Source organism: Streptomyces sp. NPDC001904 (assembly GCF_040297005.1).
Lineage (GTDB): Bacteria > Actinomycetota > Actinomycetes > Streptomycetales > Streptomycetaceae > Streptomyces.
This window is the reverse complement of the sequence record NZ_JBEOYI010000017.1, coordinates 115344-170670: the sequence shown is the minus strand read 5'-3', so window position 1 is coordinate 170670 and position 55327 is coordinate 115344. Positions and strand designations below refer to the sequence as shown.

53 protein-coding genes are annotated in these 55327 nt (G+C 71.7%); 27 read left to right on the top strand and 26 right to left on the bottom strand.

The annotated features are described in order from the left end of the window. Positions 1-5: 5 nt before the first annotated feature. The gene (locus tag ABT127_RS25415) at positions 6-1160 is read right to left on the bottom strand and encodes a lipid-transfer protein (protein WP_351454286.1); all 1155 of its coding nucleotides are present in this window, start codon (positions 1158-1160) and stop codon (positions 6-8) included. A 110-nt stretch (positions 1161-1270) separates the two neighbouring features. On the opposite strand from ABT127_RS25415, the gene ABT127_RS25410 reads away from it, so the two are divergent. Then, positions 1271-2836 carry a FadD3 family acyl-CoA ligase gene (locus ABT127_RS25410; protein WP_351454284.1) on the top strand — a complete coding sequence of 522 codons (1566 nt, stop codon included), beginning with the start codon at positions 1271-1273 and terminating at the stop codon, positions 2834-2836. Here ABT127_RS25410 and ABT127_RS25405 read toward each other — a convergent pair. Together ABT127_RS25405 and ABT127_RS25400 are read right to left on the bottom strand one after the other, a co-directional pair. After that, on the bottom strand, positions 2811-3467 hold the full coding sequence (locus ABT127_RS25405; protein ID WP_351454282.1) for a nucleoside/nucleotide kinase family protein: 657 nt from the start codon (positions 3465-3467) through the stop codon (positions 2811-2813). The genes ABT127_RS25410 and ABT127_RS25405 overlap by 26 nt on opposite strands. A 21-nt stretch (positions 3468-3488) precedes the next feature. Beyond that, positions 3489-4217, bottom strand: coding sequence for a DUF4232 domain-containing protein (locus tag ABT127_RS25400; RefSeq protein ID WP_351454279.1), 729 nt, complete (start codon positions 4215-4217; stop codon positions 3489-3491). 175 nt (positions 4218-4392) lie between these two features. Between ABT127_RS25400 and ABT127_RS25395 the strand changes: the two genes are divergently transcribed. Further along, the gene (locus ABT127_RS25395) at positions 4393-5631 is read left to right on the top strand and encodes a helix-turn-helix domain-containing protein (protein ID WP_351454277.1); all 1239 of its coding nucleotides are present in this window, start codon (positions 4393-4395) and stop codon (positions 5629-5631) included. Between the two features lie 25 nt (positions 5632-5656). Here ABT127_RS25395 and argS read toward each other — a convergent pair whose 3' ends face one another. Both argS and ABT127_RS25385 read right to left on the bottom strand, forming a co-directional pair. Then, positions 5657-7420, bottom strand: a complete 1764-nt coding sequence (gene argS, locus ABT127_RS25390; protein ID WP_351454274.1) for an arginine--tRNA ligase — start codon at positions 7418-7420, stop codon at positions 5657-5659. A gap of 138 nt (positions 7421-7558) precedes the next feature. Next, positions 7559-9553 carry a PA14 domain-containing protein gene (locus tag ABT127_RS25385; RefSeq protein WP_351454271.1) on the bottom strand — a complete coding sequence of 665 codons (1995 nt, stop codon included), beginning with the start codon at positions 9551-9553 and terminating at the stop codon, positions 7559-7561. 135 nt (positions 9554-9688) lie between these two features. Here ABT127_RS25385 and lysS point away from each other — a divergent pair, with 135 nt between their 5' ends. Then, on the top strand, positions 9689-11452 hold the full coding sequence (gene lysS / locus ABT127_RS25380; protein ID WP_351454268.1) for a lysine--tRNA ligase: 1764 nt from the start codon (positions 9689-9691) through the stop codon (positions 11450-11452). A 143-nt stretch (positions 11453-11595) separates the two neighbouring features. Here the strand turns inward: lysS and ABT127_RS25375 are convergent, their stop codons facing one another. The 4 genes from ABT127_RS25375 to ABT127_RS25360 all read right to left on the bottom strand — a co-directional run bounded on the left by ABT127_RS25375 (position 11596) and on the right by ABT127_RS25360 (position 16610). Then, positions 11596-13047, bottom strand: coding sequence for an FG-GAP and VCBS repeat-containing protein (locus ABT127_RS25375; protein WP_351454265.1), 1452 nt, complete (start codon positions 13045-13047; stop codon positions 11596-11598). Positions 13048-13155: 108 nt separating this feature from the next. Further along, positions 13156-14514: a DUF2637 domain-containing protein gene (locus ABT127_RS25370; RefSeq protein WP_351454262.1), complete on the bottom strand. Its 1359-nt coding sequence runs from the start codon at positions 14512-14514 to the stop codon at positions 13156-13158. Positions 14515-14655: 141 nt separating this feature from the next. Further along, positions 14656-15561 (bottom strand): DUF3558 family protein, encoded by a 906-nt coding sequence (locus ABT127_RS25365; RefSeq protein ID WP_351454259.1) that lies wholly within the window; start codon positions 15559-15561, stop codon positions 14656-14658. A gap of 161 nt (positions 15562-15722) precedes the next feature. Next, entirely contained in the window at positions 15723-16610 is an 888-nt protein-coding gene (locus tag ABT127_RS25360; protein WP_351454256.1) for a DUF3558 domain-containing protein, read from the bottom strand. A 191-nt stretch (positions 16611-16801) separates the two neighbouring features. On the opposite strand from ABT127_RS25360, the gene ABT127_RS25355 reads away from it, so the two are divergent. Then, a complete protein-coding gene (locus ABT127_RS25355) occupies positions 16802-17995 on the top strand; it encodes an RtcB family protein (RefSeq protein ID WP_351454253.1) in 1194 nt (397 codons plus the stop codon). A 66-nt stretch (positions 17996-18061) separates the two neighbouring features. On the opposite strand, the gene ABT127_RS25350 is transcribed toward ABT127_RS25355, so the two are convergent. Continuing rightward, on the bottom strand, positions 18062-18952 hold the full coding sequence (locus ABT127_RS25350; RefSeq protein WP_351454250.1) for an NADP-dependent oxidoreductase: 891 nt from the start codon (positions 18950-18952) through the stop codon (positions 18062-18064). Between the two features lie 149 nt (positions 18953-19101). Here ABT127_RS25350 and ABT127_RS25345 point away from each other — a divergent pair, with 149 nt between their 5' ends. After that, positions 19102-19527 carry a winged helix-turn-helix transcriptional regulator gene (locus tag ABT127_RS25345; protein WP_351454247.1) on the top strand — a complete coding sequence of 142 codons (426 nt, stop codon included), beginning with the start codon at positions 19102-19104 and terminating at the stop codon, positions 19525-19527. Here ABT127_RS25345 and ABT127_RS25340 read toward each other — a convergent pair. Continuing rightward, positions 19518-19970: a hypothetical protein gene (locus tag ABT127_RS25340; RefSeq protein WP_351454244.1), complete on the bottom strand. Its 453-nt coding sequence runs from the start codon at positions 19968-19970 to the stop codon at positions 19518-19520. The two genes, ABT127_RS25345 and ABT127_RS25340, sit on opposite strands and share 10 nt — an antisense overlap. A gap of 85 nt (positions 19971-20055) precedes the next feature. On the opposite strand from ABT127_RS25340, the gene ABT127_RS25335 reads away from it, so the two are divergent. The 3 genes from ABT127_RS25335 to ABT127_RS25325 are packed head-to-tail and all read left to right on the top strand — an operon-like array spanning position 20056 to position 21373. After that, positions 20056-20391 carry a YnfA family protein gene (locus ABT127_RS25335; protein WP_351454242.1) on the top strand — a complete coding sequence of 112 codons (336 nt, stop codon included), beginning with the start codon at positions 20056-20058 and terminating at the stop codon, positions 20389-20391. A gap of 51 nt (positions 20392-20442) precedes the next feature. After that, positions 20443-21210 (top strand): SDR family NAD(P)-dependent oxidoreductase, encoded by a 768-nt coding sequence (locus ABT127_RS25330; RefSeq protein ID WP_351454239.1) that lies wholly within the window; start codon positions 20443-20445, stop codon positions 21208-21210. Continuing rightward, positions 21200-21373 carry a hypothetical protein gene (locus tag ABT127_RS25325; protein WP_351454236.1) on the top strand — a complete coding sequence of 58 codons (174 nt, stop codon included), beginning with the start codon at positions 21200-21202 and terminating at the stop codon, positions 21371-21373. The genes ABT127_RS25330 and ABT127_RS25325 overlap by 11 nt, the downstream gene beginning before the upstream one ends. Before the next feature lie 48 nt (positions 21374-21421). Here the strand turns inward: ABT127_RS25325 and ABT127_RS25320 are convergent, their stop codons facing one another. After that, on the bottom strand, positions 21422-22219 hold the full coding sequence (locus ABT127_RS25320; protein WP_351454234.1) for a DUF6597 domain-containing transcriptional factor: 798 nt from the start codon (positions 22217-22219) through the stop codon (positions 21422-21424). Between the two features lie 86 nt (positions 22220-22305). Between ABT127_RS25320 and ABT127_RS25315 the strand changes: the two genes are divergently transcribed. The 3 genes from ABT127_RS25315 to ABT127_RS25305 all read left to right on the top strand — a co-directional run bounded on the left by ABT127_RS25315 (position 22306) and on the right by ABT127_RS25305 (position 24751). Then, a complete protein-coding gene (locus ABT127_RS25315) occupies positions 22306-22902 on the top strand; it encodes a TIGR03086 family metal-binding protein (RefSeq protein WP_351454233.1) in 597 nt (198 codons plus the stop codon). Positions 22903-22976: 74 nt separating this feature from the next. Beyond that, positions 22977-24098 (top strand): LLM class flavin-dependent oxidoreductase, encoded by a 1122-nt coding sequence (locus tag ABT127_RS25310; protein ID WP_351454232.1) that lies wholly within the window; start codon positions 22977-22979, stop codon positions 24096-24098. Further along, positions 24095-24751: a CE1759 family FMN reductase gene (locus tag ABT127_RS25305; RefSeq protein WP_351454229.1), complete on the top strand. Its 657-nt coding sequence runs from the start codon at positions 24095-24097 to the stop codon at positions 24749-24751. Before ABT127_RS25310 ends, ABT127_RS25305 begins: the two co-directional genes overlap by 4 nt. Here ABT127_RS25305 and ABT127_RS25300 read toward each other — a convergent pair. Further along, positions 24734-26065 carry a hypothetical protein gene (locus ABT127_RS25300; RefSeq protein WP_351454226.1) on the bottom strand — a complete coding sequence of 444 codons (1332 nt, stop codon included), beginning with the start codon at positions 26063-26065 and terminating at the stop codon, positions 24734-24736. The genes ABT127_RS25305 and ABT127_RS25300 overlap by 18 nt on opposite strands. Before the next feature lie 361 nt (positions 26066-26426). Further along, positions 26427-27746 carry a glycosyltransferase family 4 protein gene (locus tag ABT127_RS25295; protein WP_351454223.1) on the bottom strand — a complete coding sequence of 440 codons (1320 nt, stop codon included), beginning with the start codon at positions 27744-27746 and terminating at the stop codon, positions 26427-26429. Positions 27747-27944: 198 nt separating this feature from the next. Between ABT127_RS25295 and ABT127_RS25290 the strand changes: the two genes are divergently transcribed. Genes ABT127_RS25290 through ABT127_RS25280 form a run of 3 tightly spaced genes read left to right on the top strand, consistent with a single transcriptional unit; the run spans position 27945 to position 30993 of the window. Further along, positions 27945-28628, top strand: coding sequence for a response regulator transcription factor (locus ABT127_RS25290; RefSeq protein ID WP_351454362.1), 684 nt, complete (start codon positions 27945-27947; stop codon positions 28626-28628). Positions 28629-28630: 2 nt separating this feature from the next. Beyond that, positions 28631-30082, top strand: a complete 1452-nt coding sequence (locus ABT127_RS25285) for a sensor histidine kinase (protein WP_351454220.1) — start codon at positions 28631-28633, stop codon at positions 30080-30082. A gap of 44 nt (positions 30083-30126) precedes the next feature. Then, positions 30127-30993, top strand: coding sequence for an LLM class flavin-dependent oxidoreductase (locus ABT127_RS25280; protein ID WP_351454217.1), 867 nt, complete (start codon positions 30127-30129; stop codon positions 30991-30993). Positions 30994-30996: 3 nt separating this feature from the next. Here the strand turns inward: ABT127_RS25280 and ABT127_RS25275 are convergent, their stop codons facing one another. Together ABT127_RS25275 and ABT127_RS25270 are read right to left on the bottom strand one after the other, a co-directional pair. Further along, entirely contained in the window at positions 30997-31500 is a 504-nt protein-coding gene (locus ABT127_RS25275) for a DinB family protein (RefSeq protein ID WP_351454215.1), read from the bottom strand. Continuing rightward, positions 31497-31934 carry a hypothetical protein gene (locus ABT127_RS25270; protein WP_111665256.1) on the bottom strand — a complete coding sequence of 146 codons (438 nt, stop codon included), beginning with the start codon at positions 31932-31934 and terminating at the stop codon, positions 31497-31499. Before ABT127_RS25270 ends, ABT127_RS25275 begins: the two co-directional genes overlap by 4 nt. Before the next feature lie 382 nt (positions 31935-32316). On the opposite strand from ABT127_RS25270, the gene hemL reads away from it, so the two are divergent. From hemL to ccsB, 7 genes are all read left to right on the top strand, one after another. Then, positions 32317-33642, top strand: a complete 1326-nt coding sequence (hemL, locus tag ABT127_RS25265) for a glutamate-1-semialdehyde 2,1-aminomutase (RefSeq protein ID WP_351454212.1) — start codon at positions 32317-32319, stop codon at positions 33640-33642. Then, positions 33639-34331 carry a histidine phosphatase family protein gene (locus ABT127_RS25260; RefSeq protein ID WP_351454210.1) on the top strand — a complete coding sequence of 231 codons (693 nt, stop codon included), beginning with the start codon at positions 33639-33641 and terminating at the stop codon, positions 34329-34331. Before hemL ends, ABT127_RS25260 begins: the two co-directional genes overlap by 4 nt. A 184-nt stretch (positions 34332-34515) precedes the next feature. Further along, positions 34516-35820, top strand: a complete 1305-nt coding sequence (locus tag ABT127_RS25255; protein WP_351454207.1) for a polysaccharide deacetylase family protein — start codon at positions 34516-34518, stop codon at positions 35818-35820. Positions 35821-35886: 66 nt separating this feature from the next. Then, the gene (locus ABT127_RS25250) at positions 35887-36507 is read left to right on the top strand and encodes a TlpA family protein disulfide reductase (RefSeq protein ID WP_351454205.1); all 621 of its coding nucleotides are present in this window, start codon (positions 35887-35889) and stop codon (positions 36505-36507) included. A 6-nt stretch (positions 36508-36513) separates the two neighbouring features. Beyond that, positions 36514-37287 (top strand): cytochrome c biogenesis CcdA family protein, encoded by a 774-nt coding sequence (locus tag ABT127_RS25245; RefSeq protein ID WP_351454202.1) that lies wholly within the window; start codon positions 36514-36516, stop codon positions 37285-37287. A gap of 3 nt (positions 37288-37290) precedes the next feature. Beyond that, positions 37291-39003, top strand: coding sequence for a cytochrome c biogenesis protein ResB (gene resB, locus ABT127_RS25240; protein ID WP_351454199.1), 1713 nt, complete (start codon positions 37291-37293; stop codon positions 39001-39003). Then, the gene (ccsB, locus tag ABT127_RS25235) at positions 39000-40091 is read left to right on the top strand and encodes a c-type cytochrome biogenesis protein CcsB (protein ID WP_351454196.1); all 1092 of its coding nucleotides are present in this window, start codon (positions 39000-39002) and stop codon (positions 40089-40091) included. The genes resB and ccsB overlap by 4 nt, the downstream gene beginning before the upstream one ends. 51 nt (positions 40092-40142) lie before the next feature. Here ccsB and ABT127_RS25230 read toward each other — a convergent pair whose 3' ends face one another. Beyond that, the gene (locus ABT127_RS25230) at positions 40143-41132 is read right to left on the bottom strand and encodes an isopenicillin N synthase family dioxygenase (protein WP_351454194.1); all 990 of its coding nucleotides are present in this window, start codon (positions 41130-41132) and stop codon (positions 40143-40145) included. A gap of 99 nt (positions 41133-41231) precedes the next feature. On the opposite strand from ABT127_RS25230, the gene ABT127_RS25225 reads away from it, so the two are divergent. Continuing rightward, the gene (locus tag ABT127_RS25225) at positions 41232-42497 is read left to right on the top strand and encodes a PucR family transcriptional regulator (RefSeq protein WP_351454191.1); all 1266 of its coding nucleotides are present in this window, start codon (positions 41232-41234) and stop codon (positions 42495-42497) included. On the opposite strand, the gene ABT127_RS25220 is transcribed toward ABT127_RS25225, so the two are convergent. The 6 genes from ABT127_RS25220 to ABT127_RS25195 form a co-directional block, all read right to left on the bottom strand. Beyond that, positions 42446-43036, bottom strand: a complete 591-nt coding sequence (locus tag ABT127_RS25220; RefSeq protein ID WP_351454188.1) for a TetR/AcrR family transcriptional regulator — start codon at positions 43034-43036, stop codon at positions 42446-42448. The genes ABT127_RS25225 and ABT127_RS25220 overlap by 52 nt on opposite strands. Positions 43037-43231: 195 nt before the next feature. Beyond that, on the bottom strand, positions 43232-44200 hold the full coding sequence (locus ABT127_RS25215) for a quinone oxidoreductase family protein (protein WP_351454185.1): 969 nt from the start codon (positions 44198-44200) through the stop codon (positions 43232-43234). A 59-nt stretch (positions 44201-44259) separates the two neighbouring features. Beyond that, a complete protein-coding gene (locus tag ABT127_RS25210) occupies positions 44260-45666 on the bottom strand; it encodes a purine-cytosine permease family protein (RefSeq protein WP_351454182.1) in 1407 nt (468 codons plus the stop codon). 104 nt (positions 45667-45770) lie between these two features. Next, positions 45771-46220, bottom strand: a complete 450-nt coding sequence (locus tag ABT127_RS25205) for a nucleoside deaminase (protein WP_351454180.1) — start codon at positions 46218-46220, stop codon at positions 45771-45773. Between the two features lie 14 nt (positions 46221-46234). Next, positions 46235-47632 carry a purine-cytosine permease family protein gene (locus ABT127_RS25200; protein WP_351454177.1) on the bottom strand — a complete coding sequence of 466 codons (1398 nt, stop codon included), beginning with the start codon at positions 47630-47632 and terminating at the stop codon, positions 46235-46237. 89 nt (positions 47633-47721) lie between these two features. After that, positions 47722-48114: a PLD nuclease N-terminal domain-containing protein gene (locus ABT127_RS25195; protein ID WP_351454359.1), complete on the bottom strand. Its 393-nt coding sequence runs from the start codon at positions 48112-48114 to the stop codon at positions 47722-47724. An 88-nt stretch (positions 48115-48202) separates the two neighbouring features. On the opposite strand from ABT127_RS25195, the gene ABT127_RS25190 reads away from it, so the two are divergent. Both ABT127_RS25190 and mqnP read left to right on the top strand, forming a co-directional pair. Then, the gene (locus ABT127_RS25190) at positions 48203-49663 is read left to right on the top strand and encodes a menaquinone biosynthesis decarboxylase (protein WP_351454175.1); all 1461 of its coding nucleotides are present in this window, start codon (positions 48203-48205) and stop codon (positions 49661-49663) included. Further along, positions 49660-50565 (top strand): menaquinone biosynthesis prenyltransferase MqnP, encoded by a 906-nt coding sequence (mqnP, locus tag ABT127_RS25185; RefSeq protein WP_351454172.1) that lies wholly within the window; start codon positions 49660-49662, stop codon positions 50563-50565. The genes ABT127_RS25190 and mqnP overlap by 4 nt, the downstream gene beginning before the upstream one ends. A gap of 44 nt (positions 50566-50609) precedes the next feature. Here the strand turns inward: mqnP and ABT127_RS25180 are convergent, their stop codons facing one another. Beyond that, entirely contained in the window at positions 50610-51365 is a 756-nt protein-coding gene (locus tag ABT127_RS25180; protein ID WP_351454169.1) for a hypothetical protein, read from the bottom strand. Between the two features lie 60 nt (positions 51366-51425). Then, positions 51426-52046 carry a rhomboid family intramembrane serine protease gene (locus ABT127_RS25175; RefSeq protein ID WP_351454166.1) on the bottom strand — a complete coding sequence of 207 codons (621 nt, stop codon included), beginning with the start codon at positions 52044-52046 and terminating at the stop codon, positions 51426-51428. Positions 52047-52143: 97 nt separating this feature from the next. On the opposite strand from ABT127_RS25175, the gene ABT127_RS25170 reads away from it, so the two are divergent. The 3 genes from ABT127_RS25170 to mqnE all read left to right on the top strand — a co-directional run bounded on the left by ABT127_RS25170 (position 52144) and on the right by mqnE (position 54622). Continuing rightward, the gene (locus ABT127_RS25170) at positions 52144-52824 is read left to right on the top strand and encodes a UbiX family flavin prenyltransferase (protein WP_351454163.1); all 681 of its coding nucleotides are present in this window, start codon (positions 52144-52146) and stop codon (positions 52822-52824) included. A gap of 115 nt (positions 52825-52939) precedes the next feature. After that, entirely contained in the window at positions 52940-53395 is a 456-nt protein-coding gene (locus ABT127_RS25165; protein ID WP_255975098.1) for an Lrp/AsnC family transcriptional regulator, read from the top strand. A gap of 63 nt (positions 53396-53458) precedes the next feature. Further along, positions 53459-54622, top strand: coding sequence for an aminofutalosine synthase MqnE (gene mqnE, locus ABT127_RS25160; protein WP_351454160.1), 1164 nt, complete (start codon positions 53459-53461; stop codon positions 54620-54622). A gap of 130 nt (positions 54623-54752) precedes the next feature. On the opposite strand, the gene ABT127_RS25155 is transcribed toward mqnE, so the two are convergent. Beyond that, positions 54753-55274: a GNAT family N-acetyltransferase gene (locus tag ABT127_RS25155; RefSeq protein WP_351454157.1), complete on the bottom strand. Its 522-nt coding sequence runs from the start codon at positions 55272-55274 to the stop codon at positions 54753-54755. Positions 55275-55327 lie beyond the last annotated feature (53 nt).

Below are 55327 nucleotides of genomic sequence, written 5' to 3'. Positions count from 1 at the left end.
GCCCCCTACGGGGCGCGGAGCAGTACCGCCGATGTGGGGACGCCCTCGCCCGCCGTCACCAGGCACGTGCGTGCGTCCGGTACTTGGGCCGTGCTGACGCCCCGGAGTTGCTTCACGCCCTCGTTGATCAGGTTGAAGCCGTGGACGTAGGCCTCCGAGAGGCCGCCGCCGCCCGTGTTGATGGGAAGGCGGCCGCCGATCTCCAGGGCGCCGCCCTCGGTGAAGGCGCCGCCCTCGCCGCGGCCGCAGAAGCCGTAGCCCTCCAGGGAGAGCGGGATGAGCGGGGTGAACGCGTCGTAGATCTGGGCGACGTCCACGTCGTGCGGGGTGAGGTCGGAGTTCTTCCACAGGTGGCGGGCCGCGGTCCAGGCGGGGCCGGTGAGCGGGTCGTCGTTCCAGTAGTTGACCATGCCGTGGTGCTGGGCGGGCAGGCCCTGCGCCGCCGCGTGGATGTAGACGGGCTTGTGGCGCAGGTCGCGGGCGCGCTCGGCGGAGACGATGACGCAGGCCAGCGCGCCGTCGGTCTCCAGGCAGTTGTCGAAGAGGCAGAGCGGCTCGCTGATCCAGCGGGCGTTCATGTACATGTCCCGGGTCAGCGGGCGCTCGTACATCATGGCGGCCGGGTTCTGGTTGGCGCGGTTGCGGCAGGCGAGGGCGACGTTGAAGAGGTGGTCGCGGGTGGCGCCGTACTCGTGCATGTAGCGGCGGGCCAGCATGCCGATCTCGTCGGCGGGGCGGAGCAGTCCGAAGGGCCTCGTCCACTGGGCGGGCGTGGGGAGCTGGACGGTGGTGTTCTTCCAGGGGCGCGGGCCGCTGCCGCGTTTGCGCGAGCGCCAGGCGACGCCCACGCTCGCCTGTCCGGTGGCGACCGCGGCGGCGAGGTGGGCGATCGTCGCGCACGAACCGCCGCCGCCGTAACCGACCTTGGAGAAGAAGGTGACATCGCCCGCGCCGACGGCCTTGGCCACCTCGACCTCGTCGGTCTCCTCCATCGTGTACGAGGCGAAGCCGTCCACCTCGGACGCGGCGAGGCCCGCGTCGTCCAGGGCGGCCAGGATCGCGCGGCACGCCAACGTCTTCTCGGATTCGGGGAGTTGTCTGGCGAAGGCCGTCTGGCCTATGCCGACGATGGCTGTCGCGTCCTTGATGCTGCTCACCATGGCACTCCCACCTGTGCACCTGGATCTCTGGGCTGACAGCGCGTCAGGCTACAGCTAATCTGACGGATAGTCAGCTACGGGTCGGGTACGGCGTTGTGGGAGGTCGGTCGATGAACGCGCAGACGTGGGGCACCATCCCGGGACTGATCAGGGACACCGTCGCCCGCCACTCAGCACGCGAGGCCGTGGTCGACGGGCGCACCCGGATCACCTACGCCGAGCTGGGCGAGCGCGTCGAACGGGCCGCCGCGGCCTGCCTGGCCTCCGGCGTCGCCCCCGGCGACCGGGTCGCGCTCTGGGCCCCCAACACCCTGGACTGGATCGTCTCCGCGCTCGGCGCGGTCAGCGCGGGCGCCGTCCTCGTCCCCCTCAACACCCGCTTCAAGGGCGCCGAGGCCGCCGACGTCCTGGCCCGCTCCCGGGCCAGGCTGCTCTTCGTCACCGGCACCTTCCTCGGCACCTCCTACGTCGCCTCGCTGCGCCGCGCCCAGGAGGCGGGCGCCGAACTCCCGCACCTGGACGAGGTGGTGGTGCTCGCCGACACCGCGCCCGACGCGCCCGGCTACCGCACCTGGAAGGAGTTCCTCGCGGGAGGCGAGAAGGTCACCGCCGCGGAGGTGCGGAAGCGGGCGGACACCGTCGCGGCCGCCGACGCCTCCGACATCATCTTCACCTCCGGCACCACCGGCCGCCCCAAGGGCGCCGTCATCACCCACGAACAGACCCTGCGTGGCTACGAGATCTGGGCGGACCTCGCCGGCCTGCGCGAGGGCGACCGCTATCTGATCGTGAACCCGTTCTTCCACACCTTCGGCTACAAGGCGGGCGTCATCGCCTGCCTGATGCGCGGGGCCACGATGATCCCGCAGCCCGTCTTCAACGTGGACACCGTCCTCGCCAACATCGCCGCCGAGCGCATCTCTGTCCTCCCCGGACCGCCCACCCTGCACCAGTCGCTGCTCGACCACCCGGCGCGCGACGCCCACGACCTGTCGGCGCTGCGCGTGGTGGTGACCGGCGCGGCCGTGGTGCCGCTGCGACTCGTCGAGCGGCTGCGCGGCGAACTGCACGTGGCGACCGTCCTGACCGCCTACGGCCTCACCGAGGCCAGCGGCATCGTCACCATGTGCCGCCGCGGCGACGCCCCCGAGACGATCGCGTCGACCTCGGGCCGGGCGATCCCCGGCACCGAACTGAAGGTGGCGGCGGAGCCCGGCGAACCCGGCGAGGTCCTGGTCCGCGGCTTCAACGTCATGCGGGAGTACTTCGAGGACGCCGCCGCCACCCGCGAGGTCATCACCGAGGACGGCTGGCTGCACACCGGCGACGTCGGCGTCCTCGACGACGGCGGCAACCTGCGGATCACCGACCGCATCAAGGACATGTTCATCGTCGGCGGCTTCAACGCCTACCCCGCCGAGATAGAGCAACTGCTCGGCATCCACCCCGACGTGGCCGACGTGGCCGTGGTCGGCGTCCCCGACGGACGGCTCGGCGAGGTCGGCAAGGCGTACGTCGTGCGGCGGCCCGGCTCCGTGCTCACCGGCGACGACCTCATCGCGTGGGCGCGCCGCGAGATGGCCAACTACAAGGTGCCCAGGGCGGTCCAGTTCGTCACGGACCTGCCGCGCAACGCCTCCGGCAAGGTGCTCAAGCAGGAGCTGCGGGCGGGCTGAGCCGCCCGGTGTCCAGGTCCACGACGAGGTCCGCCCGCGCACGGCCCGGCGCCACCCGCCGGGCGTTCGCCTCGTCCGAGCGCTCCACCCACGCGCGGGCCTCGGCCGGGTTCTTGCCGAACTCCACGTGCCGCGCGACCAGCCGCTCCACCCGCACCGTGTCGTCGACGGCCACCCACCACACCTCGTCGAGGTGCGGGCGGACCGCCGTCGACCACGGCTCCTCGTCGAGCAGGAGGTAGTTCCCCTCGGTCACGACCAGCGGGGTCTTCGGCGCCACCGGAAGCGCGCCCGCCAGCGGCTGCTCGAGGTCCCGCTCGAAGGACGGCGCGTAGACCGTCTCGCCGTGGCCCGGCGCCCGCAGCCGGGCGAGGAGGGCGCCGTACCCGTACGCGTCGAACGTGTCCGGGGCGCCCTTGCGGTCCGCGCGGCCCAGCCGGCGCAGTTCCGTGTCGGCGAGGTGGAAGCCGTCCATGGGGACCAGCGCGGCCTGGGCGCCGAGCGCGCGGACCACGGCCTCGGCGAGGGTGGACTTCCCGGCGCCCGGCGGGCCCGCGATGCCGAGCACGCGGCGCGAACCCCGGGAGGCCAGGGCTCGGGCGCGGTCGGCGAGTTCATCGACGTACGGCATGGGGCGAGCCTTTCACGGGCGTCACCACTGGACGGCGTTGTCCAGGTCCTGCTGCCAGTACGTGACCTTCAGCGAGTCGTCGATGAACGCGCCGTCGGCGGGCAGCGCCGGGTGGGCGGTGGCGGGCAGCGAACCGCTGAGGGAGCGGGGCTGGAACATGACCTCCAGGCTCTTCGCGGTGTAGCCGTGCGCGCCGCTGCCGTCGGCGGCGGACAGCAGCACCGCCGCGTAGCCGGACTCGCCGGGCGCGAGCGTGACCACGGCCTGCGGCTTGGAGTCCTCGACGACCGGCGGCACCGACTGGGCCTCGCTGAAGCGGACGACCGGGTAGCCGTACAGATAGCAGGGCTTGCCGCCGGTGTTGGTGACCGTGAGCAGCATGTGGTTGATGGGCCGGGTCAGCGGGGCCGCGACCGTCCTGGTGTCGGCACCGGAGCAGGTGACCGGCTTCGCGGCGGACGCCGAGTCCGCCGGGGCCTTCGTCGCGGTGCCGCCCGAGGCGTTCGTGGCCGTACCCGTACCGGTGCCCTGCGAGCCGGAGCCCGAGCCGGTCTTCGCGTCGTCGCCCGCCGGGGCCTTCGACGCACCCTTCGACGCGGCCGGGGAGGACGCGGCGGGGGAGGAGACGGCCGACGCGCCCTCGTCCTTGACGCCCGATCCGTCGTCGCAGGCGGTGAGCGAGAGCGCGGCGATCGCGACGGACGCGGCGGCGGTCAGCAGGCGGGTGCGGGAGGTGCGGATGCTGGACATTGCGTGAGCCCCTTGGGAGTTCGGTCCGGTGTGGTGCTTGGATGACCCAGAGCCTGCGGGGAGATCCGTCCCAGGTGCCACAACCGACGGGTAGTTCGGCACGCTGGAACGGTGAAACAGGCTCTGACCTGGGGGAACGAGGGTCCCCTGGAACGCCGGAACGGGACGCGGGGGCATGGAGGAACGAGTGTCTGGAGACGGGTTCGCGCAGCTGCTGCGGGAGTTGAAGGACCGTTCGGGACTGAGCTACGGCACGCTGGCGAAGCGGCTGCACATGAGCACGTCGACCCTGCACCGCTACTGCAACGGCACCGCGGTGCCGACCGAGTACGCGCCCGTGGAACGGCTCGCCCGGCTCTGCAAGGCCACTCCCGAGGAGCTGGTGGAGCTGCACCGGCGGTGGATCCTGGCGGACGCGGCCCGCGGCCGAAAAGGGGACCCCGGACCCGCACCCGTACCGGATCCGAAGCCCGAGCCCGAGCCCGAGTCCCGCAACGATGAGGGTGCCGTCGTGCGCCCCGCCGTCTCCCGCAGGCGCACCGCCGTCATCGCGGGCATCGCGGTCGCCGCCGTCACCGGGGCCGTCGTGCTCGCCGTGAACCTCGGGGGCGGCGGGGGCGGCAAGGACGCGGACCGGCAGCAGGCGGCCGGGGCCACGGCCGCCGGGCGGACCGGCGCGGAGCGGAGCCCGTCGGGGTCCGCCGAGTCACCCTCCCCTAGCCCCTCCCGGAAGACGAAGCCGTCGGCGTCGGCGGGCACGTCCGCCCCGCCCTCCGCCGGGTCCGGCGGCGCCGAGGCCCCGGACAGCGGCGGCGCCGCCCCGCTGAGCGTCAACACCCGCCCCTACGTCTACGACAGCCCGTGCAGCCAGCACTTCCTCGTCGACAGCGAACCGGCCCAGGTCGGACCGCCCGCCGGGGAACAGGACGCGACCCGCTGGGCCGCCGCCTACGGCGCCGTCTCCTCGGGCGAGCAGGAGGTCGCGCTCACCGTCCAGGGCAGCGGCGCGCAGACCGTCGTCCTTGAGGCGCTGCGCGTCCGCGTCGTCTCCAAGGGGGCGCCGCTCGCCTGGAACGACTACTCGATGGGCGTCGGCTGCGGCGGCGGCGTCGACACCAAGTCCTTCGACGTCGACCTCGACAACGGCAGCCCCGCCGTCACCGTCAAGGGCGGCCAGCGCGACTTCCCCTACAAGGTGAGCGAGTCCGACCCGGAGGTCTTCTACGTCGTCGCCCACACCAAGGCCCACGACGTGCGCTGGGAACTCACCCTCGAATACTCCAGCGGGGGCCGCCACGGCACCGTACGCGTCGACAGCGGCGGCACCCCGTTCCGCACCAGCGCGGACGTCGGACGCCCCGGCTTCGACTATCCCCTCGGCGGCGGCGAATGGATCGCGCGCGAGGAACAGTAGACGGAAGAGCCGGGGCGGCCGGCCGTCAGAGCTTCTCGGGGGTGCGGATGCCGAGGAGCGCCATGCCCTGGTGCAGGGTGCGGGCCGTGAGGTCGCACAGGAACAGCCGGTTCTCGACCTGCTCCGGCGTCTCGGCCTTGAGGACCGGGCACTGGTCGTAGAACGTCGTGTAGAGCGACGCCAGCTGGAACAGGTATGCGGCCAGCTTGTGCGGCGCGTACTCGGCCGACGCCTCGAAGACCGTGTCGCCGAACGCGTCGAGGTGCAGGCCGAGCGCCCGCTCCGCCGGGGCCAACGCGATCTCCGGGTGCGCGGCCGGACGCGCGGAGTCGGCCTTCCGCAGGATCGACTTGATCCGCGCGTACGCGTACTGGAGGTACACGCTGGTGTCGCCGTTCAGCGACACCATCTGGTCCAGGTCGAACTTGTAGTCCCGGTTCGCCGACGTCGACAGGTCCGCGTACTTCACGGCGCCGATGCCGACGTACCGGCCGTTCTCGACGATCTCCTCCTCGGTCAGGCCCACCTTCTCGGCCTTCTCCCGGACGACGGCGGTGGCCCGCTCGGCGGCCTCGTCGAGCAGGTCCTCCAGGCGCACGGTCTCGCCCGCACGCGTCTTGAACGGCTTGCCGTCCGCGCCGAGCACCGTGCCGTAGCCCATGTTGTGCGCGGTGACCTCGTCGCTGAGCCAGCCCATCCGGCGGGCCGCCTCGAAGACCATCTTGAAGTGCAGCGACTGCCGTACGTCCACGACGTAGATCAGCGACGTGGCGTGCAGGTCGGTGACCCGGTTCCGGATCGCGGACAGGTCGGAGGCCGCGTAGCCGAAGCCGCCGTCCTTCTTCTGGACGATCAGCGGCACCGGCTCGCCGTCCTTGCCGCGGATCTCGTCGAAGAACACGACGAGGGCGCCGTCCGAACGCACCGCGACACCCGACTCCTCCAGGAGCCGCGCCGTCTCCGGCATCAGGTCGTTGTACGCCGACTCACCGACGATCTCGTCGTCCCGGATCTCCATGTCGAGCTTCTCGAAGACCGAGTAGAAGTAGATCTTCGACTCGTCCACGAACCGCTGCCACAGGTCGAGCGTCTCCTTGTCGCCGGACTGCAGGGCGACGACCCGCTTGCGGGCCCGCTCCTTGAACTCCTCGTCGGAGTCGAAGACGGCACGCGACGCCTTGTAGATCCGGTTCAGGTTCGACATGGCCTGCTCGCCGTCGGCCTCGTCGGCCGGGGCCAGCTCCGCCGGGTTCTCGATCAGGTACTGGATGAGCATGCCGAACTGGGTGCCCCAGTCGCCGATGTGGTGCCGGCCGATCGTCTTCTCACCGGTGAAGTCGAGCATGGCGCGCAGGGCGTCGCCGATCACCGCGGAGCGCAGGTGGCCCACGTGCATTTCCTTGGCCACGTTCGGCTGCGCGTAGTCGATGACCGTGATGCCCGGTGCGTCCTTCGCGGGCACGCCGAGCCGGTCGCCGTCGGCGGCGCGGGCCGCGAGGGTCTCGGTGATCGCCTTGTCGGTGACCGTCACGTTCAGGAAGCCGGGGCCGGAGACCTCGACGTCGGCGAGCAGCTCGCCGTTCTCGATCTCCGCGACGACCTGGGCGGCCAGCTCCCGCGGGTTCGCCTTGGCCTTCTTGGCGAGCGCCAGGATCCCGTTGGCCTGGTAGTCGGCCCTCTCGCTACGTCGCAGCAGCGGGTCCGCGCCGCTCGCCTCCGGCAGAGCCGAGGTGAGGGCGGCGGTGAGGCGCTGGTTGACGCTGGCGGTGATGGACGTGACCGGGGCCATGGGTATGGGCTGCCGTTCTGGTCGGGGCTGTTTGATGGTCCCGCCAGTATCCCACGGGGCCGCAAACGGGTTTCCCGGTCTCGTAGCCGACCACCGGCCGGCGGCGCGAGAAGCCGCCGCCGGGCCGTAGGGCGCCCCCTAGCCGGACACCCCGGTCGCGTACACGGTGACGGCCTCCGAGTAGTTGTTGGCGCCGTCCACCGCGCGCAGCTCCCAGCAGCGCTCCTCGCCGTCCGGCAGGACCTCCGTGTCCCGGAAGGACGTGACGTCGCCGTCCAGAACCTCCGAGAGCAGCCCGCTGCCGCAGGAGCGCACTCCGTCGACCGTCTCCACGCGGCCCGACCGGAGCCAGTAGGAGTGCAGATCGGCCACCGGGGAGGCGTTCCACGACAGCGCGGTGCCCTCGGCACCGGGCGTGGCCGTGAAGCCGGTCGGCACCGGGGGCGCGACCTTGTCCTCGTAGCGCACCGGGGTCGCGGCGGTCGACACGACCCCGTTCGCGGCCTTCACGAACAGGGTGACGTAGCGGTCCGTCGAGGAGCCGAGGCCGTCGAGGACGCAGCCGTACTCGACGAACGCGTCGGTGCTCAGCAGCTCCTTCGCCGCGCAGTCGCGCGGGTTGGTGCGGGCCGTGGACACGCTCGACCCCGAGTACACCGTGAAGCCGCCGCCGTGGTCGTTGTCCGCGGGCACCCGGAAGCGCAGCTCGACGCGGCCGTCCGCGTCGGGCCGCAGGTACACGATCGTCGCGGGGGCCACCGGGCGCCGCGAGGTCACGGACGCCGGCTTCGACCGGTGCCCGGCCGCGTCGAGCGCGTACACGGTGTAGGTGCGGATCACTCCCGGCTTCGCCGAGGTGTCGCGGTACGCGGCCTCCTTTGCCGTGCCGAGCAGGGCCGGCGCGGCACCGCCGTCCGAGCCGTACACCTGCCAGCTCACGGCGTCGTCGGACGGCGCGGTCCACGACAGCGCGACCCCGCCCGCGTCCGCCTTCGCCGCGAGACCCGTCACCGCGCCCGGCGCCCTCGTGTCCGGCGTGGTCACCGCGACGGGCGCGGTGCGCGCGGAGGTGTTGCCCGCCGCGTCCGTCGCGCTCACCGTGTAGTGGTACGTCGTCTTCTGGGCGGGCGTCTCGTCGTACAGGTACTGCTCGCCCGGCGACTGCCGCAGGTCCATCGTGGCGACCTTGGTGTACGGGCCCGCCGCGGCGGTGGCCCGCCACAGAGTGAAGACCGGTCCCTCGGCCTCCCGGACCTGGCCCAGCCAGACGTTGACGCGCGGCTCGCCCTGCACCGTGGACACCGAGACGTCCGACGCGGGCACGTACGGCACCGGCGGGGCGGTCTTGTCGGGCGGCGTCACGTACGGGCCGCAGCCCCACGCCCCGTAGTTGGTCCATTTGTCCACGGCCGCGATGCAGAACCGGTACTTCTCGCCGTCCTTCGGCAGCGTGTACGACGCCGTGGTGCCGGTGGTCGTCCAGTCCGTGACGCCGGTCCCCTCCGTCTCGACCAGGACGCGGTAGTGCTTGATGTCCAGCTCGCGGTTCTTGGTCCAGCTCGCGTTCGCCTTGCCGGTCGCCGCGTCGTACGTGGTCTTGACACCGGTCGGCGCGAGCGGCTTCTTGCTGTCGGACGAGGCGGGCCAGGTGAACTTCACCCGGGAAAGGCCGGTCCAGTTCGCGTGGTCGACCCGGACGGTGTGGCTGCCCGAGCCGATGCAGAACGTGCCCGGCACGCTGTTGCCCGCGTCCCCGGTGTTCTTCCACTTGTCGACCTTGCGCACCCCGTCCACGTACAGCCGCAGCCCGTCCGTGCCCGACAGGCGGTACGTGAAGCAGCCGCCCGAGCCGAAGTCGCGGGTCAGCGACCAGCGCACGGAGAAGTTGTTCGTGGCCATCCCGGAGAGCGGCGCGCCGGTCCACGTCTGGTCGACGGTGGTGTCGCAGTCGGTCTTCTTCGGGGTGCCCGAGAAGCTGGTGTTCGAGTAGAACGTCCGCTTGAACGTGGTGTCGCCGCAGGTCACGGCGGCATGAGCGGCGGGTGCCGCGAGCAGTGCGCCACCCAGTGGAAGGGCGAGCGCCAGACCGGCCGCCGCGGTACGGCGCCCGGTCACGAATCTGTCAGTGATCACGCTGACAGGACCACTGTGGAGGCCCCGGGGTTGTACCGCCGGGCAATCCGTTTTCCGTCGCCCCGCGGTTGCTGGGACAATGGGTCGACGCGGGGAGCACCGCGTACCCCGAAACCAGAGAAGGACCGACTGACCGTGGCCCAGAGCACGAGCACGGACACCCAGGCGAACGCCGACTGGGTGTCCCGTTACGCGGACGATGTCATCGCCGAGTCCGAGCGTCGTGCCCCGGGCAAACCGGTCGTCGTCGCCTCCGGCCTCTCCCCGTCCGGCCCGATCCACCTGGGCAACCTGCGCGAGGTCATGACCCCGCACCTGGTCGCCGACGAGATCCGCCGCCGCGGCCACAGCGTGCGCCACCTGATCTCGTGGGACGACTACGACCGCTACCGCAAGGTTCCGAACGGCGTGCCCGGCACGGACGCGTCCTGGTCCGAGCACATCGGCAAGCCGCTGACCTCGGTCCCGGCCCCGGCCGGCTCGGCGTACCCGAACTGGGCGGAGCACTTCAAGGCCGCCATGATCGAGGCCCTCGCGGACCTCGGCGTCGAGTTCGACGGCATCAGCCAGACCGCGCAGTACACGTCGGGGACGTACCGCGAGCAGATCCTGCACGCCATGAAGCACCGCGGCGACATCGACGCGATCCTCGACCAGTACCGCACGAAGAAGGATCCCGGCAAGAAGCCGCAGCAGCAGAAGAACCAGAAGCCGGTCGACGAGGCCGAGCTGGAGGCCGCCGAGGGCTCCGGCGCCGCGGCCGAGGACGACGGCAGCGGCGGCGCCGGCGGGTACTACCCGTACAAGCCGTTCTGCGGCGAGTGCGGCAAGGACCTGACCACCGTCACGTCGTACGACGACGAGACGACGGAGCTGTCCTACACCTGCACCCTCGACGGCTTCACCGAGACCGTCCTGCTGTCGGAGTTCAACCGCGGCAAGCTGGTCTGGAAGGTCGACTGGCCGATGCGCTGGGCGTACGAGGGCGTCATCTTCGAGCCGTCCGGCGTCGACCACTCGTCGCCGGGTTCGTCGTTCCAGGTCGGCGGCCAGATCGTCGACCGGGTCTTCGGCGGCAAGCAGCCGATCGGCCCGATGTACGCCTTCGTCGGCATCTCCGGCATGGCGAAGATGTCGTCGAGCAAGGGCGGGGTCCCGACCCCGGGTGACGCGCTCCAGATCATGGAGCCGCAGATCCTGCGCTGGCTCTACGCCCGGCGCCGTCCGAACCAGTCGTTCAAGATCGCCTTCGACCAGGAGATCCAGCGGCTCTACGACGAGTGGGACAAGCTCAGTGCCAAGGTGGCGGACGGCTCCGTGCTGCCCGCCGACGCCGCCGCGTACAGCCGGGCCGTCGGTGTCGCCGGGCGTGAACTGCCGCGTACCCCGCGGCCGTTGCCGTACCGGACGCTGGCCTCCGTCGCCGACGTCACGGCCGGGGACGCGGAGCAGACCCTGCGCATCCTCTCCGAGCTGGACCCGGAGAACCCGGTCACCGACCTGGTGACGGTGCGGCCGCGGCTCGACAAGGCCGAGGCCTGGATCACCAAGTACGTGCCCGCCGAGTCCCGCACCATCGTGCGCACGGAGCCGGACACGGCGGCGCTGGCCGCGCTCGACGAGGCGTCCCGCGCCTCGATCCGGCTGCTGCTCGACGGGCTCGACTCGCACTGGTCGCTCGACGGGCTCACCCACCTCGTCTACGGCGTTCCGAAGGTGCAGGCCGGCTTCCCCGCCGACGCCACCGCCAAGGAGCTCCCCGCCGAGATCAAGGGGGCCCAGCGCACCTTCTTCGCGCTCCTGTACGACCTCCTGGTCGGCCGGGACACCGGGCCGCGACTGCCCACGCTGCTGCTGGCGGTGGGGGCGGAGCGGGTCCGCAAGCTCCTGAGCGCATAGCGCCTCCGGCGGCACCGGGATCTTCTTCCGGTGCCGCCGTTCTCTTTGGGGCGCGTGGTCGGGTGCGGGGCGCGTCGTGGCTGGTCGCGCAGTTCCCCGCGCCCCTGAGGCGTGCGCTGCGCGCAGCCTCGGGGGCGTTCCGGTCAGGAACCCGAGAACGTGTCGCCGAACATCGGGTCCTGGCCCGAGGCGGCGATGCCCGCCGTGGGGCCGGTGAAGCTCACGGCGCCTGAGGTGGTGATGGCCTGGGTGGCCGAGCCGCGCAGCACGGTCACGGCACCGTCGTCGCTGTTCTCGCCGCCGGCGCCGACGGTCAGATCCGCACGGTCGTCGCCGTTGTGATCGGCGACATGGACTGCGGCGCCGAACAGGTCGGCCCCCTCACTGGCACCCGGGACGCCCGCGGTGCCCTGGTTGAGGGACAGGGCGCCGGTCCCGGTCAGGCCGGAAGCGCCACCGCGCAGAACCCAGACGTTGCCGACGTCGTCGGCGGAGCCGATGTCCTCTCCGCCCGCGCCGACGGCGAGGTCCGGGAAGTCGTCGCCGTCGATGTCGCCCGCCGCGACCGCCATGCCGAACCAGTCGTGGTACTCGTCCGTCCCCGGCACCCCCGCCGTGGACTGGCTGAGCACGGTGCTGTCGGCCGGGTCGACACCCGCGTCGCCGCCGGGGAACACGGCGACGTAGCCGCCGACCGCCGGGCCGCCGATGGACGGTGAGTCGATGCCGACGGCCAGATCGTCGTGGCCGTCCAGGTCGAAGTCGGCCACGGCGAGCGAGGACGCGTTCTCGTCGGTGGCCCGGGCCTGAAGGACCGGCCCCGAAGCGGCGCCCCGGTACACGAACGTACCGACGTAGGAGCTCACCGCCACATCGTCCGTACCGTCGCCGTCGAAGTCCCCGGCGGCCAGCTGCAGGACGCCGTCCGGGTACGCGCCCGCCTCGACGTCCGTGTCCAGCCGCAGCTTCCCGGCCGCGCCGCCGGACTTGGTGAAGCCGCCCTTGAAGATCCACACGTCCTTGCCGGTGGAGCCGACCGCCAGGTCCGCCTTCCCGTCGCCGGTGAAGTCGCCGACCGCGAGGGACTGGCCGAACCGGTCGTGGCCCGACGGGTTCGGGTCGCTGATCGTCGTACCGCCGGACAGGCCGGACGCGCTGCCCCACAGGATCGTGACCGAGCCGCCGTCCTGGTCGCTGCCGACGTCCTCCAGGGGCGTGCCGACGACGAGATCGCCGTAGCCGTCGCGGTTGAGGTCCCCGTGGGCCAGCTCGGTGCCGAACCGGTCGTTCGCCTCCGACGCCCCCGGCACCCCGGACGAACTCTGCGACGTGATCTTGTGGCGCGCGGCGCTGATCCCGCTCGACGCGCCGTAGTTGACGACGACGGCCCCCGCCTTCGCCTTGCCGTTCGCGACCGCGCCCGGGGCGCTCGTCGCGAGATCGTGGTACCCGTCGCCGTTGAAGTCGTCGGCGAAACCGGACGGGGCGGCGCTCGCGGCGCCGGGCAGAGCAACGAGAAGACCACCGGCCAGGGCCGTCACGGCGGCGGTGGCGCCGAGGACGAGGCTGCGTCTGGGGCGCTTGGGGCGGGACATGGGTTCCTTTCGTCAAGCACGACTGTGACCGGTGGGGCGGTCGGGCCGTAGCTCAAGACACCGGTGCCGCCGAAACGGTTGCAGGACCCATGTATGTACGACGAAGGGTTACGCGATGTGGTCGTCCACGAACTCCGCGTTCAGGCGCTTGCTGAACATCTCGTGGTAGCGGGCCAGATCGCGCTGGGAGAGCCGACTGCCGTAGGTCGCCTCCACGTTCGCCTGGAACGCGCCCGGCGTCGGCATGCCCTCACCCTGTATCGAGTACCGGAACACCTGGTACAGATCCTCGTCCGACGGCGCCGACGGCTGTGCCGCCCCGTCACCGAGCTGCCGCGTCCCGCCGGCTCCGTTCGGCACCGGGAACTCCGGCTCGGAGCCGGAGCCCACCTCGGGCTCCGGCTCCGCCGCACGCGGGTGCGGGACCAGGAGCTGCGGCGTCTCCTCGGGCACGGGCTGCTGCTCCGGGCCGGGGACCGGCTCCGCGGGCGCCACGAAGTCCGGGTCGTAGCCGCCCTGGTACTCCACCGGCCGCTGCTGCGCGAACCACTGGCTCGTCTGCGCCTCCGCCTCGGGCCCCGCCGCCGGGGGCTCCGGATGCGGCTGGGGCTGGGGCTGGGGCTCCGGCTCGGGCTGCTGCTGGTGGGCCTCCGGCTCCGGCTGCTGCTGCCGGGGCTGAGGGGCGGGCTCCTGCGGGGCCTGCTGGTGCGGCTCCCGCTCCCGCGGAGCCGGCGCCTCCAGTTCGGCGGTCCGCGGCGCGGGCGGCAGCAGCTGGGGCTCGATGCCGGCCGCCGCGAGCCCCGCCGGAGCGGTCTCCGCCAGCGGCACCCCGTACCGCGCGAGCCGCAGCGGCATCAGCGACTCCACCGGAGCCTTGCGCCGCCACGCCCGCCCGAACCGGGACCGCAGCCGCGCCTGGTACACCAGCCGCTCCTGCTCCAGCTTGATCACGGCCTCGTAGCTGCGCAGCTCCCACAGCTTCATCCGGCGCCACAGCAGGAACGTGGGCAGCGGCGACAGCAGCCACCGCGTGATCCGCACGCCTTCCATGTGCTTGTCCGCGGTGATGTCCGCGATCCGGCCGATGGCGTGCCGGGCCGCCTCCACCGACACCACGAACAGGATCGGGATGACGGCGTGCATGCCGACGCCCAGCGGGTCGGGCCAGGCGGCCGCGCCGTTGAACGCGATCGTCGCCGCCGTCAGCAGCCACGCCGTCTGCCGCAGGAGCGGGAAGGGGATGCGGATCCAGGTCAGGAGCAGGTCCAGCGCGAGCAGCACGCAGATGCCCGCGTCGATGCCGATCGGGAAGACGTAGGAGAAGTTCCCGAAGCCCTTCTCGATCGCCAGTTCGCGCACGGCCGCGTAGGAACCGGCGAAACCGATGCCCGCGATGACCATGGCACCGGCGATGACCACGCCCGCGAGTATCCGGTGCGTCCGTGTCAGCTTCAGTGGCCCTGCCACTTCGGTTCCCCTCCCAGTTGGGCATGTTGCGCCCACAGACTGGCACATGCGTGCGGGGCGCTGTGGGCCGGTACGCCGGGAGCCCGGCTCCCAAAAGGGGCCGGGCTCCTCAAACCGCAGGCAAATGCCGGGTGCCGACGGCTACTTGTCCTTGTCGTTCCCGTCGTCCTTGGCGGAGGCCGACGCCGACTTGGAAGTCTTCGGCTCGGCCGACTCCGAAGCCTTGGAGGACTTCGACGACTTCGACCCGTCGGACGACTTCGATCCGTCGGACGACTTCGACGCGGACGCCGACGGAGAGGCGCTCTTGCCCGGCACGGTGTCCTTGACCGAGGCCACCACCTCACGGGCCGCCTTCTCGGCGTCCTTCGACAGTTCGTCCGCGTCCGGCGTCTTCTCGCCCGCGAGCCCCGAACCGTTGTAGTTCACCGTGACGACCACGTTGTCGATGCGCGAGACGACCGTCTGCTGCTTCGAGGTGACGTCCTTCTTCTTCGCCTTGTACGTGCTGTCGGAGCGCACCAGCGTCGCTTCGTCGCCCGTCCCGGCGAGCTCGGACGTCTTCATCTTCTTCGCGCCCTCGTCGGCCTGCGCGTCCTTGACCTGCTTCGCGTAGTACGCGGACGCCAGCTGGTCGCCGCTGCCCCGGTTCACGTCCGAGTCGAAGCGGAGCATGGACACGTTCAGCCAGCGGTACTGGGAGCCCTTCACGCCGTTGCTGTCCAGGCTCGCCCAGGAGCAGCTGTCCCGCGTCGAGTCGTCGTCCGAGGCCCCGGACTTGCTCTTGCCCTTCGGCGCCAGGTCGTCCAGCGTCTTCTTCGACAGCGCGTCGCACGCCTTCGGCAGCGACTTGTACGTCGCGGCCGGGACCTTCTTCGCCGCCTCCCCCGCGGTGGACGCGGACGCCTTCGTCCCCGAGGACGCCTTGTCCGTGGCGCTCGCGTCGTCGGAACCCGAGTCGGACGAGCAGCCGGCTACGACGAGGACCACCGGCACGGCGGCGGCGCAGGCGAGTATGCGGGTGAGTCGCTTGGTCGGACGGTGCATGGTTCCTTCACTGGGACGCGGACAGAGGCACGGACCGGACACGCGACCACCGGTCAACCTTCAGCCGGTCTTCACGAACCCGGGTCCGATGGGCCACCGTACGCGCTGTCCGATCCGTCCGCCTCGCCTTCGCCGGACCCGCCCCGGCCGCCCGGGCGGCCCTACTCGCCGAACTTCCCGACCAGCTTCTGTGCCAGTTCCTGCGTCCTGTCCTGCATTTCCTTGCTGTCCGGCGCCTCGCCGGAGGCCGTCGGCTGGGCCTCGTACGCGACGGTCACCACGACGTTCGACGTGCGGAACACCACAGTCACGGTCCGCGTCGGCGACGCCGTGGACCCGGCCTGCTCGTCGTTCAGGAACCCCTGGTCACCGAGGCCCTCGAGCAGTCGCGGCCGGAGATCGGCGGGCGACGCGGAGTCCGACGCCGAGCTGGAGCCGGACGATTCGGGTGATTCAGTAGATGTGCCGGACTCAGTAGACTTGGCCGACTTATCCGAGTTGGTGGATTTGGTCCCCTTCGAGGCCGAAGGGGACGGTGACGACGAGGACTCCGTGACGCCGGGGTCCACCGTGCCCGTCACCGTGCCGGGATCCGGCAGGTCCGCCTTCTCCGCCTTCGAGGCGAAGACCTTCTCCGCCCACGCGTCGTCGCTCACCCCGGCGTCGTACGACACCACCCGCTCGAAGTCCAGCGTCAGCCGGTGCGCGCCGCCCGCGGCCGTGTCGTCCTTCCAGCGGCACCCGACCCGTCGCCCGGTGTCGAACGTGGTCGTCGCCACGCCCTCGTAGGCCCTGTCCCGCAGGTCCTCGTCCGTGATCTTCGCGATCCCCGGCAGCATCGTGTCGAGCATGCCCTGCTCGGGCTGGCCGCACGGCTCCGGCAGGGTGCGGTACTTGCCCGGCTTGGCGGCGGAGGCCGACGTGCTGGCGCTGCCCGGCTTGGAGTCGTCGCTGCCGCCGCTGTCGTCGGCGCTCCCGCTGCACCCGGCGAGCAGCGCCGTCAGAAGGACGGCGACACCCGGCACGAACGCGTACGACTTCCGCTGCACCCTGGGGCTCCTTACTGGGCTGACGCCGGATTATTCGATTGCCGCGGCAGGGCGGCCGATGGTGCCATGTCTATCGCACGCATCGCCGTGGACGCCGGTCCCGCATCCTATTTGTTGACCTTGGCTCCGGTATTTGCGTTTCCCTACTTCTTTTCACGTAGGCCCAACTGTCGAGCACAACGGGGGATTTCATGTCATACGTAGAGGTACCTGGCGCTAAGGTTCCCATCCGTATGTGGGCCGATCCGGCCACGGTCGAGGACGCCGCGATGCAGCAGCTCCGCAACGTGGCGACCCTGCCCTGGATCAAGGGCCTCGCCGTCATGCCCGACGTGCACTACGGCAAGGGCGCGACGGTCGGTTCCGTCATCGCGATGCAGGGAGCGGTGTGCCCGGCGGCGGTGGGGGTGGACATCGGGTGCGGGATGAGCGCGGTGCGGACGTCCCTGACCGCGAACGACCTGCCCGGCGATCTGTCCCGGCTGCGCTCGAAGATCGAGCAGGCGATCCCGGTGGGCCGCGGCATGCATGACGACCCGGTCGACCCGGGCCGCATGCACGGGTTCGCGACCGCGGGCTGGGACGACTTCTGGGGACGGTTCGAGGGCGTCGCCGACTCGGTGAAGTTCCGGGAGGGGCGGGCCGTGAAGCAGATGGGAACGCTCGGCTCCGGAAACCACTTCGTCGAGCTGTGCGTTGATACGTCCGATGCGGTGTGGCTCATGCTGCACTCCGGTTCCCGCAACATCGGCAAGGAACTGGCGGACCATCACATCGGCGTGGCCCAGGGCCTCCCGCACAACCAGAACCTGGTCGACCGCGACCTGGCCGTCTTCATCTCGCAGACCCCGCAGATGGCGGCGTACCGCAACGACCTGTTCTGGGCGCAGGAGTACGCCAAGTACAACCGCTCCATCATGATGGCGCTCTTCAAGGACGTGATCGGCAAGGAGTTCAAGAAGGCCAAGCCGGTCTTCGAGCCGGAGATCAGCGCTCACCACAACTACGTGAGCGAGGAGCGGTACGACGGCATGGACCTGCTCGTCACCCGCAAGGGAGCGATCCGCGCGGGCTCCGGCGAGTACGGGATCATCCCGGGCTCCATGGGCACGGGTTCGTACATCGTGAAGGGCCTCGGCAACGCGGCGTCCTTCAACTCCGCGTCGCACGGCGCCGGCCGGAAGATGAGCCGGAACGCGGCGAAGCGGCGTTTCTCGACGCGGGACCTGGAGGAGCAGACGCGGGGCGTGGAGTGCCGCAAGGACTCCGGCGTCGTGGACGAGATCCCGGCCGCGTACAAGCCGATCGAGCAGGTCATCGAGCAGCAGCGGGACCTGGTCGAGGTCGTCGCGAAGCTGAAGCAGGTCGTCTGCGTCAAGGGATGAGCACCGGGCGCGCGCCGGGGCCGGTCCACTTTCGGACCGGCCCCGTGCCGCATTCGCGTCGTAGCCTCAGGGCACCAGCACCAGCCGCCCCCGCACCCCGCCCTCCGCGAGGCGGGCGTGGGCCTTCGCCGCGTCCGTCAGGGGGAAGGTCTCGGCGACCCGGGCGGTCAGGACGCCCTCGTCGGTCAGGCGGGCGAGGGCCGCGAGCTGGGTGCCGTCCGCCGTCACCTCCACCGACGACGTGCGCACCCCGCGCTCGGGTGCCGGTTCCGCGCCGGGGATGACGCCGACGTACGCGCCGCCGTCCCGGACCCAGCCCAGCGCCTCGGCGCCGATGAACGCCGCGTCGAGGACCCCGTCCACGGGGTCGGGGGTCGTGCCCCGTGCCACGAAGGCCGTCGCGCCGAAGGAGCGGGTCAGCTCTTCGTCGGCCCCGGACGCGTAGGCCGTGACCTCGATGCCGCGGTGGGCGGCGAGCTGGATCGCGTAACCGCCGACCGCGCCCGCCGCGCCGGTGATCAGGAGCGACTGCCCGGGTTCCAGGGCGAGTCGGTCGAGCGTCTGCGCGGCCATGAGGGCGTTGACGGGGATGCTCGCCGCGTGGGCCGGGTCCACGGAGGCGGGGGCGGCGGCTGCCGCGCCGGCGTCGACGACGACGTACTCGGCGTGGGTGCCGAGCTGCTTGACGGGGCCGTGGTGCACGGCGATGACCTCGTCGCCCACCCGCCACCCGGTGGCCTCGCCCACCGCGTCGACGGTTCCGGCGACGTCCCAGCCGAGGCCGAGCCGCTGCCCGGCGCCGCCGAAGGCCCCGGAGCGCACACCCGCGTCGACCGGGTTGAGGGCGGCCGCGGCGACCTTGATCCTGATCTGGCCCGCGCCCGGTTCGGGGCGCTCGACGTCCACGATCTCGACCGCTTCCGGACCGCCGAACGCCGTGACGACTGCTGCTCGCATGACAACTCCCTTGTCCATCAACTCAGTTGGTGCGGTGCTTGTGCTTTCCTTTCCGCAGTGACGACTCTATGGAGTGCTACTCTCTTTCGGTAAGTACGTACCTGGAGGTGCGTACGTCACCGTGAAGTGCGCGGGAGGTCCGGGGAGCCATGGCGACGACGACGGCGGCACAGCGCCGCGAGCAGGAGCGGTTCGCGTACGACGCGTTCCTGCGGGAGTGTCCGACCAATCAGCTGCTCGCGCGGCTGAGCGACAAGTGGGTGAGCCTGGTCGTGGCCGCCCTCGCCGGGCACGACGGGCCGCTGCGGTACTCGGACCTCGGCCGGAAGATCGCGGGTGTCAGCCAGAAGATGCTCACGCAGACGCTGCGCGGCCTGGAGCGGGACGGGATCGTGGCGCGGACGGTGACCCCTTCGGTGCCGGTGCGGGTCGACTACGAACTGACCGCGCTGGGCCGGAGCCTGGGCGGTCTGCTCGTCGCGGTGAAGGACTGGGCGGAGACGCACATGGACGAGGTGGCCGTGGCACGGGAGAGCTACGACGCCGCGGACGGCACCCCGGGCGTTCAGAAGTAGTACGTGTCGCCGGTGTCCAGGACGAGTACCTGGTGCCGGTCGTTGTCCGGGTTGTGGTCGACCGGGCCGCCCGTCCACACGGTGTCGAGGCGCACGGTCACCTCGGTGGGGCGCGTGGCGAGGCGGACGTCGACGGTGAGCGGGGTGCCGAGGGCCGCCGCGGGCAGGGCGCCGGTGCGGCAGTCGACGGTGCGCGGGCCGGTGCGCAGGCAGGCGGCGGGGAGGCCGGGCTGGGCGTCGGTGAGCGGGGCGGACAGGGCGAGCCGGAGGGTGGTGTCGGGGACGTCGGTGGGGCCGTGGTTCTCGGGGGTGAGGGCGACGGTGACCCGGTCGCCGGCCAGGCGCACGGTGCCGTGGTGGGCGAGGTCGGCCTCCGCCGGGGCGGTGCCGCCCGGCGGCAGGAGGAGGACGAGGGCGGGGGCGAGAGCGAGGGCCGGGTGCACGGCTGACCTCCGGGTGCGCGGGGACGGTGGGCCGATCTATCCCACGTGCGCGGCGCCGTGACACGTGCGTGACACCCTGTGGCGCATGACCGTCGCCCGTTCCGTGTTCCTGTTCGTCCTCGCCGCGGTGTTCGAGATCGGTGGTGCGTGGCTGGTCTGGCAGGGGGTGCGGGAGCACCGCGGCTGGGCGTGGATCGGCGCGGGGGTGATCGCGCTGGGTCTGTACGGGTTCGCGGCGACGCTGCAGCCGGACGGGGAGTTCGGGCGGATCCTGGCCGCGTACGGCGGGGTGTTCGTCGCCGGGTCGATCGCCTGGGGCATGGTCGCGGACGGGTACCGGCCGACCCGCTGGGACGTGGCCGGCGCGCTGATCTGCCTGGTGGGCATGGCCGTGATCATGTACGCCCCGCGGGGCGAGTGAACGCCCGTCGTACGCTGGCACCAGCCGTCCGCCGAGTCCCGAGGAGCAGTCATGGCCCCCGCCCCCGCATCCCGTATCGCCGTCGTCACGGGCGCGAGCAGCGGCATCGGTGCCGCGACGGCCCGGCAGCTGGCGGCGGCCGGATACCGGGTGGTGCTCACGGCCCGCCGCAAGGACCGGATCGAGGCGCTGGCCGAGGAGATCAACGGCGCCGGGCACCAGGCCGCCGCGTACGCCCTGGACATCACCGACCGGGCGGCGGTGGACGAGTTCGCGACGGCGTTCAAGACGGTCGGCGTGCTGGTGAACAACGCGGGCGGCGCGCTGGGCGCCGATCCGGTGGCCTCCGGCGACCCGGAGCAGTGGCGTCAGATGTACGAGACGAACGTCATCGGCACGCTCAACGTGACGCAGGCCCTGCTGCCCGCGCTGACCGCGTCCGGCGACGGCACGGTCGTCGTCCTCTCCTCGACCGCCGGGTTCGCGACGTACGAGGGCGGTGGCGGTTACGTGGCCGCGAAGCACGCGGAGCACGTTCTCGCGGAGACGCTGCGTCTGGAGATCGTCGGCACTCCGGTGCGGGTCATCGAGGTGGCGCCCGGCATGGTGAAGACGGACGAGTTCGCGCTGACCCGGTTCGGCGGCGACGAGGAGAAGGCGGCGAAGGTGTACGCGGGCGTGGCCGAGCCGCTGACCGCGGACGATGTCGCCGACACGATCAGCTGGGCCGTGACGCGTCCGCCGCACGTGAACATCGACCTGCTGGTGGTCCGGCCGCGCGCCCAGGCGTCGAACAGCAAGGTCCACCGTGAGCTCTGAGGCGCCGGACCCGCTGGACGTCCTCCAGCGCGAGTTCGACGAGCGCCGGCTCGCCGAGGAGAAGAAGGGCGAGCGGTACATGTGGTGGTACCTGGGCTACTTCCTCTTCGGCATCCACATCGTCGCGTTCGTGATGATCTACGCGATCAGGCACGCGGGGTGAAGAGCCCGTCGTCCGGGGTGCGCCACCGGCCCGCAGCCGACGCACGACCTAGGTCGCCGGGTAAGCCGTCGGAGACACCCCCAGCGTCGTCGTGAAGTCGCGGACGAGATGGGCCTGGTCCGCGTAGCCGAGGTCGGCGGCGAGGGCGGCCCAGTCGACCACGTCGCGGTGGGCGGCCGCCTCCACGGCCTCGTGGATGCGGTAGCGCAGCACGCACCACTTGGGACTGACACCGACGTACGCGGCGAACAGCCGCTGCACCGACCGCACCGACAGGCCCTCCTCGCGGGCCAGGCCGGCGACCCGGCGCACGGTGCGCTCGGCGCGGATCCGGGCGACGAGACCGCAGGCGAGCTCGGCCTGCGGGTCGGGAAACTGCGGGGTGAGCGGGAGCAGGTAGGCGTCGAGGGCGGCGGCCCGGTCGTGGTCGGCGGCGGGGGAGAGCACGGCGGCCGGGTCGGTCGCCGGGAACACGTCCGCGTACGGCAGCACCCGGCCCGTCCACGCGGAGACCGGCCGGTCCGGCGCGAAGGGGCGGAACATGCCGGGCCGGAACTTCGCCCCGCACACCCGGCCGCGCCCGCTCAGCTTGCGGGAGTACAGGCCGGGGGCCCAGACGCCGGTCAGCTCCCCGTACGGCGGGCCGTCCCCCTCCTCCCACTGGAACGTCAGGTTCAGGGAGGGGTGCGCGAGGATGTGCGAGGCGTAGGGGACGGGCAGGTCCCAGTCGATCAACCAGTAGTTCTCCACGTACGGGCGCAGGGCGGGCGCGGGCTCGTACCGGCGGAAGCGGACGTGCCTCAGCAGTGACTCCGGATCGACGATCCCGCGCGTGTCACGCTCCATGCCCGGATCGTACGGCGGGGCACCGACAACGGCCGTCTGGCGCGTTTCTTCAAGACCGCGGGACGCCGGATTCGTACGGTCGGTTCATGAACGAGAACGAGAACAAGAGCGACGGCGACATGGGCGGGCTGCTGGCCGTGGCCGCAGAGCGGGCGGTGCCGGTCGTGGCCGGGCTCGGCGACGACGTACTCGCGCGGCCCACGCCGTGCGCGGACTACGACGTGAAGGCGCTGGTCAACCATCTGTTCCAGGTGATCGTGCAGTTCCAGAAGCTCGCGGCGAAGGGCGACTCGGACTTCACCGCGACGCCGGACGAGGTGGCCGCGGATCCGCGCTGGCGGGAGCGGTTCGCCGAGGAGGCGGACGCGCTGGTCGCGGCGTGGTCGGCGCCGGGGGCGCTGGAGGGGACGAGCGGGTCGATGCGGATGCCCGCGCGGACCGTCGCCGGGATGGTGCTGCTCGACCTGACCGTGCACGCCTGGGACCTGGCGCGCGCCACCGGCCAGGAGTACGAGGCCGAGCCGCGGGTGGTCGAGGAGCTGGCCGGGACCGTGGCGGGGCTCGCGCCGATGGCCCGGAAGACGGGGGTGTTCGGTCCGCCGGTGCCGGTCGGCGACGGCGCCCCGGCGTTCGCGCGGCTGCTCGCGGCCACCGGGCGGGATCCGGAGGGCGGTCCTGCCTGAGCGGAAATAAGTGGGGAGGGGGCACTGTTCCAGGGGTATAGTTGAAGCATCAACAACCTGGAAGGTGAGCAGCCATGCAGTTCGGGATCTTCACCGTCGGCGACGTCACGGTCGACCCGACGACCGGGCGTGCCCCCACCGAGCACGAGCGGATCAAGGCGATGCTGGCCATCGCGCTCAAGGCGGAGGAGGTCGGCCTCGACGTCTTCGCGACCGGCGAGCACCACAACCCGCCGTTCGTCCCGTCGTCCCCGACGACGATGCTCGGCTACATCGCGGCGCGCACGGAGAAGCTGGTCCTGTCCACCTCCACCACCCTCATCACCACCAACGACCCGGTGAAGATCGCCGAGGACTTCGCGATGCTCCAGCACGTCGCGGACGGCCGCGTCGACGTGATGATGGGGCGCGGCAACACCGGCCCGGTCTACCCGTGGTTCGGCAAGGACATCCGCGACGGCATCGACCTCGCCATCGAGAACTACGCCCTGCTGCGCCGCCTGTGGGACGAGGACGTCGTGACCTGGAAGGGCAAGTTCCGCACGCCGCTCCAGTCGTTCACCTCCACGCCCCGGCCGCTCGACGGCGTCGCGCCGTTCGTCTGGCACGGCTCCATCCGCTCCCCGGAGATCGCCGAGCAGGCCGCGTACTACGGCGACGGCTTCTTCCACAACAACATCTTCTGGCCCGCCAGCCACACCAAGCAGATGGTGAACCTGTACCGCCAGCGCTACGCCCACTACGGGCACGGCACCCCGGAGCAGGCCATCGTCGGCCTCGGCGGCCAGGTGTTCATGCGGAAGAACTCGCAGGACGCGGTGCGCGAGTTCCGCCCGTACTTCGACAACGCGCCGGTCTACGGCCACGGCCCGTCCCTGGAGGACTTCACCCGCGAGACGCCGCTGACCGTTGGCTCGCCGCAGGAGGTCATCGACCGGACCCTGTCCTTCCGTGACTACGTGGGCGACTACCAGCGCCAGCTGTTCCTGATGGACCACGCGGGCCTGCCGCTGAAGACCGTCCTGGAGCAGCTCGACCTCCTCGGCGAGGAGGTCGTGCCGGTGCTGCGCAAGGAGTTCGCGAACCGCCGCCCGGCGAACGTGCCGGACGCGCCCACCCACGCCGCGCGCGTCGCGGAGCGGGCTGCCGCCGAGAACGCCGAGACGGACGAGAACAAGGAGGCCAGGAGCGCATGAAGCTCGTCGTCGTGTCCGCGGGACTGAGTTCTCCCTCGTCCACCCGGCTGCTCGCCGACCGGCTCACGGCGGCGACCCTCCATCAGGTGGACGCGGAGGTGGAGGTCGTCGAGCTGCGCGACCTCGCCACCGAGATCGCCCGGCACTTCGTCACCGGCTTCCCGCCGGCCCGGCTCGCCGCCGCGCTCGACGCGGTGGCGGCCGCGGACGGCCTGATCGCCGTGACGCCGGTGTTCGCGGCCTCGTACAGCGGACTGTTCAAGTCGTTCTTCGACGTCATCGACAAGGACGCGCTGACCGGCAAGCCCGTGCTGGTCGCCGCGACCGGCGGCACCGCCCGGCACTCCCTGGTGACCGAGCACGCGCTGCGTCCGCTCTTCACGTACCTGCGCGCCCTCGTCCTGCCGACCGCCGTGTACGCGGCGTCGGAGGACTGGGGCGAGGAGGGGCTCGCCGCCCGGATCGCCCGTGCGGGCGGGGAGCTGGCCCGCTTCATGGGCCCGTCGGCCGCCGACGCCGCGCCCGACGTCGACACCGCGGCCGCGATCGCGCCCCGTTCGCCGACCGGCGCGATCACGTCCGTGGACCCGGCCGACGGGTTCCAGGTGGTCCCCTTCGAGCAGCGGCTGGCCGCTCTACGGCCGGCTGACTAGCCGCAGAGCGGCGGGCTCCGGTGCCTTCCACGCGGTCCAGCCGTGGGTGTCGGGCAGCACGTACGGGGTCCAGTGCCGGGCGTAGTGGGGCGGCAGGGCGCCCCGGGGCGTGAGCAGCGCCGTGGGCACCTCGGCCGCCCGGCGCAGGAGTTCCGCGCGGGTCGTGGAGGTGTTGTTGCCCTCGATCTGCGCGGAGGCACAGCCCGCCGCGTAGCCGATGGGCAGCGCGCGCGGGCCGGTGACCAGGCAGGGCGGGGTGAGGCCCAGGGTGCGCAGCCCGCGCGCGGCGGCGACGTAGCGGGCGTCGGTCGCCGCGGTGGCGGCCACCACCCGGTGCAGCACCACGAACTGGGTGGTGATCTGCAGGGCGACGAGGACAGCCGCGGCGACCGCCAGCGGCCGGCGGCGCTTCAGGCGCCGCAGCAGCACCGCGACGGGCAGCGCGAGCAGCGCGTACGACGGGAGCAGGAAGCGCGGCGCCGAGTAGCCGATGAGCAGCAGGTACGACGCGCTCAGGGCCGCCGCGCAGGCCACCGGCAGCACGGTCGGCGCGAGCCGCCTCTCGCGCCGGGCCACCAGGAGCGCCGCCACCGCGAGGAGCGGCAGTGCCAGCCACCACAGGGCGAGTCCGGGCTGGTCCGGGGTGCCCGCCGTGCAGGGGCGGCACAGCAGCGGGCCGTTCACCGCGCGCCAGGCCGTGTCGAGGTTCAGGTGCAGGCCCATGTCGCCCTCGGTGGCGCTGGACACGTGCAGCCGCTCCAGCACACCGCCCCAGCGGACGTACGCCTCGACGACCCACTGGGCGAGCCCGGCCGCGAGCCCCGCGGCCAGCCACGGCAGGGCGCGCCTGCGGCCCCGCACGCAGAGCGCGTACGCGGCGAGCGGCAGCACCAGCCACACCGCGTCCGGTGCCCGGAACAGGGCCACCGCCGCGACGCACAGCGCCAGTTCCCAGGTGCCGCCGCGCAGGAACCAGCCCACCGCGCCGACCGCGCCGAACGCCACCCACAGGTTGGGCATGGCCATCGCCCCGGACAGCACGCTGATCCACAGGCTGCCGAAGAGCAGTGCGGCGAAGGCGGTGGTGCGGGCGCCGACCAGCGGGCGCCAGACGCGGAACGCCGCGTAGAGCGCGACGGCGGACAGCGCGGCGAGCACGGCGCGCAGGGCGAGCGGTCCGGCGCCGGCCGCGACGAACGGCGCGGTCAGCAGGCTCGTCCCGCGCGAGCGCGGCGCGCTGAAGAACGCGGCCGGATTGCGCGGGTCGTACTGGGAGACGTAGACGGACTCGTCCCATCCGAGGCCGTGGCCCAACTGGGTGACGACGAGGATGAGTTGGGCGACTGCGTACAGTGCGGCGACGGCCGTGAGCCAGATGCCGGGGCCCGGGGTACGCCGTTCACGGAAACGGCGTACCCCGGGCCTGGTGCGCGGCGGAGCCGACCCTGTCGCCGCCCCGGCGGCCGTCGCGGCAGCGGGGCCCGCGGCGGCCAGGGCGAGGGCTCCGGCCGCGAGTGGGGGACGGAGGACGGACCGCCACCGACTCTGTCGGCCCGTCCTCCGCCCCTGGGGAGCCCGTCGCCACCGGGGACCGGGGGCCGAGGGCCCCGCCGGGACGGGCGTCTGGGTGGGCGGTGCGCTGTGGTGGTGCGTCGGAGGCGTGGGCATCGTTCCCCTACGGTGTCCGGGGCCGTGCGGCAGTGCCCCCGGCCCGGTGACCTCGGCCTTCATGACGTGTCCCCTCTTGTCCGCCGTGTCCGCGGGAGCGGGTCCCGCGTACCGAACGGGCTTTTCTGCGCGCCCAGTTGACGGCCCGGCCGCGCAGCCGTTGCCCTGCACGACGCCGTTCCGTCGCCCTGAGTTGGGTGAAAAGCAAGCCATAACGGGCGACGATCGGCTCCGGGTCGTAGCGGTGCGCGGATTCCAGCGCGGCCTTGCCCATCGACCTGCGGAGCGTGTCGTCCTCGATCAGTTCGACCATCGCCTCGGCGAGCGCCCGCGCGTCACCGACCGGCACCAGCCGCCCGTCGTGCCCGTCGGTGATGATCTCGCCGGGCCCGAGCGGCGCGTCCGTGCTCACCACCGGGACCCCGCAGCGCATCGCCTCCACCAGCGTCATCCCGAACGACTCCGCGTCGGAGGCGCTCACCACGATCGACGTCCTGGCGAACTCCGGCTCGATCGGCGAGACCGCGCCCATCAGCCGGGCCCGTCCGGTCAGCCCGAGCCCGGCCACCAGGTCCCGCAGCCGTTCCTCCTGCGCGCCGGCGCCGTAGATCCGCAGCTCCCAGCCGGGCTCCTTCGCCGCGACCGCGGTGAACGCCTCCAGGAGCAGGTCGTAGCGCTTGCCCGGGGCGAGCCGCCCGGCCGCCGCGATGATCTTCGAGGTGCCGTCCGACGGCGGGACGGCGGCGGGCGGCACGATGTTCGGCACGGCCAGCACCCGCACCCCCGGCAGCGCCATCCGCGACCGGTAGACCGCCGCGTCCTCCTCGGTCACCGTCACGACCGCGTCGAGCTGCCGGTAGTAGCGGGCGAGCACCGACCGCAGCTTCTTGTGGTGCGCGTCGTGCCGCAGATGCTCCTGCGCGATCCGCAGCGCCCGCTTCGGCCCCCACTTCGCGAGATAGACGTTGAGGCCGGGGCGGGTGCCGATGACGACGTCGGCGTCGCACCGCTCCTCCAGGTACGCGCGCACCCGCTGGTCGTGCAGGAGCGTGTACTGCTTGTGGCGCTTCTCGGCGGCCGGGAAGTCCCGGGCCGGCTCCCGGTACGCGGGCAGCGCGCTGTCGGCGCCGCCCGTCCGGCCGTCCACGAGCGGGACCAGGCCGATCCGCGGGTCGACCGGGAAGCGCGGAGACTCCCGGTGCCGGGACATCGACACGATCTCCACCTCGTGGCCGCCGTGCTCGATCAGCGCGGCGGCCAGGTTGAGCGTCGTGCGCACCGTGCCGCCGATGGCGTACACGTTGTGCAGCAGGAACACGATCTTCATGCGTACTGCCTTCCCCGGCTTGCCCCCAATGTCCGGAAGGGAGCCTGGCCGGATCAGGTAAGCCGCCCGTCCGGTGGGGGTGAGAGGCAAGTAAGAAGCCCTTTGGCGGACGGCTGATCAGGGGATGCACACCCGGGCCGGGGGCACACTGGCTGGGTGTCGCAGACCTCTCCGCTCACCCCGGCCCCCGCTCCGACCGTGCTGCTCGCCGAGGACGACCGGCCGATCCGCAACGCCCTGGAACGCGCCCTGGCGCTGGAGGGCTATGTGGTCACGGCCGTCGCCGACGGCGTCGAGGCGCTCGCCGCGGCCCACCGCTCCCGGCCCGACATCCTCGTCCTGGACGTGATGATGCCGGGCATCGACGGCCTCCAGGTCTGCCGGGTGCTGCGCGCCGAGGGCGACCGCACCCCGATCCTCATGCTGACCGCGCTGGTCGAGACCCCGGACCGGATCGCGGGCCTCGACGCGGGCGCCGACGACTACGTGGTGAAGCCCTTCGACGTGGAGGAGGTCTTCGCCCGGCTGCGCGCCCTGCTGCGCCGCGCCGCCCCGGCGCCCGAGGAACCCTGCGACGACGGCCGCCAGGTGACCGCCGCCGACCTGCGCATCGACCCGGCCGCCCGGCGCGCCTGGCGCGGCGCCCGCGAGCTGGAGCTGACCAGGACCGAGTTCGACCTCCTGGAACTGCTGGCCCGCAACAGCGGCATCGTCCTCGATCACGCCACGATCTACGACCGGATCTGGGGCTACGACTTCGGCCCCGGCTCGAAGAACCTCGCGGTCTACGTCGGCTATCTCCGGCGCAAGGTGGACGAGCCGGACGGCGTCCCGCTGATCCACACGGTCAGGGGAGTGGGCTACGTGTTGAGGGAGGGCTGAGGGTGAGTCCCGCCTCCCGGAGCCTGCGCACCAAGCTGGCCCTGTCCTTCGCGGCGGTGGCCGCGGGCGTGACGGCGCTCGTCGGCTTCCTCTCCTACGACTCCGCGGCCCGTCTGGTCCGCGTCGACCAGGAGGCCGTCTTCGACCAGGTCGTCCACGATCTGCGGCAGCAGGTCCGCCAGCAGACGCTCACCCCCGACGACTTCAGCTCCGGCGACCCGGACCACGACGGCCCGCGCGACGATCTGACCCGCCCGGTCGGCACCGACATCCAGATCCTCGGCCCGGGCGGCACCGTGGTCGACCGGGGCAGCCCGCCGCTCCCGGTCGAGGCCGACGACCGGCGCGTCGCCGAGGCGGGCAGGGCGGGCCTCCTCTCCGAGGACGAGGACGTGGAGCTCGACGGCGACGCGTACCGCCTCGCGACCGTGTCCCTCGGCGGCGGGCGCGGCGCGGTACAGGTCGCGCAGGAGTTCAGCGACACCGAGGACCTGCTCGCCGAGCTGCAGCGGCGCACCCTGCTGTACGCGGCGGCGGTCGTCATCGCGGCGGGCCTGTTCGGCTGGTGGCTGGCGCGCCGCGTCACCTCCCGGCTGGTCCGGCTCGCGCAGACCGCCGAGGACGTGGCGTTGACCGGCCGGCTCGACGTCGCGGTACCGGTCACCGGCGGCGACGAGGTCGGCAGCCTCGGCCGCTCCTTCGACCGGATGCTGGGCCGGCTCGCCCGGTCGGTGGAGGACCAGCGGCGCCTGGTGCAGGACGCGGGCCATGAGCTGCGCACCCCGCTGACCTCGCTGCGGACCAACATCTCGCTGCTGCACCGGATCGGCGAACTGCCGCCCGACGCCCGCCGGGAACTCGTCGCCGACCTGGCCCAGGAGTCCCGCGAACTCACCGACCTGGTCAATGAGCTGGTGGAGCTGGCGGCCGGCAAGGAGGACGACGAACCGGCCGTCGCGGTCGCGCTCGCGGAGACCGCACAGGACGTCGCGACGCTGACCCGGCGCCGCACCGGCCGCATGATCACCGTCCGGGTGGACGGCCCGCCGGACACCGACACCACGATCACGGGCCGCCCGGCCCAGTTGCAGCGCGCGCTGTCCAACCTGGTGGAGAACGCGGCCAAGTTCGACACCGGCGGCACCGCCCCCATCGAGATCGTCGTCACCCGTCTGTCGGGCGTCGGCAGCGGGGTCCGGGTGGAGGTCCTCGACCGCGGCCCCGGCATCGCCGACACCGACGCGGACCGCATCTTCGACCGCTTCTACCGCGCCCCGGCGGCCCGCAGCCTGCCCGGCTCGGGTCTCGGCCTGTCGATCGTGCGGGAGGTCGCGGCGGCCCACGGCGGGGTGCCGTTCGCCGCGCGGCGGGACGGCGGGGGAGCGGTGATCGGCTTTGTGGTGAAGGGACTTGAGGGCGCCGGGGGAGGAGCGGGCGCGAGCGGGACGCGCTGAACAACCCCGTGGCGCCACACCCTCGCGCCGGTCACCATGACCCCATGCGCTTCTCCCTCAACATCCCCAATTTCGGCGACTTCGCCGACGCCCGGACCGTCGCGAAGACCGCCGCCGCGGCCGAACAGGCGGGCTGGGACGGTCTGTTGATCTGGGACCACGTGGTCCACGACAAGCAGGTGCAGCGCGGCAAGCCCTTCGGCGACCCGTGGATGCTGCTCACCGCCGCCGCCCTCGCCACCTCCCGGATCCGGCTCGGCACCCTGCTCACGCCCGTGCCCCGCTACCGGCCCGAGCAACTGGCCAGGCAGGTCGCCACCCTGGACGCGCTCAGCGGCGGACGCGTCGTCTTCGGGGCCGGGCTCGGCGGGCCCGCCGAGGACGAGTACGCCAGCTTCGGCGACACCGTCGACCGCGCCGTGCACGCCGGACGCCTCGACGAGGGCCTGGAGGTGCTCACCCGCTACTGGTCCGGCGAGAGCGTCGACCACGAGGGCGCCCACTACCGCGTCCACGACACCCAGTTGCTGCCCGCCACCGTGCAGCGGCCCCGGCCGCCCGTCTGGATCGGCGGCTTCTGGCCGAACCGCCGCCCGATGCGCCGGGCGGCCCGCTGGGACGGCGCCGCCCCGCTCTTCGCCGACGCCCTGCACGGGGTGCCGCCGCACCCCGACCGGCTCGCGGAGGTGGTCGCGTACGTCCAGGAGCACCGGGACGCGCCGGGGGAGGACTTCGAGATCGTCGTCGGCGGTCTCACGCCCGGCGACCGGAGCGCGGCGCTCGACATCATCGGGCCGCTCGCCGACGCGGGCGCCACCTGGTGGGACGAACGGCAGCTCCAGGACGGCGGGTTCATCGACTCCTACGAGGCCGTGCTGCGCCGGCTGGAAGCGGGTCCGCCCCGGCTGTGAGCCTCAGGTGAGGACCAGCCAGCGGCGCCCGTCGAGGAGTTCGCGTGCCGCGTCGAGATGACCGGCGTGGCACGCCGTCTCCGTGATCACGTGCAGCAGCAGGTCGCGCAGGGTGTGCAGATGCGGCTCGCCGAACAGCTCGCGCGGCCACCAGGCGAGCGGGGCGTCCGGGGCGGCGGCGCGGGCGATCGCGTCCGCGCGGGCGGTGTGGGCGCGGTAGGCGTCGAGCACCTCGGCGGCCGGCGTGCCGGGAGACACCTGCCAGGCGTCGGCGGTGGCGTCGAGGGAGGCGATGACGTCCCGCTCGCCGAGGAGGACGGCCTGGAACCAGAACCGCTCGACGTCCAGCGCCAGGTGCTGGACCAGGCCGAGGCAGGACCAGCCGGAGGGCAGCACGGGCTTGCGGAGGGCCTCGTCGTCGAGTCCTTCGATGATGCCGAGGACGTGGCGGCGCTGTCCGGCCAGGACGGCGAGCAGCGTCTCCGTCTCCGCGCCCGGCGCGGTCACGGCCACACCAGGCAGTACGCCTGGTGCCCGGCGTCGTGCAGACGGTGACTGAAGTCCTGCCACTCGTGGAGCAGTTGGTACACGTTGAACGCGTCGCGCGGGCCGCCCCGGTCGGGGACCGTGGACCAGATGAACGCCGCCGCGCCGACGGCCTCCTCGCCCACCCCGCGCAGCGGGTCGACGACCGTCATCGGCAGCTTCACCACCGCGTAGTCGGGATGGAGCACGACCAGCTCCAGCGGCGGGACCTTGTGCAGGGGTATGCCCTCGATGCCGGTGAGGACCATCGCGGCCATCGTCTCCGGCTTGATCTTGGTGAACATGCCGCCCATGCCCAGCTCGTCACCGCCGAGCTCCTCGGGACGCATGGAGATCGGGACACGGGCCGCCGTGGCGCCGTCGGGCGCACCGAAGTATTTGTACGTCACCCCCACCCGGCCACCATTCCCGCTTCCGCTCCCCACCATCGGCTCCCCGCGGTCGTCGCGTCGGTGCTTACCCCGCCGGGCACGCCGGGGGCCCAGGTCGTCGGTCCCCTCGCCCAGTCCGCCGCCACCGCGATGCATATCTCCACCCGACTGCTGTTCTCAGGGCGCCTGGGCCCTTTTCTAGGCCGCGCGACCGCCGACGCGCAACCCGATCATCGTGTCAGTGACCTCCCCCACGGTCACTCGCCGAAACGTGCCGACGGAACAACTGCGCGAGCGCGGCCCCCACCACCCGTACAGATGCCGTACAGAGTTCTGACAGTGCGAGTCTAGGCCGCCACGGGTCCGCGCGGAGGGGACCGCGGACACGGGCCGTACGCTGAGAGGCATGGCAGAGGCGAACAACACCCCCTATCCCTATGAGGCACCCGTTTCGCAGGGGCTCTTCGACCGTGCGTCCGTCGTCACGCCCGGTGGCGTGAACTCTCCGGTGCGCGCGTTCCGAGCCGTGGGCGGTACGCCCCGTTTCATGGTGTCCGGTACCGGTCCGTATCTGACGGACGCCGACGGACGCGAGTACGTCGACCTCGTGTGCTCGTGGGGGCCGATGATCCTCGGCCATTCACACCCCGAGGTCATCGCGGCGGTGCAGGAGGCCGTCGCCCGCGGCACCTCCTTCGGCACGCCCGGTGAGGGCGAGGTCGCGCTCGCCGAGGAGATCGTCGCGCGGATCGAGCCCGTCGAGCAGGTGCGGCTCGTGTCGTCCGGCACCGAGGCGACCATGTCGGCGATCCGGCTGGCCCGCGGCTTCACCGGCCGCGCCAAGGTGATCAAGTTCGCCGGCTGCTACCACGGACACGTCGACGCGCTGCTGGCCGCGGCCGGCTCCGGCGTCGCCACCTTCGGCCTTCCCGACACCCCGGGCGTCACCGGCGCCCAGGCCGGCGACACGATCGTCCTGCCGTACAACGACATCGAGGCGGTGCGGGCCGCGTTCGCCGCGCACCCCGGCGAGATCGCCTGCGTCATCACCGAGGCCTCGCCCGGCAACATGGGCGTCGTGCCGCCGCGCGACGGCTTCAACGCCGGGCTGAAGGCGGTGTGCCGGGAGAACGGCGCGCTGTACATCTCCGACGAGGTCATGACCGGCTTCCGCACCTCGAAGGCCGGCTGGTTCGGCGTCGACGGCGTCGCGCCCGACCTGATGACGTTCGGCAAGGTCATGGGCGGCGGCTTCCCGGCCGCGGCCTTCGGCGGCCGCGCCGACGTCATGGCCCACCTCGCCCCGGCGGGCCCCGTCTACCAGGCGGGCACCCTGTCCGGCAACCCGATCGCGACCGCCGCGGGGCTCGCCCAGCTCCGGCTGCTCGACGACGCCGCGTACGCCACGGTCGACGCGGTCAGCGAGCAGCTCCGTACGCTCGTCTCCGAGGCGCTCACCAAGGAGGGCGTCGCCCACCGGGTGCAGAACGCCTCCAACATGTTCTCCGTGTTCTTCACGGACGGCGAGGTGCGGAACTACGACGACGCGAAGGGCCAGGAGTCCTTCCGCTTCACCCCGTTCTTCCACTCGATGCTGGAACAGGGCGTGTACCTGCCGCCGTCGGCGTTCGAGTCCTGGTTCGTCTCGACCGCCCACGACGAGCGGGCGGTCGAGCGCATCGCCGCCGCGCTCCCGGCTGCCGCCCGTGCGGCCGCGGAGGCCACCGCATGAGCACTCCGAAGAGCGACAGCGACATCACCGTCGTCCACCTGATGCGCCACGGCGAGGTGCACAACCCGGAGGGGATCCTGTACGGGCGGCTGCCCGACTACCACCTCTCCGAGCTCGGCCGGCAGATGGCCGACCGGGTCGCCGAGCACCTGTCGGCGCGCGACATCACGCACGTCGTCGCCTCCCCGCTGGAGCGGGCGCAGGAGACGGCGACGCCGATCGCCAAGGCGCACGGCCTCGACCTGGACAGTGACGGCCGTCTCATCGAGGCGGGCAACGTCTTCCAGGGCAAGACCTTCGGCGTCGGCGACGGCGCGCTGAAGAACCCGGACAACTGGAAGCACCTCGTCAACCCGTTCAAGCCGTCGTGGGGCGAGCCCTACGTCGAGCAGGTCGTCCGCATGATGGGCGCGCTCGACGCGGCCAAGGACGCGGCGCGCGGCCACGAGGCGGTGTGCGTCAGCCACCAGCTGCCCATCTGGATCGTGCGCTCCTTCGTCGAGAAGCGGCGGCTGTGGCACGACCCGCGCAAGCGGCAGTGCACCCTCGCCTCGCTGACGACCTTCACCTACCGCGGCGACAAGATCGTCTCGGTGGGCTACAGCGAGCCGGCCATCGACCTCGTCCCCGCCCATCTGCGGGCCGGCGCCAAGCCGGTGAAGGGCAAGGACAAGGCGTTCGGCGCCTGACATGTGAACGCGCGAAGGGCCGCCGGTCACGGCGGCCCTTCTGTGTTTCCCCTCTGCTTCGGCTATGTGCCACGTCAAAACACCCCAAAAGCGTCTCAATTCGAGGAACCCGCGTGTCTCTCGTGCCCTCTAAGGGGGTGTCGCCCTGTGAATGGGTGGCTGAGCGAGAAGCAAGGGGACGGTTATGCGAGACGTCAGCCGTAGGGGACTCATCGGTGCCGGAGCGGGCGCGGCCGCCGCGGTCGCGCTGGCCGGCTGCGGCTCGGGCGACTCTCCCTCGAAGGTCCAGGGCGACCCGACCAAATCGGGCCACCCCGGCGCCCCCAAGCAGCCGTCGGTGAAGCTCATCGGCGACGGCTCGACCGCGTACACCGGCAAGCAGCCCAAGCAGCCGCGCGCGCCCGAGAAGCTCGAACCGGGGCAGAAGCCGCCGCAGTTCGTGATCTTCTCCTGGGACGGCGCGGGCGAGGTGGGCAACGGCCTGTTCCCGCGCTTCCTCAAGCTGGCCGAGGACCACGGCGCGCACATGACCTTCTTCCTCTCCGGGCTCTATCTGCTGCCGGAGTCGAAGAAGCGCCTCTACCACCCGCCGAACAACGCGGTCGGCGCCTCCGACATCGGCTATCTCACCGACGAGCACATCAAGGCGACGCTGAAGTACACCCGCCAGGCCTGGCTCGACGGGCACGAGATCGGCACGCACTTCAACGGCCACTTCTGCGTGGGCGGCGGTACCGTCGCCAACTGGACGCCCGCCCAGTGGCGCAGCGAGATCGACCAGGCCAAGTCGTTCGTCCAGCACTGGCGGACGAACTCCGGCTGGACGGACCTGCCGCCCCTGCCGTTCGACTACGACAAGGAGCTGGTCGGCGGCCGCACCCCGTGCCTGCTCGGCCAGGACAACCTGCTGCCCACGGCCCGCGAGCTCGGCTGGCGCTACGACGCGTCCTCGCCCGGCGGCCGGCAGCGCTGGCCGGAGAAGCGGATGGGCGTCTGGGACCTGCCGCTCCAGGCCGTCCCCTTCCCCGGCCGCTCCTTCGAGGTGCTGTCGATGGACTACAACATGCTGGCGAACCAGTCCCACAACTCCACCCGCGCGCCCGCCTACAACTACCCGGGCTGGCGCAAGCAGTCGGCCGCCGCGTACATCGCCGGGTTCGACCGCGCGTACCGGACGAACCGGGCGCCGTTCTTCATCGGCAACCACTTCGAGGAGTGGAACGGCGGCATCTACATGGACGCCGTTGAAGAAGCGTTCAAGCACATCGCGGCCACCGCGGAGAAGCACAGTGACGTGCGTCTCGTCTCCTTCCGGCAGTTCGTCGACTGGCTGGACGTCCAGGACCCCGAGGTGCTGGACAAACTGCGCACGCTGGACGTGGGGCAGCAGCCGGCGCAGGGCTGGCGGAGGTTCCTGGAGAAGCCCGGCGCACCGGCCGGGAACCCCACCGGCAAGCACCACGAAAAGAGCGGCACAAACCCCTCCTGAAGTGGGCTTTTCCAGCCACGAGGGGGGTGCGAAAGATCCCTTGAACGGACATGCGAAACTTTTCACATGAGTGCCGCCTGCCGCGCCCCCCGCACCGCCGCGAATCTGCGCCGCGCCGCCAAGCTGACCGTAGGAGCCGCCGTGGCGGCCCTCGTCCTGACGGCGTGCGGCAATGGCGGCACCTCCGGGGGCGGCAACAACACCAACTTCGTGTCGAGCACCGGCGGGATCTCGACCGTCGAGAAGGCCGAGCGCCACGACGCCCCGACGCTGACCGGCAAGGACCTCACCGGCAAGCCCCTGAGCACCGACGACTACAAGGGCAAGGTCCTCGTCATCAACATCTGGGGCTCCTGGTGCTCGCCGTGCCGACTGGAGGCGAAGTACTTCGCCCAGGTCGCCAAGGAGACCAAGGGCAAGGACGTCCAGTTCATCGGGATCAACACCCGTGACCCCAAGTCCGGCTCGGCCATCGCGTTCGAGAAGGACTACGGGATCACCTACCCGAGCTTCTACGACCCGTCGGGCAGGCTCCTGCTCAAGTACGACAAGGGCATCCTCAACCCGCAGGGCATCCCCAACACCCTGGTCGTCGACCGCGACGGCAAGCTGGCCGCGCGCTCGCTGAAGGCGCTGAACGCCAAGAGCCTGCACGAGCTCATCGACCCCGTGATCGCGGAAAAGTGATCGGCGGTGGCCTCCTCGCTCGTCGCCCTCGCCGCTGACGGAATCGGCGGCACCGTGGAGAACGGTGCCCTGGTGTTCGCGCTGCCGATCGCCGTCCTCGGCGGACTGGTCTCCTTCTTCTCGCCCTGCGTCCTGCCGCTCGTTCCCGGCTATCTGTCCTACGTCACCGGGATCAGCGGCACCGACCTGATGGAGGCGCGGCGCGGGCGGATGGCCGCCGGTGCCGCCCTGTTCGTCCTCGGGTTCACCGTGGTCTTCGTCTCCGGCGGCGCGCTCTTCGGGTTCTTCGGGCAGACGCTGCAGGAGTACCGGGACGTCCTGAGCAAGGTCCTCGGCGTCCTGATGCTCGTCATGGGCGTCTTCTTCCTGGGGCTCATGCCCTGGCTGACCCAGCGCGAGTTCCGCTTCCACAGGCGGCCGGTGACCGGGCTCGTCGGGGCACCGATACTGGGCGCGCTGTTCGGCATCGGCTGGACCCCGTGCATCGGTCCGACCCTCGGCGCGGTGAGCGGCCTGGCCATGAGCCAGGGCAGCGCCGGCCGCGGCGCCCTGCTGATGGTCGCGTACTGCGTCGGACTCGGCGTCCCCTTCGTGCTCGCCGCGATCGCCTTCCGCAAGGCGCTCGGCGCCTTCGGCTGGGTCAAGAAGCACTACGCCTGGGTGATGCGCATCGGCGGCGGCATGATGATCCTGACCGGCGTCCTCCTGCTGACCGGCGCGTGGGACACCCTCGTCCAGCAGATGCAGATCTGGTCCAACGGCTTCACGGTGGGAATCTGATCCATGAGCAAGACAAACACCCCCGAAGAGGCCTCCGAGCAGGAGGCCGCGGCCCAGCTCAGCACGGCCCCGCAGGAGGACCGCAGCTCCGCATCCGCCACGTTCGGCGTCGTCGGCTGGGCCCGCTGGTTCTGGCGGCAGCTGACCTCGATGCGGGTCGCGCTGATCCTGCTGTTCCTGCTCTCGCTCGGCGCGATCCCCGGCTCGCTGATCCCGCAGTCCGGCACCGACCAGATGAAGGTCGACGCGTTCAAGAAGGCCCACGACGTCCTCGGGCCGCTCTACGACAAGCTCGGCCTCTTCCACGTCTACAGCTCGGTGTGGTTCTCCGCGATCTACATCCTGCTGTTCGTCTCGCTGATCGGCTGCATCATCCCGCGCACCTGGCAGTTCGTCGGCCAGCTGCGCGGCCGCCCGCCGCGTGCCCCCGGGCGCCTCGACCGGATGCCGGCGTACGCGACCTGGCGCACCGGGACCGGTGCGGACGAGGTCCACGCGGCCGCGCTCTCCGTACTGAAGAAGCGGCGCTACCGCGCGCACGTCGCGGGCCCGGCCGTCGCCGCAGAGAAGGGCTATCTGCGCGAGGTCGGCAACCTGATCTTCCACATCGCGCTGATCGTGATGCTGGTCGGCTTCGCCACCGGCCAGCTCTTCAAGTCCGACGGCACCAAGCTGGTCCTGGAGGGCGACGGCTTCGCCAACACCCTCTCCCAGTACGACGACTTCTCCTCCGGCAACCTCTTCGACCAGGACAACGGCCTCGAACCCTTCAGCTTCACGCTCAAGGACTTCACGGGAACGTACGAGCGCACCGGCCCCAACAAGGGCACCGCGCGCACGTACAAGGCCGACGTCACCTACAGCGAGGGCTCGGACGGCAAGGAGAAGAAGGCGACCATCAAGGTCAACGAGCCGCTGAAGATCAACGGCACCAAGATCTTCCTCTCCGGCCACGGCTACGCGCCCGTGGTCACCGTCCGCGACGGCAAGGGCAACATCGTCTCCGACCACACGCCGGTGCCGCTGCTGCCGATCGACTCCAACCAGACGTCCACCGGCGCCATCAAGATCATGGACGGCTACCGCGACAAGGACGGCAAGAAGGAACAGCTCGGCTTCAACGCCTTCTTCGTGCCGACCTTCGCCGGCTCCGGCAAGGGCAACATGTTCTCCCAGTTCCCGGCGCTCGACTTCCCGGTCCTCGCGCTCTCCGCGTACCACGGCAGCCTGGGCGTCGACTCCGGCCTGCCGCAGAACGTGTACCAGCTGGACACCACGAACATGAAGCAGTTCAAGGACTCCAAGGGCGAGCTGCTCAAGAAGCGGCTGCTGCCCGGCGAGACCATGAAGCTGCCGAACGGCGCGGGCTCGATCACCTTCGAGAAGGGCGTCCAGGAGTGGGCCACCTTCGAGATCGCCAAGCAGCCCGGCACCGGCTGGGCGCTCACCGGTGCGATCGCGGCCATCGCCGGCCTCGTCGGCTCGCTGTTCATCCAGCGCCGCCGCGTCTGGGTGCGGGCCACCACCGGCGACGACGGCGTGACCGTCGTCGAGATGGCGGGCCTGGGCCGCAGCGAGTCCGCGAAGCTCCCCGAGGAGCTGGGCGCACTCGTCGACAAGGTGCACGCACAGGCGCCGAGCGCCCCCGCCCCCTCTGAAGACTCCGCACATTCCGAAACCACCGCTGTTCCCGCCGCCGAAGGGGCTGAGAAGTGAATCTCGCCGCCGCCACCAACGAGAACCTGGCGCAAGTCAGTAACGTCCTCATCTACTCGTCGATGGCCGTCTATCTGCTGGCCTTCTTCGCGAACATGGCCGAGTGGATCTTCGGCAGCCGCAGCAAGACGGGCCGCGCCGCCGCCGCGCTGACCGCCCAGAAGCCGGCGAAGACGGCGGCCGCCGCCCCGGCCGTGCAGGTCAAGAAGAACGGTTCCACCGCCGTCCTGGAGCGGCCCCAGGTCGTCACCCGGGCCGCGTCCGGCTCGCGCGGCGACGTGCCGGACGGCCCCGGCGCCTCCGGCGGCGACGAGCAGGGCGACCTCTACGGCCGGATCGCCGTGTCGCTCACCGCGCTCGGCTTCCTCATCGAGTTCGCCGGTGTCCTCACCCGCGCGCTGTCCGTGCAGCGCGCCCCGTGGGGCAACATGTACGAGTTCAGCATCACCTTCTCCACCGTCGCCGTCGGCGTGTACCTCGCCCTGCTGGCGATGAAGAAGAACGTCCGCTGGCTCGGCCTGCCGCTGGTCATCACCGTCCTGCTCGACCTCGGCCTCGCGGTCACCGTCCTGTACACGGCGAGCGACCAGCTGGTCCCGGCGCTGCACTCGTACTGGCTGTACATCCACGTCTCGACGGCGATCTTCTGCGGCGCCGTCTTCTACGTCGGCGCGGTCGGCACGCTGCTCTACCTCTTCAAGGACTCCTACGAGAACAAGCTGGTCAAGGGCGGCACGCCCGGCAAGTTCGCGACCTCGGTGCTGGAGCGGCTGCCCGCCTCCGCGTCCCTCGACAAGTTCTCCTACCGGGTCAACGCGGCCGTCTTCCCGCTGTGGACGTTCACGATCATCGCGGGCGCCATCTGGGCCGGCGACGCCTGGGGCCGCTACTGGGAGTGGGACCCGAAGGAGACCTGGTCGTTCATCACCTGGGTCGCCTACGCCTGCTACCTGCACGCCCGCGCGACGGCCGGCTGGAAGGGCCGCAAGGCCGCCTACCTGGCGCTGATCGCCTTCGCCTGCTGGCTGTTCAACTACTACGGCGTGAACATCTTCGTCTCCGGCAAGCACTCCTACGCCGGAGTGTGACCCCGCACGCGTGAGGGCCGGTTCCTTCGGGAACCGGCCCTCTGCCGTGTGTCAGCCCACCGTGATCGCGTCCAGCTTCCCGCGCAGATACACGTGCGAGTCCACCGGCTCGTACGCCACCGTGCCCTTCGGCGCGGGCAGCGGCGCCACCGTCGTGGCCGGGTCGCACTCGTAGAAGTAGACGAGCGACATCAGCTCCTCGGCGGGCGCGTCCGCGGGCGGCGGCAGCACGCGGTGGCGGCCCGAGCGCCAGCGGTCGCCGGTCCAGCGGGCCATCAGGTCACCGATGTTGATGGTGAACGCCTCCGGGTCGAACGGCGCGTCCTCCCAGCCGACACCCCCGTCCGCGGGGTCCGTGAACACCTGGAGGCCGCCCCGGCCCGCCTGCCGGTCCAGGACCGTGACCGTGCCGAAGTCGGTGTGCGGGCCGATCCGGAACTGCCCCGGCTCCGGCTCCCCGACGACCTCCGTGCCCGGATACCAGTTGATGTTGAAGCCCCAGGTGGGCCGCGAGGTGTGCCGGGTGAAGAAGTCCGCGGGCTCGTCGAGCGCCACCGCCAGCAGCTCCAGGAGCCGGTCGGAGAGCTCCCGCATCCGGGCCAGGTACGTCTCCACCAGCGTGCGCAGCTCGGGCGCCTCGGCCGGGAAGACGTTCGCGCCGGACCACTCGGCGGCGATCGCCGGGTCCTCGAACGCCGTGTCAGTGGCGAAGGAGATCGACTCCTTCAGGTCGGGCGGGGTCTCGGTGCCCTCGGAGTAGCCGTTCGCCTCGGCGCCGGGACCGAGCCAGCCGCGCCCGCCGACCTTCACGGCGTACGGCTCCTTCACCTCCGCCGGCAGCCGGAAGAAGGCGCGGGCCGCGTCCCGGATCCGCGTCCGCAGGCCCGGGTCGATCCCGTGCCCGGTGACCAGCAGGAACCCGGCGCTGCGCAGGGCCTCGTCGACGGTGCGGGCGATCGCGGCGCGGGCCGCCGGATCGCCGGACAGCCACGGCCGGAGATCGATGGTCGGGATACGGGGCGCGTCCTGCGGTGAGGTCATGCGTCCACTCTCGGGCCACGGAAACACCGGGGCAACGTGCGCCCCGTACTCTCCGGGCAGTCCCCACCCCGACGGAATGTCTGCCCCCGGGAGGCCCGCGTGCCCGCTCTCACGCTCCGCGAGATCCTGGCCCTCGACGGCGTCGCCGACGCCTCCCCCGAACTCCTCGCCGGACAGGCCGCGTTGGACCGCCCCGTGCGCTGGGTGCACTCCAGCGAGGTCTACGAGGGCGCGGGCTTCCTGGACGGCGGGGAACTGCTGCTGACCAACGGCTTCGCGTTCCTCGGCGCCGACGCGGGAGCGCTGCGCCGGTACGTGCGCGAGCTGGCCGCCCGCGGGGTCGCCGGGCTCGCCGTGGAGGTGGGCCGGTCCCTGGAGCGGATGCCCGCCGACGTGGTGGCCGCCGCCCGCGAGCTGGGCTTCCCGCTGATCGCGCTGCGCCGGGTCGTGCCGTTCGTGCGGATCGCGGAGGCCGCCAACCGGGCCATCGTCACCCACGGCCTCACCGCCCGCGCGGTGCCGGTGACCCGGGGCGTCGACCACGCGGCCGCGCTGCTCGCCGACCTCGCCGACGGGCAGGCGCTCAACCAGCCCGAGGTGGCGGCCCGTTCGGCGCTCGCCGGGTTCCGGCCGGGCCCCGGCGCGCGGCTCGTCGGGGTCTGCGCGCACGGCCCGCGGGCCGCCGCCCTCGCCGCCGTCGACCGGGTCGCGGGCCGCCGCGGCCTGCGCGCCGCGTTCCCCGGCGATGTGCTCGCGCTGCTCGTGCCGCCGCCGGGGCGGGACGCGGTGCGTGCCGTGCGGGACGCCTTCCGCACGACGGCGGGACCCGGGCTCACGATCGCCGTCGGACATGCCGTGGACGCGGACGACGGCTGGCTGCGCTGGACCGACACCCTGCGCGCGGCCCGTACGACGCTGGAGCTGGCGCTGACCGTACCGGCGGCCGAACCGGCCTTCGGCGACGGTCCGTCGGTGACCTCGGCGCGGGCCCTCGCCCTGGAGCGGGAGCTGACCCGCGGCGGCGTCGAGGCCAACCGCGAGCGCCTCGCCCGGCTCGTCGACCACGTCCTCGGCCCGCTCCTCGCCTGGGAGGCCCAGCACGGCAGCGACCTGGTCCGCACCCTGGAGGTGCACCTGCGGCACGGGTGCAGCCCGACGCGGACGGCCGCGCTGCTGCACATCGGGCGGCAGTCCCTCTACCAGCGCCTGGAGCGGATCGAGTCGCTGCTCGGCATCGAGGTCGGCGACCCGGAGCTGCTCGGCGAACTGCTCGCCGCCGCGTGCGCGGTCCGGGTCGTGGGCGCCCGCGCCGCTCAGGGCTCCAGCGAGCGCCAGATCCTGTCCGGCAGGACCCGGGCCGCCTGACCGAGGTCGACGTCGCCGACGGACAGCCAGCGCCGGGCGACGCCGACGACCGGCCCGAGCACCATGCTCTCGATCAACGGGCCGGGCAGGCAGGCCAGTTCACCCGACGCGACGTGCCGCTCCAGCCAGACCGCCAGCGGTGACAGGCGTGCCTCCTGGGTGTCGCGCAGCTGCCTCGCCTGCGCCATGGTCAGCCGGTCCGCGTAGGAGGAGTGCAACAGCCGTGCCGCGTCCGGGTGTTCGCCGACGAAGGCGAGATAGGCGCGGACGGCCGCGCGGATGCCGGTGCGCGCGGTGCGGGAGCGGGTCAGGGCCTTGCCCACGTCGTCGAGGAGCCGGCCGAGCCAGCGCAGCAGCAGCGCGTTCATCAGCCCGTCGACGCTTCCGAAGTGGTGGTACAGGCTGCCCGCGCTCACGCCGCTGGACGTGGTGAGGGAATGGACGGTCACCCCGGTCTCGCCCGCGTCGGCGTACACGGCGAGGGCCGTGTCGAGGAGACGCTCGACCGTCTCCGCGCCACGTCGTTGCTTGGGACTCATGGTGTCAGTCAGCGTAGAGCACGATGTCAACGACAGGTCTCCGGATGTGTTTCTCAAGTGAATATCTAGAAATTCACTCCAGTTTCCGGGCTCGCTGCGTCACACTGATCGTCACGAAGAGCGGGCCGGGGGAGACCCCGGCCGGGGCCGTCGAGCGGCGCGGGGGACCGTTCGACGGCCCGTTCTGCCGTCGGGTCAGGGCGCGACCCGCAGCAGCAGCTTTCCCGTGGTGGTCCGCGAGGCCAGTGCCCGGTGCGCCGCGGCCGCCTCGCTCAGGGAGAACTTGCCGGTGACCGGCAGCTCGACGCCGGGCACGGCGAAGGCCCGCGCGGCGAGTTCCCGCAGCTCCTCGGGCGCGGTCTGCGCCAGGGTCAGGATCGAGAAGCCGCCCACGGACCGGCCGCCCGGGTACAGCTCGGGCTGGCCCACCTGCCAGGCGGGCGCCGCCGAGGCGTTGCCGAAGGAGACCAGCCGGCCGAAGACGGCGAGCGTGTCCAGCGTCTCGCGCAGCACGTCACCGCCGACCGGGTCGAGGGCCAGGTCGACCCCGCGTCCACCGGTCAGATCACGTACGGCCGCGCCGAATCCGTCGGCGAGCACCACGTCGTCGTAGCCGTACTTGAGGGCGTACTCGGCCTTCGCCGCGCTGGACACGACGCCGACGACCCGGCCCGCGCCCGCCGCCCGCGCGAGCTGTCCCGCGACCGTGCCGACCCCGCCCGCCGCGCCCTGCACGAGCACCGTCTCGCCCTCGCGCAGCCGTCCCACGGAGTGCAGCAGCGCGTACGCGGTCGGCAGCACGGTCGGCAGGCTCGCGGCCGTGCGCAGATCCGTACCGGCGGCGAGCGGGAAGACGGTGGCGGCGTCGGCCACGGCGACCTCGGCGTAGGCGCCGCCCTCGGTGAGCGCGGCCACCTCCTGGCCGACGGTGAACCCGTCGACTCCCGCGCCCAGAGCGCGAATCCGGCCCGACAGCTCCAGGCCGGGCACGAACGGCAGCCGCGGCACCCGGTACCCCTCCAGGCGGGCCTTGTGGTCGGCGAAGTTCACGCCCGTGTACGCCACGTCGACGGACACCTGCCCGGGCCCAGGCTCCGGGACCTCGATCTCCACCGCCCGAAGGACCTCGGGCCCGCCGTACTCCTCGAACCGCACCGCACGCATCGCGCGCACCCCGTCTCCGCAACCATCGGTGTTCGTCTGATGACGAACACTCTGTCGGCTCAGACTGTACGACGCGGAGCGAACACTCGGCAAGCGGCCGCGTACACCGCCGCGCTGACCGCGAACCCGACGACGCAGGTCACGTCCCCGAGGTCGGGCCACTTCTCCGCGGCCCAGCCCACGAACTTCTCCTGGTGGGAGAAGAGCGGCACGGACACGGCCGCGCCGGTCAACAGGGCGAAGAATCCGGGCCAGTTGGCGTAGGACGGGTCGCTGAGCCGTCCCGCGAGCCGCGCGTGGGCGACCGTGCGCATCCGCCACCGCTCCACCATCACGACCCCCAGCCAGGGCCCGATCCAGTACGCGATCACCAGCAGGAACGCCTCGTACGCCGCGCCCGCGTCGGCGAGCGACGCCCAGGCGGCCGCCGTACCGGCAAGACCCGAGATCACCACGAGCGTCGAGCGGCCGAGCCAGGACGGCAGCCGCAGGCCGAGCGAGGTGACGGACATGGCGGACGAGTAGACGTTGAGGGCGTTGGCGGAGACCGCGCCCAGGATGATGGCGAGCAGCGTCAAGTTCCCCAGCCAGCCCGGCAGATGGCCGGTGAAGGCGCCGGTCGGCGTCGCCGCTTCGGGGGCCGCGATCGTCGCCGACGCCACCCCGATCATGCCGACCGCGTAGACGGAGACGAAGAGGCCGAGCGCCGGGTAGAGGGCCGTCTTCCAGCGGGAGGCGGTGGCGGGCAGATAGCGCGAGTAGTCGGCCGCGTTCGGGTTCCACCCGGCCGCGTACCCCCACGCCGAGCTGAACGCGAGCAGGAACCCGCCGAGGCCGCCGCCGGAGCCGCCGCCCGAGAAGTCCGCCTTGCCGAAGGTCCAGACGCCCGCGAGCAGGAAGACCACGGCGAGCACGGGCAGCGCGTACCGCTCGAAGGCGTGCACGAAGTTGTGGCCGATGAAGCCGATGGCGATCTCCGCCGCGACCACCAGGAGGAGCGAGGGCAGCGGGCGCAGCCCGGTCAGCGAGTTCAGCGCGAAGGCGGCGCTGACGCTGTTCACCGCGAACCAGCCGACCCCCGCCACGATCGCGTTGACCGTGCTCGGCAGCAGATTGCCGCGCCGCCCGAACGCGAACCGCCCGATCGCCATCTGCGGCACCCCGAACCGGGGCCCGTCCAGGCTCAGCACCCCGTGGGAGAGGGCGCCGACGGCGGTGCCGAGCAGCAGGGCCGCGGCGGCCTGCCAGAAGCTCAGGCCGAAGAACAGGACGGAGATCACGCCGATGTAGACGGTCGCGAACTCGATGTTGGGCGAGGCCCACGTCCAGATCAACTGCCGTGGGCTGCCGTGCCGTTCGGCCTCAGGGATCGGCTCGGACCCGGCCGTCTCGACGGCGATGACCTTGTCGCCGTACGCGGGCGGGGCCGCCGGAGCGGCGTCTGTGCTGGTGGAGGCGGTCGTCATGCCCCCTGAGTGTCCGGTGGCGGACGCGTCCCGCACAGGGGCGCACTGTCCGCTTCCGAGGGAGCGGCGGCGTACAAGATGTACGCCGCCACGCCGGCGGCGGGCTACTCGCCGATGTCCTCGTTCCAGAGCTCCGGCTTCGCCGCGATGAACTCCTCCATCATGCCCACGCACTCGGGGTCGTCGAGCAGCACGATCTCGACGCCGTGCTCGGCCAGCCAGTCGTGCCCGCCGTGGAAGGTGCGCGCCTCGCCGACGATCACCCGCGAGATCCCGAACTGCCGCACCAGACCCGAGCAGTACCAGCACGGCGAGAGCGTGGTGACCATGGTCGTGCCCCGGTACGAGCGCTGCCGCCCGGCGTTGCGGAACGCGTCGGTCTCCCCGTGCACGGATGGGTCGGCGTCCTGCACCCGGCGGTTGTGGCCGCGGCCGAGGACGGTGCCGTCGGCGGAGTAGAGCGCGGCGCCGATCGGGATGCCGCCCTCGGCGAGACCGGCCTTCGCCTCCTCGACGGCGGTGGCGAGCCAGGTGCGGGCGAGATCGAGGTCCATGACGTACGGCCTTTCTACAGAGACGGGGTTGCGGATGCGCGGCGGCGCAGGAGCGCGTACAGACCGGCGCCGAGCACGAACCCGACCGGGCAGGTCAGGTCGCCGACGCCGGGCCACTGGGCGGGCACCCAGCCGACGAACAGGGTCTGGTTGGAGAAGAGCGGGACGGACACGGCGACCCCGGCGAGCAGCGCGACGAGTCCGGCGGCTTGAGTGAACGTACGGTCCTGGAGCCGCTCGGCGAGCGCCGCGTCGGGCAGCGCGCGCAGCACGTGCTCCATCAGGACGACACCGAGCCAGGGCGCGATCCAGTACGCGATGACCAGCAGGAAGTTCTCGAAGGCGTGCCCGGCGTCGGCGAGCGAGGCCCAGCCCGCCGCGGCGCCGATCGCGCCGACGACGGCGACCAGGGCGGCCCGGTTCAGCCACCGCGGCAGCTTCAGGTCCAGGGAGGACAGCGAGACGGCCGCCGAGTAGACGTTCAGGGTGGCCGCCGCCATCGCGCCCAGGATGATCGCGACGAGGGTGAGCCGGCCCAGCCAGTCCGGGAGCTGCCCGGTGAAGGCGTCGGTGGGGGAGGCGCCGGCGGGCGCGGCGAGCGTGGCCGAGGCCGCGCCGATCACCGAGACGACGGAGACCGGGACGAACAGGCCGAGCCCCGCGTACCAGGCGGTGGCGCGGCGCGAGGTGGTCTCGGGCAGGTAGCGGGCGTAGTCGGAGGCGCACGGGTTCCAGCCCGCGGTGAAGCCGAAGCAGGCGCTGAAGGCGAGCAGGAACCCGCCGAAGCCGCCGCCCGATCCGGACGAGGCGCCGAGATCGGCGTCCAGGAAGATCCACACCCCGGCGAGCAGGAAGATCACGCAGAGCACGGGGAACGCGTACTTCTCGAACCGGTGCACCAGGTCGTGCCCGACGTAGCCGATGACGACTTCGAGGACGACGAGGATCAGCAGGCTCGGCAGCGGGGCGAGCCCGGTCAGCGAGTTCAGGGCGAAGGCGCCGCCGACGGTGTTCACGGCGAACCAGCCGACCCCGGCGACGAAGGCGTTCACCGCGGACGGCAGCGCGTTGCCCCGGAATCCGAAGGACAGCCGTCCGATCACCATCTGCGGGACGCCGAACCGCGGCCCGTCCGTCGACAGGACGCCGTGCGCCAGCGAGCCGAGCCCGGCGCCGAGCACCAGGGCGGCGACGGCGGGCCAGAAGCTCAGGCCGAACGCGGAGACGGAGAGCACCCCGATGAACACGGTGGCGAAGCCGACCTGGGGCGAGGCCCAGGTCCACAGCAGTTGGCGGGGCGAGCCGTGCCGGCGCTCGGGCGGCACGGGGTCGGCCCCGTGCTCCTCCACGGCGAGTCGCTTCTCGGGAGCGGGTGGCGCGCTCTGCTCGGGGACATGCGGGGATCTGGACATGGGCCTTTACGGGGGCGAGGTGCGGAGGAGGTGGTTCCGCATCCAGTGTGCGGGATGCCCCGGCCGCGTCGTGCGGGCCCCCGGCGCCGTCAGTCCGTGCCCTGCTCGCCCTCGCGGCGCCGCAGCTCCTCCTCGCGGCGGCGCAGGTCGGCCTCCCAGTCCTTGAGCAGCGCCTCGTCCTTCTTGTTGTCCTCCTGGAGGGAGGCGAGGAACTCGGGGTTGTCGTCGGGGGCGACGTACTGGGTGCGGCGGTTGCGGTGACCCGACGAGAAGGGGCTGGGGGTGCGGCCGCCCTGCGGGACCGTGCGCTGCTTGCCCGCGGCCAGCCAGACGATCGGCCCGACGATCCAGAACAGCAGGATGATGAAGACCCAGGCGACCTTCGGCAGGTGCTTGGTCTCGTCCTCGGGCGTGTTCAGGCAGTCGATGAACGCGTAGATCGTCAGGGCCAGCGGGATCAGGAACATCAGGACCCGGAGCATGGTGTGCGCTTCCCCCAAGGTGCGATGAGAGGCCCATGCGGCCCCCCGGTGACCGGGCCAGGGTAGCGGTTGCCGGATACTGGACAGCATGGCTTACGACGATCTTCGCTCCCTGCTCCGGGCGCTGGAGCGCGAGGGCGACCTGAAGCGCATCAAGGCCGAGGTCGACCCCTACCTGGAGGTCGGTGAGATCGTCGACCGGGTGAACAAGGCCGGCGGCCCGGCCCTGCTCTTCGAGAACGTGAAGGGCTCCGCGATGCCCCTCGCGATGAATGTCTACGGCACCGACCGCAGGCTGCTGAAGGCGCTCGGCCTGAAGTCGTACGACGAGATCAGCGACAAGATCGGCGGCCTGCTCAAGCCCGAGCTGCCGCAGGGCTTCGGCGGGATGCGGGAAGCGTTCGGCAAGCTCGGCGCGATGACGCACGTACCGCCGAAGAAGGTGAAGTCCGGCGACGCGCCCGTCCAGGAGGTCGTCCTCACCGGCGACGACGTCGACCTCGACAGGCTCCCCGCGCTGTTCACCTGGCCCGAGGACGGCGGCTCCTTCTTCAACCTGGGGCTCACGCACACCAAGGACCCCGACACGGGCGTGCGCAACCTCGGCCTCTACCGCCTCCAGCGCCACGACAAGCGCACCATCGGCATGCACTGGCAGATCCACAAGGACAGCCGCAACCACTACCAGGTGGCCGCCAAGCGCGGCGAGAAGCTGCCGGTCGCCATCGCCTTCGGCTGCCCGCCCGCCGTGACCTACGCCTCGACGGCGCCGCTGCCCGGCGACATCGACGAGTACCTGCTCGCCGGGTTCATCCAGGGCAGGCGCGTGGAGATGGTCGACTGCAAGACGGTCCCGCTCCAGGTCCCGGCCCATGCCGAGGTCGTCATCGAGGGCTGGCTGGAGCCGGGCGAGATGCTGCCCGAGGGGCCCTTCGGCGACCACACCGGCTTCTACACCCCGCAGGAGCCGTTCCCCGCGCTGACCATCGACTGCGTCACCATGCGCAAGCGCCCGCTGCTCCAGTCGATCGTCGTCGGCCGCCCGCCGACCGAGGACGGCCCGCTCGGCCGCGCCACCGAGCGCTTCTTCCTGCCGCTGCTCAAGGTGATCGTCCCCGACATCGTGGACTACCACCTGCCCGAGTCCGGCGGCTTCCACAACTGCGCGATCGTCTCGATCGACAAGAAGTACCCCAAGCACGCCCAGAAGGTCATGAGCGCCGTCTGGGGCGCGCACATGATGTCGCTGACCAAGCTGATCGTCGTCGTCGACTCCGATTGCGATGTCCACGATCTTCATGAAGTCTCGTGGCGGGCGCTGGGCAACACGGACTACGCCCGCGACCTGATGATCACCGAAGGACCCGTCGACCACCTCGACCACGCCTCCTACCAGCAGTTCTGGGGCGGCAAGGCAGGAATCGACGCGACGAGGAAGTGGCCCGAGGAGGGCTACACGCGGGACGGGGGCTGGCCCGAGATGGTCGTCTCCGACCCCCGGACGGCGGCGCTCGTCGACCGCCGCTGGAAGGAGTACGGACTCAAGTGAGCAGCGCCTCAGCAGCAATCCCGCAGCAGCCGGGCCGGACCAAGGCCTTCCTGCGCCTGGTGATGATCGAGCACTCGGTGTTCGCGCTGCCCTTCGCCTACATCGCGTCGCTGACCGCGATGTTCCAGCTGGACAAGAACATCCACTGGGGGCGGCTGCTCCTGGTGACCGTCTGCATGGTCGGCCTGCGCACCTTCGCCATGGCCGCCAACCGGATCATCGACCGCGAGATCGACGCCCGTAACCCGCGCACCGCCCACCGCGAGCTGGTCACCGGCGCGGTGTCGGTGAAGTCGGCGTGGACCGGCGCGCTCATCGCGCTCGTCGTCTTCCTGGGCGCGGCCGCCCTGCTGAACCCGCTCTGCCTGGCGCTGGCCCCCATCGCGGTGATCCCGATGGTCGTCTACCCGTACGGCAAGCGGTTCACGAACTTCCCGCAGGCCATCCTCGGGCTCGCCCAGGCGATGGGCCCGGTCGGCGCCTGGATCGCGATCACCGGCTCCTGGTCCTGGGACGCGGTGATCCTCGGTCTCGCCGTCGGCATCTGGATCGGCGGCTTCGACCTGATCTACGCCTGCCAGGACGTGGAGACCGACCGCGAGGTCGGCGTGAAGTCCGTCCCCGCCCGCTTCGGCATCCCGGGCGCGATCTGGGGCGCCCGCGCCTGCCACACCGTGGTGACGGCCCTCTTCGTCTGGTACGCGCTCGCGACCGGCGCCGGAGCCTTCTTCTGGCTCGGTCTGGTGATCGTCGCCGCCGCGTTCCTGTACGAGCACACGATCGTGAAGCCGCACGACCTGTCCCGCCTGAACCGGGCGTTCTTCCAGGTCAACGGCTTCATCGGGATCGCCCTGTTCGTGTGCGCGCTGCTCGATCTGCTGGTTCGAGGATTGACGGTCTGACGGTCTGACGGTCTGGCGGTCTGGCGGTCTGGCGGTCTGGCGGATCAGGCGATCCGCTCCGCGCCGCCGTCGGCGCGCAGCAGCCGCAGGAACGCCTTGAGCCCGGTGATGATCTCCTGGTTGTCCGTCAGCCGGTTCACCACCGACTCGAACTCGCGGCTCATGGCGTCGAGGCGCTGGTCGGTGCGGTCCGCCCGCTTGGTCGCCGAGATGCCGACCACGTCGAGCGCCTCGTGCAGGCGGGCGAGGGAGCCGTAGGCCTCCTCGGCCATGTGCTCCAGCACCTGGTTGCCCCTCTTGAGGTCGGCGACCTCCTTGCGCACGGAGGCGATGTCGTCGCGCGGGTGGCGCACTTCACGGTCGAGGGTGACGAGCCGCCGCCGCAGCGCGCCGAAGTAGGCGCCCGCGGGCCGGAAGAACGTGCTGAGCAGATAGCCGCCCGCGAGCCAGTAGCCCGCCGTGCGACCGGTGGCCACCGCGACGGCCACCGCGAGCCCGCCCGTGAACAGGTGCGCGCCGATCGCCGTCCGCAGCATCACCCGGGCGATCCGGGCGGCCTCCGCGTCCCGGTCACCCGGTACGGAGATCCCCTTCTCCCGGCTGACACCCGCCTCGTGCACCACGGAACGGGCCCGGAAGTAGAGATTCCAGGGAACGGTCAGCAGCAGCACCAGCCACAGCAGACACAGCGCGCCACCACCGGCGAGCAGCAGCGTCTCGGCCGGTACACCGAGCACGCGGACCAGGACGAGCGCGACGACCGACGCCGCGCCGCACACCACCAGGTATCGGAGCTTCATGCCCCCACGGTGCGCCGCGCCGGGGGAGCGGCGCATGCGTGCGGGTACTCAGTCGCGTACTCAGCCGGTGGGCCGCGGCGCGCCGGACGTCCCGGGCGGTCTGCGCAGGACGAACGCCGCGCCGACGCCCGCGATCAGGCCGATCAGATGGCCCTGCCAGCTGACCCCCTCGTTCGCCGGGGAGAGGCCCGCCAGGAACGTCGTGCCCCAGTACGCCGCTATCAGCAGGCCGATCACGATGCCGAGGGGTCTGCGCTCCACGAAACCGCTGAGCACCACGAAGCCGAACAGGCCGAATATCAGGCCCGACGCGCCCGCCGTGTTCGTGTGGTCGGGGGCCACCAGCCAGACGCCGAGACCGTCCGCGACGATGATCAGCGCACAGGCCAGGAAGAAGCGGCGCAGGCCTTGAAGCGCGGCGACGAAGCCGAGGACCAGCAGCGGCACCGAATTCGCCGCGACATGGGCGAAGCCGAAGTGGACGAAGGCCGCCGGGATCACATCGACCAGCTCGGAGGGCTCGCGCGGCTCGATGCCGAAGCTGTCGAGGGCGTGCCCGGACACCACGTCGACCCCTTCGAGCAGCCACAGCAGGGCCACCCAGACGATCATCACCTTGCCGGCCGCCAGCACGCGGCCGCCCGCGCTCCACTTCTTCTGCTGCTGCGCGTCGTACGCCATCCCAGCCCCGTCCCCCCGGACCCCGCCCGTCATGAGTCACAACGCCCTCGGCCCCTGCTCAAGTTCCCCCATGAGCATGCCGGATAGGCTCGGGTGTGTGGAGCACGTCAACGCAACCAGCCGCACGCCCTGGGTCGTCGGAGTGTCCGGCGCGTCCGGAACCCCGTACGCGGCCTCGGTGCTGCGCGCCCTGCTGCGGGCCGGCGAGGCCGTCGACCTGGTCGTCTCGCGGGCGTCGCGGCTCACGCTGCTCGACGAGACCGGCATCTCGTTCCGGGACGCGCACTGGCGCGAGGACCTGGGGGAGTGGCTGGCGCGGGGCGCGGACGGCAAGCCGGGGACGTTCACCGGCATCGACCTGAGCGACGTGCGGTACTGGGCCGCGGGCGATCTCGCGGCCGGGCCGTCTTCCGGTTCGTACCCGGTCAAGGGCATGATCATCGTGCCCGCGTCGACCGCGTGCGTGGCCGGTGTCGCGCTCGGGCTCTCGAAGGACCTGCTCCAGCGCGTCGCCAGCGTGACGCTCAAGGAGCGGCGGCCGTTGGTCCTCACCGTGCGGGAGACCCCGCTGAACGGGCAGACCCTCCGGCACCTCGTGACGCTGGACGAGGCGGGCGCGGTCGTGCTCCCGGCCTCACCGGCGTTCTACGCGGGGGCGACGCACATCCAGGATCTGGTGGACTTCGTCGCCGGGCGGACGCTGGACGCGGCGGGAGTCGCGCACACGCTGTTCCGCCGCTGGGAGGGAGAGCTGGGGGGAGGCTCTCGCGGGGAGTAGCGCGGGAGCATTTCTTTCCGGTCGGACTTTAGAACTTGCTGGGCGTTTTCCCTGCCAGCCTTGGATTCCACACGTAGACTCGCGTTAACGCTGAATAATGAAAGGCTTTGGACCTATGGACGCCGTGGACAGGCAGCTCATCCAGGCCCTGCGCGAGAACGGCCGCGCCTCGTATGCGGAGTTGGGCCGGCTCGTCGGCCTGTCCGGGCCGAGCGTCACGGACCGCATCAACCGCCTGGAGGCGGCCGGCGTCATCACCGGCTACCGCGCCACCGTCGACTCGGCCTCGCTCGGCCTCGGCGTGATCGCCCTCATCGGCATCTCGCTCTCCGACGCGGCCGACCACGAGGACGTCGCGCACCGGCTGAAGGACCTGCACGAGATCGAGGACTGCTGGTTCATCGCGGGCGACGACTCGTACATGCTCAAGGTGCGCGCCAGCGACGTCGACGGCCTGGAGCGGACGATCCGGCGGCTCAGCGGCACCAAGGGCGTCTCCCGCACGCGCACGACGATCGTGCTGTCCACCAAGTGGGAGAACCGGGTCGGGGAGCTTCCCGAAGAGGCGTGAGCGGGCCCGTCGGCGCGACGGCGTACGGTGGGCGGAGTCTTTGATTTGAGGAGAGGTACGGGCATGGACGCAGGGCTCAAGCGCGAGCTGGAGCAGAAGGTCAGGGACGGTGAGCGGCTGTCCCGCGAGGACGGCATCGCGCTCTACGACTCGGACGACCTGGCCTGGCTCGGCGGCCTCGCCCACGAGGTGCGCACGCGCAAGAACGGCGACGTCGTGCACTTCAACGTGAACCGTCACCTCAACATGACGAACGTGTGCACCGCCTCCTGCGCCTACTGCTCGTTCCAGCGCAAGCCGGGCGAGAAGGACGCGTACACGATGCGCATCGAGGAGGCCGTCAAGCTCGCCAAGGCGATGGAGTCGGAGAACCTCACCGAGCTGCACATCGTCAACGGCCTGCACCCGAACCTGCCGTGGCGCTACTACCCGCGTTCCCTGAAGGCCCTCAAGGAGGCCCTGCCGGACGTCGGCCTCAAGGCGTTCACGGCCACCGAGATCCACCACTTCGAGAAGATCTCGGGGCTCTCCGCCTCCGACATCCTCGACGAGCTGATCGAGGCCGGTCTGGAGTCGCTGACCGGCGGCGGCGCCGAGATCTTCGACTGGGAGGTCCGGCAGCACATCGTCGACCACGACACCCACTGGGAGGACTGGTCGCGGATCCACCGCCTCGCGCACGAGAAGGGGCTCAAGACCCCCTCGACGATGCTGTACGGGCACATCGAGGAGCCCCGCCACCGCGTCGACCACGTCCTTCGCCTGCGCGAACTCCAGGACGAGACCGGCGGCTTCCAGGTCTTCATCCCGCTGCGCTACCAGCACGACTTCGTCGACATGAAGGACGGCAAGGTCAGGAACCGCCTCCAGGAGCGGACGACCATGGCGACCGGCGCCGAGGCCCTGAAGACCTTCGCGGTCTCGCGGCTCCTCTTCGACAACGTGCCGCACGTGAAGTGCTTCTGGGTGATGCACGGGCTGCACACCACGCAGCTCGCGCTGCAGCACGGGGCCGACGACATGGACGGCTCGGTCGTCGAGTACAAGATCACGCACGACGCCGACAATTACGGGACGCCGAACAAGCTGACCCGCGAGGACCTGCTGGACCTCATCAGGGACGCCGGGTTCCGGCCCGTCGAGCGCAATACGCGGTACGAGATCATCCGCGAGTACGAGGGTGCCGATCCGGCCCGCCGGGACGAGCCGCAGCCGATGCGGGTCTGAGTTTTTCGGTTCGTTGCCGGGTGCGGCTCGCGTCGTGGCCGGTCGCGCAGTTCCCCGCGCCCCTGAGGGCCGTAGGCCTTTCAGGGGCGCGGGGAACTGCGCGAGAAGCGGCCACCGGGCCGCAGGCGGTTCACAGCGGGAGCAGCATGTGGATGTCGTCGCGGTCGTCGCCCGGGGCCACGCGGATGGCGCCGGGGATGCGGCCGACCTCCTTGTAGCCGCACGCCGCGTAGAAGACGTCGGCCCCCGTGCCGCCCCGGCACGTGAGGCGCAGCGCCTCGATGCCGTCGAAGCCGAGCGCCGCGTCCCGCGCGGCCTCCATCAGCGCGTGGCCGTACCCCTTGCCCTGGTGGGCGGGGTGCACCATCACCGTGTACAGCCACAGGTGATGCCTCATCAGGCGGTGCGGATTGAACGCCAGGAACGCCGTGGCGGCCACACCCCCCTCCGCGTCGCGCCCGACCAGCAACCGCACCCGACCCTCCGCCATCCCGGCAAGGTGCCGCACCAGCTCGGGCCGGATGTCGGCGGCGGTCACCGGGGGGACGAAGCCGACGGCCCCGCCGGCGTTCGAGACGTCCGCCCACAGCGCGAGCACACCGTCGCGCAGGTCAGGGGTGACGGACGGGTCGAGTTCGAAGCGCAGGGACATGCGGGCGAGCCTAAAGGGTGACTCCGCGGGAACCGCAGGCCGATCCACCCTGG

What these genes read in the sequence shown, in the direction of transcription:
- ABT127_RS25415 (WP_351454286.1), bottom strand. Translation starts at nt 1,160, where the DNA reads ATGGTGAGCAGCATCAAGGACGCGACAGCCATCGTCGGCATAGGCCAG.
- ABT127_RS25410 (WP_351454284.1), top strand. Translation starts at nt 1,271, where the DNA reads ATGAACGCGCAGACGTGGGGCACCATCCCGGGACTGATCAGGGACACC.
- ABT127_RS25405 (WP_351454282.1), bottom strand. Translation starts at nt 3,467, where the DNA reads ATGCCGTACGTCGATGAACTCGCCGACCGCGCCCGAGCCCTGGCCTCC.
- ABT127_RS25400 (WP_351454279.1), bottom strand. Translation starts at nt 4,217, where the DNA reads ATGTCCAGCATCCGCACCTCCCGCACCCGCCTGCTGACCGCCGCCGCG.
- ABT127_RS25395 (WP_351454277.1), top strand. Translation starts at nt 4,393, where the DNA reads ATGGAGGAACGAGTGTCTGGAGACGGGTTCGCGCAGCTGCTGCGGGAG.
- argS (WP_351454274.1), bottom strand. Translation starts at nt 7,420, where the DNA reads ATGGCCCCGGTCACGTCCATCACCGCCAGCGTCAACCAGCGCCTCACC.
- ABT127_RS25375 (WP_351454265.1), bottom strand. Translation starts at nt 13,047, where the DNA reads ATGTCCCGCCCCAAGCGCCCCAGACGCAGCCTCGTCCTCGGCGCCACC.
- ABT127_RS25365 (WP_351454259.1), bottom strand. Translation starts at nt 15,561, where the DNA reads ATGCACCGTCCGACCAAGCGACTCACCCGCATACTCGCCTGCGCCGCC.
- ABT127_RS25355 (WP_351454253.1), top strand. Translation starts at nt 16,802, where the DNA reads ATGTCATACGTAGAGGTACCTGGCGCTAAGGTTCCCATCCGTATGTGG.
- ABT127_RS25350 (WP_351454250.1), bottom strand. Translation starts at nt 18,952, where the DNA reads ATGCGAGCAGCAGTCGTCACGGCGTTCGGCGGTCCGGAAGCGGTCGAG.
- ABT127_RS25345 (WP_351454247.1), top strand. Translation starts at nt 19,102, where the DNA reads ATGGCGACGACGACGGCGGCACAGCGCCGCGAGCAGGAGCGGTTCGCG.
- ABT127_RS25335 (WP_351454242.1), top strand. Translation starts at nt 20,056, where the DNA reads ATGACCGTCGCCCGTTCCGTGTTCCTGTTCGTCCTCGCCGCGGTGTTC.
- ABT127_RS25330 (WP_351454239.1), top strand. Translation starts at nt 20,443, where the DNA reads ATGGCCCCCGCCCCCGCATCCCGTATCGCCGTCGTCACGGGCGCGAGC.
- ABT127_RS25320 (WP_351454234.1), bottom strand. Translation starts at nt 22,219, where the DNA reads ATGGAGCGTGACACGCGCGGGATCGTCGATCCGGAGTCACTGCTGAGG.
- ABT127_RS25315 (WP_351454233.1), top strand. Translation starts at nt 22,306, where the DNA reads ATGAACGAGAACGAGAACAAGAGCGACGGCGACATGGGCGGGCTGCTG.
- ABT127_RS25310 (WP_351454232.1), top strand. Translation starts at nt 22,977, where the DNA reads ATGCAGTTCGGGATCTTCACCGTCGGCGACGTCACGGTCGACCCGACG.
- ABT127_RS25305 (WP_351454229.1), top strand. Translation starts at nt 24,095, where the DNA reads ATGAAGCTCGTCGTCGTGTCCGCGGGACTGAGTTCTCCCTCGTCCACC.
- ABT127_RS25295 (WP_351454223.1), bottom strand. Translation starts at nt 27,746, where the DNA reads ATGAAGATCGTGTTCCTGCTGCACAACGTGTACGCCATCGGCGGCACG.
- ABT127_RS25280 (WP_351454217.1), top strand. Translation starts at nt 30,127, where the DNA reads ATGCGCTTCTCCCTCAACATCCCCAATTTCGGCGACTTCGCCGACGCC.
- hemL (WP_351454212.1), top strand. Translation starts at nt 32,317, where the DNA reads ATGGCAGAGGCGAACAACACCCCCTATCCCTATGAGGCACCCGTTTCG.
- ABT127_RS25260 (WP_351454210.1), top strand. Translation starts at nt 33,639, where the DNA reads ATGAGCACTCCGAAGAGCGACAGCGACATCACCGTCGTCCACCTGATG.
- ABT127_RS25255 (WP_351454207.1), top strand. Translation starts at nt 34,516, where the DNA reads ATGCGAGACGTCAGCCGTAGGGGACTCATCGGTGCCGGAGCGGGCGCG.
- ABT127_RS25250 (WP_351454205.1), top strand. Translation starts at nt 35,887, where the DNA reads ATGAGTGCCGCCTGCCGCGCCCCCCGCACCGCCGCGAATCTGCGCCGC.
- resB (WP_351454199.1), top strand. Translation starts at nt 37,291, where the DNA reads ATGAGCAAGACAAACACCCCCGAAGAGGCCTCCGAGCAGGAGGCCGCG.
- ABT127_RS25230 (WP_351454194.1), bottom strand. Translation starts at nt 41,132, where the DNA reads ATGACCTCACCGCAGGACGCGCCCCGTATCCCGACCATCGATCTCCGG.
- ABT127_RS25220 (WP_351454188.1), bottom strand. Translation starts at nt 43,036, where the DNA reads ATGAGTCCCAAGCAACGACGTGGCGCGGAGACGGTCGAGCGTCTCCTC.
- ABT127_RS25215 (WP_351454185.1), bottom strand. Translation starts at nt 44,200, where the DNA reads ATGCGTGCGGTGCGGTTCGAGGAGTACGGCGGGCCCGAGGTCCTTCGG.
- ABT127_RS25210 (WP_351454182.1), bottom strand. Translation starts at nt 45,666, where the DNA reads ATGACGACCGCCTCCACCAGCACAGACGCCGCTCCGGCGGCCCCGCCC.
- ABT127_RS25205 (WP_351454180.1), bottom strand. Translation starts at nt 46,220, where the DNA reads ATGGACCTCGATCTCGCCCGCACCTGGCTCGCCACCGCCGTCGAGGAG.
- ABT127_RS25200 (WP_351454177.1), bottom strand. Translation starts at nt 47,632, where the DNA reads ATGTCCAGATCCCCGCATGTCCCCGAGCAGAGCGCGCCACCCGCTCCC.
- ABT127_RS25195 (WP_351454359.1), bottom strand. Translation starts at nt 48,114, where the DNA reads ATGCTCCGGGTCCTGATGTTCCTGATCCCGCTGGCCCTGACGATCTAC.
- ABT127_RS25190 (WP_351454175.1), top strand. Translation starts at nt 48,203, where the DNA reads ATGGCTTACGACGATCTTCGCTCCCTGCTCCGGGCGCTGGAGCGCGAG.
- ABT127_RS25180 (WP_351454169.1), bottom strand. Translation starts at nt 51,365, where the DNA reads ATGAAGCTCCGATACCTGGTGGTGTGCGGCGCGGCGTCGGTCGTCGCG.
- ABT127_RS25175 (WP_351454166.1), bottom strand. Translation starts at nt 52,046, where the DNA reads ATGGCGTACGACGCGCAGCAGCAGAAGAAGTGGAGCGCGGGCGGCCGC.
- ABT127_RS25165 (WP_255975098.1), top strand. Translation starts at nt 52,940, where the DNA reads ATGGACGCCGTGGACAGGCAGCTCATCCAGGCCCTGCGCGAGAACGGC.
- mqnE (WP_351454160.1), top strand. Translation starts at nt 53,459, where the DNA reads ATGGACGCAGGGCTCAAGCGCGAGCTGGAGCAGAAGGTCAGGGACGGT.
- ABT127_RS25155 (WP_351454157.1), bottom strand. Translation starts at nt 55,274, where the DNA reads ATGTCCCTGCGCTTCGAACTCGACCCGTCCGTCACCCCTGACCTGCGC.